This window comes from Pumilibacter muris, assembly GCF_943193045.1.
Taxonomy (GTDB): domain Bacteria; phylum Bacillota; class Clostridia; order Christensenellales; family Pumilibacteraceae; genus Pumilibacter; species Pumilibacter muris.
Window position 1 is genome coordinate 1 of record NZ_CALPCN010000003.1, and the last position, 56,860, is coordinate 56,860.

General features: G+C 46.4%; 61 protein-coding genes and 2 tRNA genes (1 of these 63 cut by a window edge). 57 read left to right on the plus strand and 6 right to left on the minus strand.

Going from position 1 to position 56,860, the window contains the following annotated elements; translation table 11 throughout:
- Positions 1-270, minus strand: a 270-nt coding sequence (locus NFR62_RS04455; protein WP_251614880.1) for a hypothetical protein, incomplete at its 3' end; no start/stop codon positions are given.
- Between the two features lie 206 nt (positions 271-476).
- Between NFR62_RS04455 and NFR62_RS04460 the strand changes: the two genes are divergently transcribed.
- A complete protein-coding gene (locus NFR62_RS04460; RefSeq protein ID WP_251614883.1) occupies positions 477-1,073 on the plus strand; it encodes a tetratricopeptide repeat protein in 597 nt (198 codons plus the stop codon).
- Between the two features lie 18 nt (positions 1,074-1,091).
- On the opposite strand, the gene NFR62_RS04465 is transcribed toward NFR62_RS04460, so the two are convergent.
- Positions 1,092-1,829 (minus strand): lysophospholipid acyltransferase family protein, encoded by a 738-nt coding sequence (locus tag NFR62_RS04465; protein WP_251614886.1) that lies wholly within the window; start codon positions 1,827-1,829, stop codon positions 1,092-1,094.
- Positions 1,830-1,981: 152 nt separating this feature from the next.
- Here NFR62_RS04465 and NFR62_RS04470 point away from each other — a divergent pair, with 152 nt between their 5' ends.
- From NFR62_RS04470 to NFR62_RS04535, 14 genes are all read left to right on the plus strand, one after another.
- Positions 1,982-3,190: a DUF3810 family protein gene (locus tag NFR62_RS04470; protein WP_251614889.1), complete on the plus strand. Its 1,209-nt coding sequence runs from the start codon at positions 1,982-1,984 to the stop codon at positions 3,188-3,190.
- A 47-nt stretch (positions 3,191-3,237) separates the two neighbouring features.
- The gene (locus NFR62_RS04475) at positions 3,238-3,822 is read left to right on the plus strand and encodes an RNA polymerase sigma factor (protein WP_251614892.1); all 585 of its coding nucleotides are present in this window, start codon (positions 3,238-3,240) and stop codon (positions 3,820-3,822) included.
- Positions 3,823-4,072: 250 nt separating this feature from the next.
- Positions 4,073-4,843, plus strand: coding sequence for a hypothetical protein (locus NFR62_RS04480; protein ID WP_251614895.1), 771 nt, complete (start codon positions 4,073-4,075; stop codon positions 4,841-4,843).
- Between the two features lie 14 nt (positions 4,844-4,857).
- A complete protein-coding gene (locus NFR62_RS04485; RefSeq protein ID WP_251614898.1) occupies positions 4,858-6,363 on the plus strand; it encodes a vWA domain-containing protein in 1,506 nt (501 codons plus the stop codon).
- Positions 6,364-6,382: 19 nt separating this feature from the next.
- Positions 6,383-7,072: a 5'-methylthioadenosine/adenosylhomocysteine nucleosidase gene (locus NFR62_RS04490; RefSeq protein WP_251614901.1), complete on the plus strand. Its 690-nt coding sequence runs from the start codon at positions 6,383-6,385 to the stop codon at positions 7,070-7,072.
- A gap of 99 nt (positions 7,073-7,171) precedes the next feature.
- On the plus strand, positions 7,172-8,596 hold the full coding sequence (locus tag NFR62_RS04495; protein ID WP_251614904.1) for a tetratricopeptide repeat protein: 1,425 nt from the start codon (positions 7,172-7,174) through the stop codon (positions 8,594-8,596).
- A complete protein-coding gene (locus NFR62_RS04500; RefSeq protein ID WP_251614907.1) occupies positions 8,593-8,931 on the plus strand; it encodes an MGMT family protein in 339 nt (112 codons plus the stop codon). Before NFR62_RS04495 ends, NFR62_RS04500 begins: the two co-directional genes overlap by 4 nt.
- Positions 8,932-8,973: 42 nt before the next feature.
- The gene (locus NFR62_RS04505; protein WP_251614910.1) at positions 8,974-10,551 is read left to right on the plus strand and encodes an MATE family efflux transporter; all 1,578 of its coding nucleotides are present in this window, start codon (positions 8,974-8,976) and stop codon (positions 10,549-10,551) included.
- Between the two features lie 5 nt (positions 10,552-10,556).
- Positions 10,557-11,759, plus strand: coding sequence for a zinc-binding metallopeptidase family protein (locus NFR62_RS04510; protein WP_251614914.1), 1,203 nt, complete (start codon positions 10,557-10,559; stop codon positions 11,757-11,759).
- Positions 11,760-11,828: 69 nt separating this feature from the next.
- On the plus strand, positions 11,829-12,311 hold the full coding sequence (locus tag NFR62_RS04515) for an amidase domain-containing protein (protein WP_251614917.1): 483 nt from the start codon (positions 11,829-11,831) through the stop codon (positions 12,309-12,311).
- Positions 12,312-12,394: 83 nt separating this feature from the next.
- Positions 12,395-13,777 (plus strand): asparagine--tRNA ligase, encoded by a 1,383-nt coding sequence (gene asnS / locus NFR62_RS04520; protein WP_251614920.1) that lies wholly within the window; start codon positions 12,395-12,397, stop codon positions 13,775-13,777.
- Positions 13,778-13,849: 72 nt separating this feature from the next.
- Positions 13,850-15,217 (plus strand): aspartate--tRNA(Asn) ligase, encoded by a 1,368-nt coding sequence (gene aspS / locus NFR62_RS04525; protein WP_251614935.1) that lies wholly within the window; start codon positions 13,850-13,852, stop codon positions 15,215-15,217.
- Between the two features lie 252 nt (positions 15,218-15,469).
- The gene (gene asnA / locus NFR62_RS04530; protein ID WP_251615747.1) at positions 15,470-16,477 is read left to right on the plus strand and encodes an aspartate--ammonia ligase; all 1,008 of its coding nucleotides are present in this window, start codon (positions 15,470-15,472) and stop codon (positions 16,475-16,477) included.
- 73 nt (positions 16,478-16,550) lie between these two features.
- Positions 16,551-17,273, plus strand: a complete 723-nt coding sequence (locus NFR62_RS04535) for a ThuA domain-containing protein (RefSeq protein WP_251614939.1) — start codon at positions 16,551-16,553, stop codon at positions 17,271-17,273.
- On the opposite strand, the gene NFR62_RS04540 is transcribed toward NFR62_RS04535, so the two are convergent.
- Complete coding sequence (locus NFR62_RS04540; protein WP_251614942.1) at positions 17,270-17,704, minus strand: DUF3592 domain-containing protein; 435 nt, start codon at positions 17,702-17,704, stop codon at positions 17,270-17,272. The genes NFR62_RS04535 and NFR62_RS04540 overlap by 4 nt on opposite strands.
- Before the next feature lie 180 nt (positions 17,705-17,884).
- On the opposite strand from NFR62_RS04540, the gene NFR62_RS04545 reads away from it, so the two are divergent.
- From NFR62_RS04545 to NFR62_RS04590, 10 genes are all read left to right on the plus strand, one after another.
- On the plus strand, positions 17,885-18,754 hold the full coding sequence (locus tag NFR62_RS04545) for a methylenetetrahydrofolate reductase (protein ID WP_251614945.1): 870 nt from the start codon (positions 17,885-17,887) through the stop codon (positions 18,752-18,754).
- Positions 18,741-19,358 (plus strand): vitamin B12 dependent-methionine synthase activation domain-containing protein, encoded by a 618-nt coding sequence (locus NFR62_RS04550; protein ID WP_251614948.1) that lies wholly within the window; start codon positions 18,741-18,743, stop codon positions 19,356-19,358. The genes NFR62_RS04545 and NFR62_RS04550 overlap by 14 nt, the downstream gene beginning before the upstream one ends.
- On the plus strand, positions 19,334-21,676 hold the full coding sequence (locus NFR62_RS04555; protein ID WP_338049891.1) for a homocysteine S-methyltransferase family protein: 2,343 nt from the start codon (positions 19,334-19,336) through the stop codon (positions 21,674-21,676). The genes NFR62_RS04550 and NFR62_RS04555 overlap by 25 nt, the downstream gene beginning before the upstream one ends.
- A gap of 221 nt (positions 21,677-21,897) precedes the next feature.
- Positions 21,898-23,037 carry an aldo/keto reductase gene (locus NFR62_RS04560; RefSeq protein WP_251614951.1) on the plus strand — a complete coding sequence of 380 codons (1,140 nt, stop codon included), beginning with the start codon at positions 21,898-21,900 and terminating at the stop codon, positions 23,035-23,037.
- A gap of 2 nt (positions 23,038-23,039) precedes the next feature.
- Positions 23,040-23,627: an ECF transporter S component gene (locus NFR62_RS04565; protein WP_251614953.1), complete on the plus strand. Its 588-nt coding sequence runs from the start codon at positions 23,040-23,042 to the stop codon at positions 23,625-23,627.
- A gap of 5 nt (positions 23,628-23,632) precedes the next feature.
- A complete protein-coding gene (locus NFR62_RS04570) occupies positions 23,633-24,076 on the plus strand; it encodes a DUF1893 domain-containing protein (protein WP_251614956.1) in 444 nt (147 codons plus the stop codon).
- 65 nt (positions 24,077-24,141) lie between these two features.
- Positions 24,142-24,345: a hypothetical protein gene (locus NFR62_RS04575; protein WP_251614959.1), complete on the plus strand. Its 204-nt coding sequence runs from the start codon at positions 24,142-24,144 to the stop codon at positions 24,343-24,345.
- On the plus strand, positions 24,345-24,608 hold the full coding sequence (locus NFR62_RS04580) for a hypothetical protein (protein WP_338049892.1): 264 nt from the start codon (positions 24,345-24,347) through the stop codon (positions 24,606-24,608). Before NFR62_RS04575 ends, NFR62_RS04580 begins: the two co-directional genes overlap by 1 nt.
- Positions 24,605-24,877: a DUF1848 family protein gene (locus NFR62_RS04585; protein ID WP_251614962.1), complete on the plus strand. Its 273-nt coding sequence runs from the start codon at positions 24,605-24,607 to the stop codon at positions 24,875-24,877. The genes NFR62_RS04580 and NFR62_RS04585 overlap by 4 nt, the downstream gene beginning before the upstream one ends.
- Positions 24,874-25,761: a radical SAM mobile pair protein B gene (locus NFR62_RS04590; protein WP_251614965.1), complete on the plus strand. Its 888-nt coding sequence runs from the start codon at positions 24,874-24,876 to the stop codon at positions 25,759-25,761. The genes NFR62_RS04585 and NFR62_RS04590 overlap by 4 nt, the downstream gene beginning before the upstream one ends.
- A gap of 79 nt (positions 25,762-25,840) precedes the next feature.
- Here NFR62_RS04590 and NFR62_RS04595 read toward each other — a convergent pair.
- A tRNA-Thr gene (locus NFR62_RS04595) sits at positions 25,841-25,916 on the minus strand.
- A gap of 205 nt (positions 25,917-26,121) precedes the next feature.
- Between NFR62_RS04595 and gluQRS the strand changes: the two genes are divergently transcribed.
- The 21 genes from gluQRS (at position 26,122) to NFR62_RS04700 (ending at position 46,211) form a co-directional block, all read left to right on the plus strand.
- Positions 26,122-27,075, plus strand: a complete 954-nt coding sequence (gene gluQRS, locus NFR62_RS04600) for a tRNA glutamyl-Q(34) synthetase GluQRS (RefSeq protein ID WP_251614968.1) — start codon at positions 26,122-26,124, stop codon at positions 27,073-27,075.
- 130 nt (positions 27,076-27,205) lie between these two features.
- Positions 27,206-27,298, plus strand: a tRNA-Ser gene (locus tag NFR62_RS04605).
- Between the two features lie 446 nt (positions 27,299-27,744).
- On the plus strand, positions 27,745-27,999 hold the full coding sequence (locus tag NFR62_RS04610; RefSeq protein WP_251614971.1) for an HNH endonuclease: 255 nt from the start codon (positions 27,745-27,747) through the stop codon (positions 27,997-27,999).
- On the plus strand, positions 27,986-28,966 hold the full coding sequence (locus tag NFR62_RS04615; RefSeq protein ID WP_251614974.1) for a helix-turn-helix transcriptional regulator: 981 nt from the start codon (positions 27,986-27,988) through the stop codon (positions 28,964-28,966). The genes NFR62_RS04610 and NFR62_RS04615 overlap by 14 nt, the downstream gene beginning before the upstream one ends.
- Before the next feature lie 7 nt (positions 28,967-28,973).
- Entirely contained in the window at positions 28,974-29,912 is a 939-nt protein-coding gene (locus NFR62_RS04620; RefSeq protein ID WP_251614988.1) for an AAA family ATPase, read from the plus strand.
- Positions 29,912-30,934, plus strand: a complete 1,023-nt coding sequence (locus NFR62_RS04625; protein WP_251614991.1) for a hypothetical protein — start codon at positions 29,912-29,914, stop codon at positions 30,932-30,934. The genes NFR62_RS04620 and NFR62_RS04625 overlap by 1 nt, the downstream gene beginning before the upstream one ends.
- A 17-nt stretch (positions 30,935-30,951) precedes the next feature.
- Entirely contained in the window at positions 30,952-31,416 is a 465-nt protein-coding gene (locus tag NFR62_RS04630; RefSeq protein ID WP_251614994.1) for a hypothetical protein, read from the plus strand.
- A gap of 13 nt (positions 31,417-31,429) precedes the next feature.
- A complete protein-coding gene (locus tag NFR62_RS04635; RefSeq protein WP_251614997.1) occupies positions 31,430-31,660 on the plus strand; it encodes a hypothetical protein in 231 nt (76 codons plus the stop codon).
- Between the two features lie 90 nt (positions 31,661-31,750).
- Entirely contained in the window at positions 31,751-32,110 is a 360-nt protein-coding gene (locus NFR62_RS04640) for a hypothetical protein (RefSeq protein WP_251614999.1), read from the plus strand.
- The gene (locus NFR62_RS04645; protein ID WP_251615001.1) at positions 32,110-32,343 is read left to right on the plus strand and encodes a hypothetical protein; all 234 of its coding nucleotides are present in this window, start codon (positions 32,110-32,112) and stop codon (positions 32,341-32,343) included. Before NFR62_RS04640 ends, NFR62_RS04645 begins: the two co-directional genes overlap by 1 nt.
- Before the next feature lie 2 nt (positions 32,344-32,345).
- Positions 32,346-32,930: a helix-turn-helix domain-containing protein gene (locus NFR62_RS04650; protein WP_251615003.1), complete on the plus strand. Its 585-nt coding sequence runs from the start codon at positions 32,346-32,348 to the stop codon at positions 32,928-32,930.
- 89 nt (positions 32,931-33,019) lie between these two features.
- Entirely contained in the window at positions 33,020-34,831 is a 1,812-nt protein-coding gene (locus NFR62_RS04655; RefSeq protein ID WP_251615005.1) for a GmrSD restriction endonuclease domain-containing protein, read from the plus strand.
- A 21-nt stretch (positions 34,832-34,852) separates the two neighbouring features.
- The gene (locus NFR62_RS04660; protein WP_251615007.1) at positions 34,853-36,343 is read left to right on the plus strand and encodes a class I SAM-dependent DNA methyltransferase; all 1,491 of its coding nucleotides are present in this window, start codon (positions 34,853-34,855) and stop codon (positions 36,341-36,343) included.
- On the plus strand, positions 36,340-37,470 hold the full coding sequence (locus tag NFR62_RS04665) for a restriction endonuclease subunit S (RefSeq protein WP_251615009.1): 1,131 nt from the start codon (positions 36,340-36,342) through the stop codon (positions 37,468-37,470). The genes NFR62_RS04660 and NFR62_RS04665 overlap by 4 nt, the downstream gene beginning before the upstream one ends.
- Before the next feature lie 66 nt (positions 37,471-37,536).
- Positions 37,537-38,529: a site-specific tyrosine recombinase/integron integrase gene (gene xerA / locus NFR62_RS04670; RefSeq protein WP_251615011.1), complete on the plus strand. Its 993-nt coding sequence runs from the start codon at positions 37,537-37,539 to the stop codon at positions 38,527-38,529.
- Positions 38,530-38,602: 73 nt separating this feature from the next.
- Positions 38,603-39,100 (plus strand): restriction endonuclease subunit S, encoded by a 498-nt coding sequence (locus NFR62_RS04675; RefSeq protein WP_251615013.1) that lies wholly within the window; start codon positions 38,603-38,605, stop codon positions 39,098-39,100.
- Positions 39,097-40,242, plus strand: a complete 1,146-nt coding sequence (locus tag NFR62_RS04680; RefSeq protein WP_251615015.1) for a restriction endonuclease subunit S — start codon at positions 39,097-39,099, stop codon at positions 40,240-40,242. The genes NFR62_RS04675 and NFR62_RS04680 overlap by 4 nt, the downstream gene beginning before the upstream one ends.
- A gap of 35 nt (positions 40,243-40,277) precedes the next feature.
- A complete protein-coding gene (locus tag NFR62_RS04685) occupies positions 40,278-43,565 on the plus strand; it encodes a DEAD/DEAH box helicase family protein (protein ID WP_251615017.1) in 3,288 nt (1,095 codons plus the stop codon).
- 10 nt (positions 43,566-43,575) lie between these two features.
- Positions 43,576-44,568, plus strand: coding sequence for a hypothetical protein (locus tag NFR62_RS04690; protein ID WP_251615019.1), 993 nt, complete (start codon positions 43,576-43,578; stop codon positions 44,566-44,568).
- 13 nt (positions 44,569-44,581) lie between these two features.
- Positions 44,582-45,274: a hypothetical protein gene (locus NFR62_RS04695; RefSeq protein ID WP_251615021.1), complete on the plus strand. Its 693-nt coding sequence runs from the start codon at positions 44,582-44,584 to the stop codon at positions 45,272-45,274.
- Between the two features lie 130 nt (positions 45,275-45,404).
- Positions 45,405-46,211, plus strand: a complete 807-nt coding sequence (locus tag NFR62_RS04700; RefSeq protein WP_251547593.1) for a DUF3592 domain-containing protein — start codon at positions 45,405-45,407, stop codon at positions 46,209-46,211.
- Between the two features lie 131 nt (positions 46,212-46,342).
- On the opposite strand, the gene NFR62_RS04705 is transcribed toward NFR62_RS04700, so the two are convergent.
- Positions 46,343-46,567 carry a hypothetical protein gene (locus NFR62_RS04705; RefSeq protein ID WP_251615023.1) on the minus strand — a complete coding sequence of 75 codons (225 nt, stop codon included), beginning with the start codon at positions 46,565-46,567 and terminating at the stop codon, positions 46,343-46,345.
- Between the two features lie 13 nt (positions 46,568-46,580).
- Complete coding sequence (locus NFR62_RS04710) at positions 46,581-47,291, minus strand: hypothetical protein (protein WP_251615026.1); 711 nt, start codon at positions 47,289-47,291, stop codon at positions 46,581-46,583.
- Between the two features lie 128 nt (positions 47,292-47,419).
- On the opposite strand from NFR62_RS04710, the gene NFR62_RS04715 reads away from it, so the two are divergent.
- The 11 genes from NFR62_RS04715 to NFR62_RS04765 form a co-directional block, all read left to right on the plus strand.
- Entirely contained in the window at positions 47,420-47,659 is a 240-nt protein-coding gene (locus tag NFR62_RS04715) for a helix-turn-helix domain-containing protein (RefSeq protein WP_251547599.1), read from the plus strand.
- Between the two features lie 108 nt (positions 47,660-47,767).
- Complete coding sequence (gene lexA, locus NFR62_RS04720; protein WP_251615040.1) at positions 47,768-48,418, plus strand: transcriptional repressor LexA; 651 nt, start codon at positions 47,768-47,770, stop codon at positions 48,416-48,418.
- A gap of 6 nt (positions 48,419-48,424) precedes the next feature.
- A complete protein-coding gene (locus NFR62_RS04725; protein ID WP_251615043.1) occupies positions 48,425-49,702 on the plus strand; it encodes a Y-family DNA polymerase in 1,278 nt (425 codons plus the stop codon).
- Positions 49,689-50,006: a YolD-like family protein gene (locus NFR62_RS04730; RefSeq protein ID WP_251547603.1), complete on the plus strand. Its 318-nt coding sequence runs from the start codon at positions 49,689-49,691 to the stop codon at positions 50,004-50,006. Before NFR62_RS04725 ends, NFR62_RS04730 begins: the two co-directional genes overlap by 14 nt.
- A gap of 1,046 nt (positions 50,007-51,052) precedes the next feature.
- Positions 51,053-51,382 (plus strand): helix-turn-helix transcriptional regulator, encoded by a 330-nt coding sequence (locus NFR62_RS04735; RefSeq protein ID WP_251547607.1) that lies wholly within the window; start codon positions 51,053-51,055, stop codon positions 51,380-51,382.
- Entirely contained in the window at positions 51,382-51,609 is a 228-nt protein-coding gene (locus NFR62_RS04740) for a hypothetical protein (RefSeq protein WP_251547608.1), read from the plus strand. Before NFR62_RS04735 ends, NFR62_RS04740 begins: the two co-directional genes overlap by 1 nt.
- Positions 51,590-53,221 (plus strand): DEAD/DEAH box helicase, encoded by a 1,632-nt coding sequence (locus NFR62_RS04745; protein ID WP_251615046.1) that lies wholly within the window; start codon positions 51,590-51,592, stop codon positions 53,219-53,221. The genes NFR62_RS04740 and NFR62_RS04745 overlap by 20 nt, the downstream gene beginning before the upstream one ends.
- A complete protein-coding gene (locus NFR62_RS04750; protein WP_251615049.1) occupies positions 53,208-54,230 on the plus strand; it encodes a gp33 family protein in 1,023 nt (340 codons plus the stop codon). Before NFR62_RS04745 ends, NFR62_RS04750 begins: the two co-directional genes overlap by 14 nt.
- An 18-nt stretch (positions 54,231-54,248) precedes the next feature.
- Complete coding sequence (locus tag NFR62_RS04755; protein ID WP_251615052.1) at positions 54,249-54,953, plus strand: hypothetical protein; 705 nt, start codon at positions 54,249-54,251, stop codon at positions 54,951-54,953.
- On the plus strand, positions 54,943-55,269 hold the full coding sequence (locus NFR62_RS04760; protein ID WP_251615055.1) for a DUF7768 domain-containing protein: 327 nt from the start codon (positions 54,943-54,945) through the stop codon (positions 55,267-55,269). The genes NFR62_RS04755 and NFR62_RS04760 overlap by 11 nt, the downstream gene beginning before the upstream one ends.
- Before the next feature lie 43 nt (positions 55,270-55,312).
- A protein-coding gene (locus tag NFR62_RS04765) for an AAA family ATPase (RefSeq protein WP_251615058.1) crosses the window boundary here: on the plus strand, positions 55,313-56,860 show its 5' portion. The gene runs 417 nt beyond the window's last position; 1,548 of the gene's 1,965 nt are visible here — the first part of the coding sequence; its start codon is at positions 55,313-55,315; the stop codon falls past the right edge of the window.

Here is a 56,860-nt window from a genome sequence, read left to right on the forward strand (position 1 = left end):
ATTTCCGTTAATGTGGATATATAAAGCCCCGCTTGAAAGCATCGAACCTTTCAAGCGGGCTTTTTTCTTTTCCTTTTGTTTTTTTGTGGGGGGTACTTTTTGGGCGAAGATTGCCGCGCTCGTTATGACAACTGCGGTGCTTGCGCAATAGGAGTTCTGCGAGGCGGGCTTTTGAAGCGGTTTTTGGGGTGGGGATTGCCGCGCTCGTTTTACTCGCTCGCAATGACAACGCGAGTGGGGGGGTAAATGGTTGGTTTCGTTTTCTGTCATTGCGAGGAGCCGCAGGCGACGCGGCAATCCCGTGCTTAACTTGCTTTATTTTTGACGCTTGACTTTGTGTGTTTACAATGGCATACGAATGCGAACATTGCGAGCACGAAATTCTTACGCGCGGCGAATAGTTTATCGTGTGCGCTTGACACGCGGCGTTGCCAAATGTTAAACTAAATAAAAGCATATAAAGAGGAACCGGGATTATGATTGATTACGATTCGTATAGTTGCAATGGAGCGGAGGCTAATCACGCGATTTTTGTCGCGTTGCCGTCGCGCGAGTTCGAAATAAAGAAAGAGCCGAGAAATACATTTCACGACTACCGCAAGCAAGAAAAATACGCCGAAATTTTAAAAGGGCTTGAAAAACGCGTCGCGGTTTTGCGCGCGGAATTTAACGAGCATCAAAAAGCGCAGGGAGCCGTAACTAACTACGGGCACGATATGGAGGACGTTTCGCTTCTTTATGCCCGCGCCCGCAAACTTTACGAATCGGACGAATACGGGCAGGCGGTGGAACTATTCGAACGCCTCGCTTTGCTCGGGCATATTGCTGCGTGTTGCGATTTGGGCGTGTGCTACGAAATGGGTTACGGTGTTGAGGAAGACTGCGTTAAAGCCGTTCGACTTTACCGCAAAGCGGCTATGAGCGGGCACGCCTCCGCGCAATACAATTTGGGGCTTTGCTACGAATTCGGGCAAGGCACGTTAAAGAACATTGAAAAAGCGGCGAGGTGGTACCGCGCCGCAGCCGAACAGGGAATAAAAGAAGCTTGCGAAAGATTGAAAGAGTTAAAGTAGGTTTCGCACCCGCAGAAATCAGTCTTTAACTTGCGCGGGCTTAGTGCACTTTCCGCTCATAATCCGCCTTGTTTTTTCTTTGATTGTTTCTTGCGGCACGCTCGGATATATCGGTTCCGCCACGTCTATTATAAAATGGGGGTGGCGATATTTTTTTCCGTTTTGTCCGTATTCTTCAAACCTTAAAGTTATGGGCACAAGAGGAACGCGGTTCTGAAACGCAAATCTGAAAGCCCCGTCTTTAAACGGACGAATATCTTCGCACAATTCCACAAGGCTGCCTTCGGGGCAAACGTGTAAAAGTCCGCCGTCGCGCAATAGTTCGTTCATTTCGGCAAAACAACGTTTTTTCTGTTCGTAGTCTTCGGGAATGGGAACTCCGCCGCTGTTACGAATAAAAAACCGCACGCTTAAATCCATATTGCGCTGAAGAGTGAGCCAATGCACCGGACGCATTCCGAAAACGAAAGTGGCAATCATTTGAATGTCGAGCGGGTGAATGTGGTTTGAAACAATCACGGCTCCCGTTTTTTTCAGCGATGCCACGTTTTCTTTTCCGAGCACTTTAACGCGGTGCACTATTTTAAGATAGGCGCGCAAAAAAACGTTTGCAACACTGCGGTGCAAAAATTTAAGCAATCGGAACGGCTTGCCTTTATCGTAGAATTTATACTCAGAATAATCTATTTTGTTTTTTTTGGTTTTCAGCTTGCAAACGTATTCGTTTTTGTTCGCAGGCGCATTTATATCCGACATAATCACCCCTTGCCTCTTTAAGAGGGCGTAACACCGTTACACGACAATAGTATAACATTATAAAAGCGTTTTAGCAACCTATTCTGCGGTAATTTCGCCTAATTTTCATTTTCTTTCTTTACAACTTCCGTAATATAGTCTATAATAATGGTATGGACGCGAAAAAGCGTAAAAATTTAATAGCGCTTTCAATAGTTGCGGGTTCGCTCGTATTGCTTTTGTTGTTGCTTTTGTGGCTCCGCACGCTTTCGCCGTCGTTTTCGGAGTTCGTTTGCCGCTACATAGCGCGCCCGTATGTTTTTATAGCGGGGCATATAACTTCGCTTTTTCCGCTGTCGTTTTTCGAGTTTTGTATTATAGTCGTTATATTCGGCGCGGTGGCTTTAATAACTCTCGCCATAGTCGGGCTTGTTCGCAAACTCGGAGCCTTAGTTTTAAAGGGAGCTCTTATTGTAGTTATATGTATTCTGTCGGTTTTTAATCTGTATTCGCTCATAGTGGGATTTTCTTATTACCGCCCCGCCGCGCCGGTGCCTCAAAGCGAAAAAGAATACGCTTCGCAAGACGTAACGAAAATGTTGCGCTATTTTGCCGACGACTTCAACGAGTTGGCGGGCAAATTCGAGCGCGACGGCAACGGAAACGTTAAATCCCCGTACACGCTAACCGAACTGAGCGACAAGTTGCGCGCCGAATACGAACGGCTCGGCAACGATTACTATTACGGCTACACTCCCAAAGCGAAAGGAATAGTAAACAGTTGGTGGCTTACTCTAAACAACATATCGGGCATCACGTTTGTGCCGCTCGGTGAACCCACAGTGAACCGAAACACCCCCGCGAGCGATATTCCGCAAACTATGGCTCACGAAATGGCGCACGCCAAAGGCGTTATGCGCGAGGGCGAAGCGAACTTTGTGGCGTATTATCTGTTGCTTTCGTCCGACGACGATTACTTGCGGTATTGCGGGTATTTTTCCACATTCTATTCTGCGCTTACCGCCGTGAACGCCGATTCGAACAAAAAAACCGATTATAACGAAATCCGCAACGGCATGGCGCCCGAAATCCGCAACGAAATTATTGCCGCGAACAAATTTTGGAGCGAGAAATCCAAACAGCCGGGTATAGCGGGATTTTTAAACCGTGTGTTCGAGAAAGTGGGCGACTTTATGAACGACATATTCTTAAAGAGCAACGGAGCCGAAAACGGAAGCGGAAGCTATTCCGATAAAGTTACCGACGGCGAAATTTCCGACACAGGACAGACTAATCCCGACACGGGCGAAATTATATATGCGGTAACTTATTCGAGTGTGCAAAAAATGTATTTCGCGGTTTACGAGCAAAGGGCGACATAAGCGTAAGCGAACGGAAAAACAAAACTCTTGACGTCGAACGTCCCGAAGTGGTATACTTAAACTGCAAAGAAACTTACGGGCGGGAATTTTTGGAGGAAAAGGAAAGAGAGCGTATAAACGTGCTCATAAAGCGAATCGCGCTTGGCGACGAAAACGCTTTAACGGAGCTGTATAACGCGGTCGGCGGGCGAATGCTGAGCGTGGCGCTTTCTATTGCGGGCGACAGAGCGTCCGCCGAAGACGTTTTGCAAGACGCGTTTTTGTCAATAGTGAAAAACGCCCGCAAATTCCGTTATTACCAAAACGGTTACGGGTGGGCGTGCACTATTGTGCGCAACACCGCTTTAAATTACATAAAAGCGCGCAACAGGCGTAGGTGCGACAACATAGACGACCTGTGTTTTCTCGCGTCCGACACTTCGGTTGAGGACGAAGCCACTGCGGGAGTAACTGTGCGCGAGGCAATAGCGCGTCTCGATAAAAAGCAGCGAGCCGCAATTTATTATAAGTATTACGAAGATTTAACGGTGAGGCAAATAGCCGCAAAAATAGGCGTTTCCAAATCGCAAGCCGACAGGATAGTTAAAGAGGCGGAAGCCGCTTTGCGAAGGATTATAGATTCGGGCGGCTGACGGGACAAAACCGCGAAAAAAATTGTTGTATTATTGCGAGCGCGGCTAAGCAATTATCGGCAAGAAAGAATGTTGAAACGAGATTGCCGCGTCATTCGCTTCGTTCGTTCCTCGCAATGACAGAACACATGTCACTGCGAGCGTAGCGCGGCAGTCTCCTGCATAAAGCGAACAATGCTTTTGGTGTCATTGCGAGCGTGGCGAAGCAATCCCGAACAATAGAGCAGCTCATAAAAAACCATAAGGAAAAATGGAAAAGAAAGACGCAAAAATCGAATACGAATTGAACTCGCTGTCGAACGGCTGTTTGCCCGACCCCGATAAAATTCTTTGGAAAGCCCGCGTGCAAATGAGAAAAGACGCGCGGGGCGAAAAAGCTCCTGTCCCTGCCGAAAAATGCGGCGCGCGCAAGGGGTGGATTTTTGCCGCTTTCGGAGCCGTTGCCGCAGTTTTTATTGTGCTTGTTATAGGAATAGGCGTTTCTAAAATTTTCCCCTCGTGGGAGCCGTCGGTCCCCGACACCGACAATTCGGTTACGGCGCCATCCGAACCTTCGTGGAGCGGCAAGTTCTACAACGCCTCGCAACTTGTGGCGCGCACGGCGAGCCATGCCGAAGCTGCGGCTGTGTTTTTGGCGGCGCGGGGCGAAGCTTTCCCCGTGCCCGACGTAGGAGAAAACGACGGCGGCTTGAATGTGGCAACGTTGAACGTAACGGTTTTTAAAAACCGAGAAACGGGAAAAGACGTGCTTATAGAGTGCAAGGCGCGCATAATGGGCGAACTCGGCGCCGACGAGCTTATTATGCGGTTCGAGCTTACGCAAGACGTTTATTCAGATAGCAAAGATTATTTAAATTTGCCGCAATACGGCGATTTGCGTTACGAGGAAGGGCGCGAAAACGGCGAATATGTGTCGCGCGCTTATATAGAAAACAAATACCGTTGCATGTTGCAAGTTATGAACGGCAACGGCTACCGTTTGGATTATTACCTTGCCGAACTGTTCGGCGAAAGTAAATAAAGGAGGTTGTCTGTATGGAAAAATCGAACGCCGGCAAACAAAGTTTAGCGTTAAAGATATTTGCGCTTTCGCTGTTTTGTTTAATGTTTTTGTTCATGCTTTTGGGTTGCGCGAGTCCCGACGGCAACTTCGGAGCAGATTCGAACGGACAGATTATGATTTCTTTGCCGACAGAGCGCGGCGATTCTTTCAGCGAAATAAACGAAAGGGGTTTTACGAAAACGGCGGATTGCGCCTCGTCGGCGTTTTCGCTCTCAACTTCTCGCTCGTCGTATTCTTATATGCGCAGAGCTGTGAATGCGGGGCGGCTTCCGTCTGCCGATTCGGTGAGAATAGAAGAATATATAAACTATTTCGATTATGAAATAGCTTTGCCGCAAGACGGTGATTTTTCGGCGGTAGCAAACGTTTTCGACTGCGGGTGGAACGACGCGCACAAGCTGTTGCGGGTGAGCTATGCGGCGAGAGAAACAGAACGCGCGGCCGCGCCTAATAACCTTGTGTTTTTAGTCGATATTTCGGCTTCTATGTACGGAGCCGACAGAATAGGACTGTTTAAAACGGCGTTGGAATACGTTGCGGAAGCGCTCGGCGAGTTTGATAGAATATCGCTCGTGACTTACGCGGGCGCCGTGCGCGTGCTTATAGACGGCGCCGACGCGTCTCGGCGCGACGAACTTTTGGAGAGCGCGAATTCGTTGCAAGCGTCGGGCGGCACTGCGGGAGAAAGCGCAATCGAAAAGGCGTATTCTCTTGCGAAAAAGAATTTTTTGCCGCAAGGAAACAACCGCATAATTCTTTTTACCGACGGCGATTTCAACGTGGGGGCGAAAAGCCCAGCCGAACTCGAAACGCTTGTAAAAAAAGAGCGGAACGGGGGAATATATTTTACGTCGGTCGGAGTGGGATACGGCAATTATAAAGACGACGTGCTCGAAGCGCTTGCAAACGCGGGCAACGGAGAAGCGTATTATTTAGACGGCGAGAGCGAGGCGAAGCGGGTGTTCGGCGAAGAACTTGCGGGAACCCTTTTCACGGTTGCCGCCGACGCGAAAGCGAACGTTTTGTTCGACCCCTCGCAGGTTGAGAGCTACCGCCTTATAGGGTACGACAACCGCATGCTTACGGGCGTCGAGTTCGAAGACGAAAAGACCGACGCGGGCGAAGTGGGTTCGGGCAAGCAAATAACCGCGCTTTTCGAAATTGTGCCCGCGCAAAGTTGCGAAATTGATTTGCCTTTCGCCACCGCCGAACTCAGATATAAAATTCCGAACGGAGGGGAAGAAAAAAGCTTAACTGTGAAAATAGAAAAGGGCGAAGAAAACCCCGACGATATATTTATAGGGTGCGTAGCAGAATACGGCTTACTGTTAAGGCGTTCGGAATACGCGCAAAACGCAAGTTTCGAGTCGTTGGAAACCCGCCTTTATTCATTGACGCTTTCCGACGATGTATACAAAACCGAATTTAAAGAGCTTGTGCGTAAGGCTCGCGGAATTTATTCAAAAAGTCGCTATTAAAAACATAAGGAGAAAAAACATGGAAACTTTGGTTATAGGCGCGTTAAACGAAGAAATAAACGGTTTGCGAGCCGCGCTTGAAAATGCGGAAAGCCGAAAGCTCGGACCGTTCGAAGTGCATTGCGGCAAGCTTGGCGGAAAGTCTCTTTTTTTGTGCCGTTGCGGAGTGGGAAAAACAAACGCGGCGGCAGCAACTTCTGCGGTGCTTACCGCGTTTCCGTCGGTTAAGCGGGTTATAAACACGGGAGTGGCGGGAGGAATAGGCGGAGGAATAAAACGTTGCGATGTTGCTCTCGGCATTAAAACCGTTCACCACGACTACGACCAAACGCCCGACGGCTATCGTAAAGGGCAGGTAGACGGCTTCGACAGCGAGTTTTTCGACGCCGACAAAAAGATGCTCGAACTTATGGAGCGCGCTCTGAAAAATGAGAACATACGCTATGTTAAAGGCGTTATAGCAAGCGGCGACCAGTTTATAGCGAGCAAAGAGACGGCTAAGAGAATAAACGGCGAATTCGGCGCTATAGCGTGCGACTTCGAGAGCGCGCCCATAGCGCAGGTTTGCGCGCTGTATAAAATTCCGTTTCTTTCGATGCGCGCAATATCCGACGACGGCGGCGACGGCGCCGTAACGAGCTTTTACGAGTTTTTGCATTCTGCCGCCGAAAAGAACGCCCGCGCGATTAAAGCGTTTATGCAAATGTAGTTTTCCTTAGGGGTAAAAAGGCGCAATTACTTGCGTTTACGGCGCTTATATGATATACTTTCCGTATATTGTTGCAAAGGGAATTGGGAGTGCTTTTTAATGAGAGTTTTCGAGCCTTACGAGTTTTTATGCCCGCATTGCGGCGTAAAATTAAAGTCGGATAAAGAAGGACTTTTGAATTGCGCCGAGTGCCGAAGAGTGTTCGAGGCGGGGCAAAACCGCAGACTTGCGCGCGAGAGCAAGGCTTATAAAAACGCTTTAATAAAGAGCGCGCCCGAAGTGTATACCGTAGCGGCTTTTTCTTACGGCGGAGAAATTAAAAAAGACGACCAGCGTACTTACGCCGGCGCATTCGATTACATAACCCAAAACCGTTACGCGAAAGAGAACCGAACGGTTTTTTTGCCGCTTTGTTTTTCGGTTGCGAAAGCCGACGGCTTTTTAAACGGTTTGATTGCTCACGAGGCGGCGCTCAAAAGTTATCGCTCCGCTTTAATCGAGTCGATTTTGGCGGCTCCGCCTTGCGATAAACGGAGCTCGGCGCATTTTGCCGCCGAGTTTTCGCGCTATGCCGAAAACGTTACGCCGTCTGCCGAGCTTAGAGAAGCTTTGGAACGCAGCGAAGAACTGTACAGCAGAGGGGCAAGCTATTACTACGAGGGGAAATTCGGGGCTGCGGTAGAGAATTTGCGCGCTTCCGCCGAGATGGGGCACGAGAAAGCGCAATATTTGCTTGCAATGTGCTATGCGTCGGGCGACGGAGTGGAAAAGAGTTTAGACGGTTGCGTTAAATGGATGAAAGCCGCCGCCGAGCAGGGCGATTCCGACGCGCAATTCGAACTCGGAATGCTTTACGGCAACGGCAAACTCGGCATAAAAGACTTAAACGAGTCGGCAAAATGGCACCGCAAAGCCGCCGAACAAGGCGACAAACGCTCGCAAGGCATACTCGGAATATATTTTCTTAAAGGTTTTGGCACGCGTCAAAGTTATGTGGAAGCGCTAAGGTGGATTCGCAAATCTGCGGCGCAAGGATATTCCGAAGGGCAATGCTTGCTCGGCGCCATGTATGCCGACGGACACGGCGTTATTAAAAACTACGAAGAAGCGAGAAAGTGGTATAAAAAAGCGATAGCGCAAGGCAACGACCTTGCGGTTGAACAGCTGAAAAGTTTGGAAAAGGAAGTGGAAAGGGAACGCTATTCGGCTGTGCGAAACGGAAATGCGCGCACTGTCGGAACGTCGCTGTATTCTTCGCCCGATAGAGAGCAAGTTGCTCGCGGCGCTCAAAATAATTCGGCGTCTCAAAAGAAAGGCTCGGTAAACTGCCTGATTTTGGCGTTGTTACTTTTCTTTACGGGACCTGTTGGCGCGATTATATATTTGATTGCGGCGGGCTCGCGCAACACGAGAGTGGCAACCTTAGTGATTGTGGGTATTCTCGTGTTTGTTTTAATAATTGTTTTCGGCGGAACGGGCGCTTGCCGTTGCGCGCTTACGCCGATTTTCGGACTTTTGCTATGAACGGCAATAAAAAAGACGGATTTTTTAACGCGGTTTACGAATGCGTGAAATCTGTGCCTAAAGGCAAAGTGGCGTCTTACGGAACTATTGCGGCAATGGCGGGCAATCCTCGCGCCGCCCGAATCGTCGGGTGGGCTTTGCACGTTAATCCCGAGCCTGAAAAGATTCCGTGCTACCGCATTGTTACCAAAAGCGGGAAAGTGAGTTCGGCGTTCGCGTTCGGCGGCGAAAACGTGCAAAGAGCTATGCTCGTCTCCGACGGAGTGGAGTTCGACGAAAACGGCAACGTAAAAAAAGAATACTTTTTTCACCCGTATAAACAGTCGAATACTTGACTTAAACCGCGCTTGGGTGTACAATTAAACGCGGAATTCGCTATGGAACATACGGGAAAAAAGCTTAAGGCGGAAGTTGATTTTACAACGCGTCCGTTGCTGAAAAAAACTATATTATTCGCTTTGCCGCTCGTGTTGTCGTCGGTGCTTCAACTTTTGTACAGCGCCGCCGACATTATCGTTCTCGGCAGATTTGCGGGCGACGAAAGCGAAGCGGCGGTTGCGGCGGTAGGAAGCACCGGCGCGCTTGTGAATTTGATAACCAACTTGTTTATAGGGCTCAGCGTGGGCGCGCTTGCCGTTGCGGCGCGTTTTGTAGGCGCGCGCGATAAAGACAGGCTTTCCAAGAGCGTGCACACGTCTATTTCCGTCAGCGTTATAAGCGGTTTTATAGTGGGGATTTTCGGCTTTTTCATGTCGGAAATGATGCTCGAATGGATGGACACCCCGAGTAGCGTTCTCGGCTTATCGGCGCTGTATCTTAAAATATATTTTGTGGGCGTGCCGTTTAACTTTTTGTATAACTTCGCGTCGAGCGTTTTGCGCGCTTGCGGCGACACGCGCCGCCCGCTTATAGCTCTTGCCGCCGCAGGAGTGGTAAACATAGGGCTTAACATAATTATGGTAGCGGGGCTGAAAATGAGCGTCGCGGGCGTGGGAATAGCTACGGTGGCGTCCGAAGCGGTTGCGGCGATAGGCGTTACGGCGGCTCTCATGCGCCGAAAAGACGCGGCGAAGCTCGTGCTTAAAAAGCTGCGCATTCACAAATCCGTGTTTGCCGACATTGTGAAAATAGGTTTGCCCGCAGGGCTTCAAGGCATAATTTTTTCGCTGTCGAACGTTATAATTCAATCGTCGATAAACGGATTCGGAAAGGTGGCAATGGCGGGCAACGCGGCGGCGGGAAACCTCGAAGGCTTTGTGTATGTGGCTATGAACTCTGTGGCGCAAGCGTGTCTTACCGTTTCGGGGCAAAACTACGGCGCGGCGAAACCGAAGAATATAGATTTGTCGCTTGTGCAATGTTTGCTTTTGGTAACGGGCACAGGCGCGGTGCTCGGCGTGGGCGTGTGGCTGTTCAGTCCGTTTTTGCTTAAACTGTACGGTTGCGGCGGCGAAGCGCTCGCTTTCGGAAAAGAGCGACTCGCGGTTATATGCACAATGTATTTTTTGTGTGGAATAATGGAAGTGCTCGTAAGCGCTTTGCGCGCAATCGGGCGTTCGGTTATGCCTATGCTCGTTAGCATTGTGGGCGTTTGCGGCGTGCGCATTTTGTGGATATACACGGTGTTCAGAACGTGGCACACGCTGTTTATTTTGCAGGTTTCGTATCCTGTGTCGTGGTTTATAACTCTCGCCGTGCACCTTGTGTGCTATCTTGCGGCGCGCAAAAAAACTTTCGCGGAGCTTAGGGCGATGAAGCCTTTATTTGCCGACGAAGCGGAAAAAGCGTGCGTTTGCGAAGATGCCGAACTTACGGTTGCCGAAAACGCTACGGAAACAGGCGGAGAAGTTGCGGCTCAGAACGCGGACAACAGAGTGGAAATAGCCGTAGATAAACTTTTGGATTCGGTGGAATGCGAGCAAGCGGGAAGCGACTCGCCTTCTCGAAAGGAGTAACTATAATGAACGTAAGCGAATTTTTAAGCAAATCTTACACTTGCTACCATGCGGTTGAAAACGCGCTCGCCATTCTGAAAAAAGCGGGTTTTGCGGAACTTTCTTCCGTAGGCAAAAATAAAGCCGCGAAAGGATACTACCGAGCGGACGGCGGCAGTCTTTTTGCGATTAAGCTCGGCGCCGAGAATATTCAGCTTGCGCTCAGCCATACCGATTCGCCGTGCCTGAGGTTGCGTTACGACGGCGGAACTTTGCTCGGAGTGGAAAAATACGGCGGCGGACTTCTTAGGTCGTATTTCGACGTTAAACTTAAAATAGCTGGCAGAGTCGCCGTTGAAAAAGGCGGCGTGTTGCGCGCCGAAAACGTGTGTTCGGATTTTAACGCGGTTATTCCGTCGCTCGCCGTTCATTTGGGCGGCGGCGAGAACGGAGAAAATTTTTTGGTTTCGCGCGATATGGTTCCGCTTTTGGGCGATTGCGGAAATTTGTTCGCTATGCTCGGCGTGCCCGACGCGGTAGACGGCGAGCTGTTTTGCGTGCCCGCCGAAGCACCGTTCGAGTGCGGCGCGGGAGGGGAATATATTTGTTCTCCGCGAATCGACAATCTTGCGAGCGTTTATGCGTCGGTTAAAGCGCTTGCCGAATGTGAAAACAAATCCACTTGCGTGGCGGCTTGTTTTAACAGCGAAGAGACGGGAAGCGAAACCCGCGACGGAGCGCGTTCGCAAAAGCTTCGCGCCTTTATTGCCGACGCGCTGAAAACTGCGGGAATTAAAGAGAATTGCGACGCGCTTTTGTCGCGCGCGTTCGCGTTTTCGTGCGACGGCGCGCACGCGCTTCACCCCAACCACCCCGATAAATATTCGAGCGGCGCTCCCACGCTCGGCGGCGGCGTAGTGATTAAGCGCAACGACCGTTACGCCACCGACTGCCTGACTTCGGCGGCGGCTCGAAAGATTTTTTCCGACGCAGGACTTAAAACGCAAGTTTACCGCCACCATCCCGACCTTAGGTGCGGCTCCACGATAGGACTTATGGCAGCGAGCGGTTTAGGCGCCGCCGTGTGCGACATAGGCGTGGCTCAACTTGCCATGCACTCCGCCGCCGAAACGGCGGCGTTTTCGGATATAGACGCGCTTGCGGCGGGGCTTACCGCGTTTTTTAACAGGGAAGTGATAGTGTCGGAAAACGAAATAACGGTAAAGTAACGTTCTATTCGGCTCGCCGCTTCGGTTTCGCGCATATATAAAAGTATACGCAAAAAGGAGGACGGCAAAATGAGAACGGTGGAATACAACCGCGAGAGCGCGGTGCAATACGCCTTGCAGTGGGCGTATTCGCGCAATCCTATGTATTACGATTTTTCGGGGCTTGGCGGCGACTGCACCAACTTTGCGTCGCAGTGCATATATGCGGGAAGCAAGCAAATGAACTTTACGCCCGTTTTCGGGTGGTATTATATATCGGCTTCGAACAGAACCGCTTCTTGGACGGGCGTTGAGTACCTCTATAATTTTCTTGTGGGTAACGTTTCGCTCGGTCCGTTCGGCGAAGAGGTGGGAAGAGCGGCTTTGCAAATCGGCGATATTGTTCAGCTCGGAAATTCGGAAGGCTTTTATCACACGCCCGTTGTGTGCGGATTTTCGGGCGGCGTGCCGCTTGTGTGCGCGCACTCGAACGACGCGCGCAACCGTCCGCTCGATTCTTATGTGTTCGAGAGGGTGCGCTACGTTCACATAGAGGGCGTGCGCGTTCCGTAGCACTTTAATTTTGTTCGACCGACTAAATTTCTTGACTTTACGCTTCAATGCGGGTATAATTTAATAAAAAGGAAAGGGCATTTATGAAACGCGTCGAACTTAAAGAACTTACCGAAAAGAAAGCGGAATATTTGAACAAAGAAGTAACGGTTTGCGGTTGGGTGAGAACCTCACGCGACTCGAAGAACGTGGCGTTCGCCGAACTTAACGACGGCTCGGCTATGCGCCATACTCAGATTGTTTTCGATAAAAGCAAGTTTGCTCCCGATATTCTCGGAAACTGTTTGAATTTGGGCTCCGCGCTGAAAATAACGGGAAAACTCGTTGAGGGCATGAAAGCCGAAGCGGTTGAAATCGTCGCCGAAAAGGTTGAGCTTTTGGGCGAATGCGACCTTAGCTACCCGTTGCAAAAAAAGCGTCACACAATGGAGTATTTGCGCACAATTCCGCATCTTAGAGTGCGCACCAACACTTTCAACGCAATGTTCCGTATTCGTTCCGAGCTTTCGTATGCGTTGCACGAATTTTTCCATAAAAACGGCTTTTACTATGTGCACACCCCCATTATAACGGGAAGCGACTGCGAAGGGGCGGGCGAAATCTTTAAGGTTACAACCGTAGGCTACGCGCCGAACGTTAAGAGCGAAGAGGATTACTACAAAAACGACTTCTTCGGTTGTGCCGCAGGGCTTACCGTGTCGGGGCAGTTGGAAGGCGAAGTTATGGCTACGGCTATGGGAAAAATTTACACGTTCGGTCCCACTTTCCGCGCCGAAAATTCCAACACGCCGCGCCATGCTGCGGAGTTTTGGCAGATAGAGCCCGAAGTGGCTTTTGCCGAACTCGACGATATTATAGAAATCGCAACCGATATGATAAAGTATATCGTGCGTCATTTGCTGACCCGTTGCGCCGACGAGCTCAAATTCTTTGACGAGCGGTTTGAAAAAGGTTTAATTGCAAAGCTTGAAAACGTGGCGAACAGCGAGTTTGCACGAGTTGACTACACAGACGCTATCGAAATACTAAAAAAGAGCGGCAAACAATTCGTGTATCCCGTAGAATGGGGTTGCGACCTGCAAACCGAACACGAGCGTTACCTCACCGACGAAGTGTATAACAAACCCGTGTTCGTTGTGAACTATCCCAAAGATATAAAATCGTTCTATATGAAACTCAATCCCGACGGCAAGACCGTTGCCGCCACCGACTTGCTCGTGCCGGGCGTGGGCGAAATAATAGGTTGCAGCGAGCGCGAAAACGACTACGGCAAACTTTTGAAAGCAATCGAAGTTCGCAACATGAAAATGAGCGACTACGAGCAGTATTTGGATTTGCGCAAGTTCGGCTCGGTGCCGCACAGCGGTTTCGGGCTCGGGCTCGAACGTATGCTGATGTATGTTACCGGAATAGGCAACATACGCGACACTCAGATATTTGCGAGAACGAAAAGCAATTTGAGCTGAATATATAGAGAAAACTTTGGTGCGGACAAGCCGAAAACAAAAAGCGAATAACCCTCAGAGGTAAAAATAAACATGAGAACAATGATAAAAGACGTTAAAAAGCACGACGGAGAAATCGTGGAAATCTGCGGTTTCGTTAAGCAAATCCGCGACAAAAAGACCATGCAGTTCATGGTTGTGCGCGACGTTAGCGAATCCGTTCAGCTCACCATAGAAAAGAACGAACAAAACGCCGAAATCAACAAAATAGTTTCGTCGCTTACGGTGGAATCGTCGGTTAAAGTGACGGGCAAGGTGCACGTTGACGATTTCGTTAAATTAAACGGTGTGGAAATTTGGCCGAGAAAAATAGAGGTTTCAAACCTTGCCGATAATTTCCTGCCTATCGACATGACCGATTTTAACGAGACCAACCGCGATAAACGCCTTGACTGGCGATTTTTAGACCTGAGAAGCAGAGAACACCAACTTATATTCCGCACGCAAACCGTTGCCGAAATGGCTATGCGCGAATTTTGGCTCTCGCGCGGATTTACCGAAATCCATTCGCCCAAACTCGTGGGAAATCCGAGCGAGTCGGGCGCGGAGTTGTTCGAGCTCGAATATTTCGACCGCAAGGCGTATCTTGCGCAGTCGCCGCAGTTTTATAAGCAAATGGGAATAGCGTCGGGCTTCGAGCGCGTGTTCGAAATAGGACCCGTTTTCCGTGCGAACAAGTCGAGCACCACCCGTCACGACACCGAGTTTACGAGCGTAGACTGCGAGTTTGCTTGGATTGATTCGTTCGAAGACGTGATGAAAATGGAAGAAGAGTGGTTGCATTACGTTCTCAAAAGCGTAAAAGAAAAGCTCGGCGACGAAATAAAAGAAGTGTTCGGCAAAGAGGTTGTCGTGCCGTCGCTTCCGTTCCCGCGCGTTACAATGGAAGAAGCTAAGGCGATTATAAAATCGCTCAACTACGAGGTTCCGCCCGAAACGAAAGGCGACCTCGACCCTACGGCGGAAAAGATGCTCGGCAAATACGCGCAGGAAAAGTTCGGTCACGAGTTCATTTTCGTAACGGAATTTCCCACGTCGATTCGTCCGTTCTACCACATGTATAAGCCGTCCGACCCCACTAAAACGCTCAGCTACGATTTGCTTTGGAACGGTCTCGAAGTTACGACGGGCGCGCAGCGCGAGCACAGGCTCGATTACTTTGTGCGTCAGGGCATAGAAAAGGGAGTTCTTCCCGCAAAAGTGCTTCGCGCCGACGGAAGCGTCGATTTCGACGCCGTGCCGCAGGGAATGCAGTCTTACGTCAGTTTGTTCCGTTACGGTTGCCCTCCTCACGGCGGCTACGGCTTCGGGCTTACGAGAATGCTCATGAATCTTCTCGGCTACGGCAACGTTAGGGAAGTGACCTACGTTTATCGCGGAGTGGATAGACTTTATCCGTAATACCGTCGCCCAAACGCAAGTCGGCGCTACGATGCGTGCGCGCAAGCGCACACTTCCTTGCTTAACCCGACTTGGGCGAACTTAACAAAGAGTCCTTTCGCGGTACACGCCCGCGAAAGTCAATTTCTCGCCCAAACGCAAGTCGGTGCAATCGCTTGACAGAGCGCGGGCGCTGTGTTAAAATATACCAAACCGACAAAGGCGTCGAAACGGAAGTTTCGGCGTTTTGTGTTACAGTGGGAGAAACTTGCAATGTATTCGCTTAAACTTACCGAAAATTATACGCCGAAACTGTCGCAGCGCGAAACCGAAAAGGCAATAAAGCTTGTTAAAGACGGATTCCAAAGCGTGTTTTCGTCGGCGCTCGGGTTAGAGAGAATTTCGGCGCCCGTTATGGTGCGTTCGGGCTCGGGTTTAAACGACGATTTAAACGGCGTGGAACGCCCTGTGCGCTTCGACGTTCCGCAAGCGGGGTTCGAGGTGGAAATAGTTCATTCGCTCGCCAAATGGAAGCGCATGGCGCTGAGCGAATACGGATTTAAAAGCGGCGAAGGGCTGTATACCGATATGAACGCCATAAGGCGTGACGATTCTCTCGACAATTTACATTCCGTATATGTAGACCAATGGGACTGGGAAAAGGTTATAGAACGTTCGGACAGAACGGACGAATTTTTAAAAAGCACCGTTCGCAAAATAGCGAAGGCGCTCGCCGACACGAAAGACATAATAAACGGCTTGTATCTCGCGCTCAAAGAAAAGCTTTGCCCCGAAGTGTATTTTATAACGAGCGAAGAGCTTTTGAAAATGTATCCTAACAAAACCGCCAAAGAGCGCGAGTACGAAATAGTAAAAAAACACCGCACGGTATTCGTTCAAAAAATAGGGGGAGCGCTATCCGACGGAACGCGCCACGACGGGCGCGCGCCCGATTACGACGACTGGGACAAAAACGGCGATTTGCTGTTTTGGCATTACGCTCTCGGCGAACCGATTGAGATTTCGAGTATGGGCATAAGGGTAGACGCGCAGTCGCTACTCGGTCAGCTTACTGATGCGAACGCGCTCGACAGGCTTAAATACGAGTATCACAAAGGAATTATGTCGGGTTCGCTTCCGCTCACGATAGGCGGCGGAATAGGGCAGTCGCGCCTTTGCATGCTTATGCTCGAAAAACTGCATATAGGCGAAGTTCAAGTGTCGGTTTGGCCCGAAGAAATGCTGCGGGAATGCAAAGCGGCGGGAGTGCCGATTCTATAATGTTACGCGTTGCTAACGCAATAATCGCGAGCGCCTCGCTTTACGCCGAAACCTGCCAAAAGGAGAAGATTTTATGATAAGAGCAACTGTTTGGAACGAATTTGCTTTTTCGTGCAAAAGCCCCGAAGCGCTCGCGGTGTATCCCAAAGGTCACCACGAGGTTATTAAAGATTTTTTAAACGCTGCGGGAGACATTAAAGCAAAAGCGGTTACTCTCGACATGCCCGAACAAGGCTTGCCCGACAAACTCTTGAAAGAAACCGACGTATTGCTTTGGTGGGGACACTGCCTGCACGACGATGTTTCGGACGCCCTCGCCGATAAAATCGTTCGCAGAGTATACGAGGGAATGGGGCTTATTTTGTTGCATTCGGCTCATTTGAGCAAACCGTTTAAACGAGTGCTCGGCGCAAGCGGCAGGCTCGATTGGGGCGAGGGCGGCGAACGCGAACGTTTGTGGGTTACTAATCCTTCGCATCCCATAGCTAAGGATTTGCCCGCATATATAGACTTGCCGCTTGAAGAAATGTACGGCGAGCCGTTTGGTATTCCCGAGCCCGACAATACGGTTTTTACTTGTTGGTATCAAGGCGGAAGAGTGTTTCGCGGCGGAATAACGTACAACAGAGGCGCGGGAAAAGTTTTCTATTTTCAACCCGGTCACGAAACTTTCCCCACTTATAAAAATCCGCTCATTCAAAAAACTCTCGTAAACGCCGTCAGGTGGGCGTATTCTAACGGCGCCACGCAAAAAATCGATTGCGAATGCGTTAAGCCGCTCGAAAAGCTAAATTAGCGTGATTTAACGCCTTTTAGAATGAGCAAAACGCCCATAACTGCGGAGAGCCCGCCGAACGCTATAAAAATTATACTCGGTATAGTGATACCCATAGGCGCCGAAATATAGTCGGCGGGGTTGTTCGGGTTATAAGAAATTTCATGCTCGCTTCCGAGCGACGGGCGTATGCTTTTTTTGGAGTCGCGCATTTTATATGTTTTGCCGTCAACCTTATATTCGAGCACCGCAACATATGTTGTTTCGTATTCGCCGTCGCTGTCTTTTTCCCATCTTGTTTCAACGTCTACCACAACGGCTACGGCTTTCGGCCATGCGGCAATTTTCGCGTCGGCGCTCTTTTTGTAAATTAAAATTCCCGCAATAAGACCTATGCCCACAATCACAAGAACCAAGCCGCCTATTATAGTTGTTTTTGCGGATTTTGCCATATCGGTAAGCCCCTCCGAAAAAGATATATATAATTATACTATGATTTTTATATTCGGTCAAGTTCGTATAAAGTAAACAAGCAAAAAAATAACGTCCGCAGTGTTTGGCATTGACAAACTACGCAAAAAAACTGTATAATTATTAAAACGAAAACGGGCGGAAACGCGCAATAAAAAATCATGAGAATAGACGAAATTTTAAAAAACAAACGGACGCTTTCGTTCGAAGTGTTTCCGCCCAAAAAGAGCGGCACGGGAACGCGAGAGCTGTTTTATAGCATTAACGAACTTAAAACGCTTAAACCCGATTTTATAAGCGTTACTTACGGCGCGGGCGGCTCTAACGCGCGCAACGCAGCCGAAATCGCCGGCTATATAAAAAGCGTGGGAGTGGAGCCTCTCGCCCATATAACGGGCGGACCGTCTTCTCCGCAAGATATAGACTGCGTTTGTAAAGAGCTTTCTCGGCTCGGCGTGGAAAACGTGCTTTGTTTGCGCGGCGATAAGCCCGCCGAATACAACGCCGAATATTGCAAACATTTTCCGCATGCCACCGATTTGATAAAATATATAGAAAAATACGGTTTTACGGCGGGAGCCGCATGTTATCCCGAAGGGCATGTTGAGTGCGAAACTCTGTATGCCGACCTCGAAAATTTGAAAAAGAAAGAGGCGTGCGGGGCAAAGTTTTTCATAACTCAAATCTTTTACGACAATTCGTATTATTACAGGCTTTTAAACGAGGCGCGCAGAATGGGCATAACCGCGCCGTTGTTGCCCGGAATAATGCCGCTTACGAGCGCGAAAAACATAGCGCGCATAAAGAGCATGTGCGGCAGCACAATTCCCATAGAGTTCCGCAACATGCTCGAAATTTACTCCGAAAAACCCGCCGTAATGCGCGAAATAGGTTTAAATTATGCGGTGTATCAAATTATAGACTTAATAGCTAAGGGCGCGCCCGGCATTCACCTTTATATTATGAACCGCGCGGATACGGCGGCTGAAATTTGCCAAAGGCTGAGGCATGTGTTCAATGAATATTTCTGAATTAAAGCCGAGAATATACGGCTATCTCGGTTTTAAAGGGGCGGTCGCGTCTCCTCAAACCGACGCTCTTATAGCCGAGTGTTTAACCGAGCTTGATGAGCAAAACGAATTTAGAGTAACATATAAGATTTTTACCGAGCGTCCCGCTTTTTTAAATAAGCCGCCTTACGAAAGTTTTTTAAAAGGAGCGTCCGCCGTTGTGATAGAGGTCGCGTCGCTCGGCGCAACGGCCGACGCGCGAATAAAGTACCTTTCGGTTGCGAACGCCGCAAAAGCGGTTGTGTTCGACGCATGCGCGAGCGCTTTTCTCGAAGCGTGCGCCGACGAATGGGAAACCCGTTTCGGCGAGACGAGAACTTACCGCTTTTGTCCCGGTTACGGCGGAAGCGAAGTTTACGATTTGAAATATGTTTTCGAGTTGCTCCAACCCGAAAAGGTGGGCGTTACTCTGTCGGAAAGCTACTATATGTTGCCGTCTAAAACTGTGGCGGGAATAATAGGAATAGGGATTTCGGCTCGCAAATCGTGCGAAAATTGTTTTATGTTGCCTCGTTGCGAATACAGAAAGGAGGGCGCAAGGTGCTACGACTCGGAAAAGAACTGATGATATTCGACGGGGGAATGGGAAGCGAACTTTCAAAAAAAGGTCTTTTCGGAAATCCCGAAGAACTAAACGTTACTCACCCCGAAGAGGTGAAAGAAATACACCGCTCGTATTCGTGCGCGGATTTTATAACAACAAACACTTTCGGTTTAAACGGTATAAAATACGTTGGAAAATACGGCTTGCGCGAACTTGCGCTCGCCGCTGTGGAAAACGCTCGGGCGGCGGGAAAAAAGGTGTTTTTCGACGTGGGACCTACGGGCTCAATGCTCGCGCCGCTCGGCTCGCTTTCTTTCGACGAAGCGTATAGCGCGTTCGCCGAAATTGCCGACATAACGAAAGACTGCGTAGACGGCTACATTGCCGAAACTTTTTCCGACTTATACGAATTAAAAGCGTGCGTGCTCGCGCTTAAAGAACACGCGAACAAGCCTGTGTTTGCAACAATGACGTTCGACGCGCGCGGCAGAACGCTTACGGGCGCAACTCCCGAAATAGCGGTTGAGGTGCTCGAAGGTTTAGGGGTTGACGCGCTCGGCGCGAATTGCTCGCTCGGACCTAAGGAAATGCTCGGAGTTGCGAAAAGGATACTCGCGTGCAGCGGAGTGCCTGTGTTGTTGCAACCCAACAGAGGTCTGCCCGTTTTAAAAGGCGGAAAAACCGAATACGAACTTTCCGCCGATGAATTCGCGTTTTACGCCGAAAAGTTTGCGGAAATGGGCGCAAGCATAATAGGCGGCTGTTGCGGCACCGCACCCGAATTTATAGAAAAGCTGTGCGCGCTTAGAGGCTTGCAAGTTAAGCGCAAACAAATTAGCCGCCCTACGGCGGTAACTTCGGGCACCCGCATCGTTGAATTTTGCGGCGTGAAAGTCTGCGGCGAAAGGCTTAATCCCACAGGCAAGCCCAAACTTAAAGAGGCGCTTATTGCTCAAAATTACGACGAAATTATAGGGGAAGCCGTGCGGCAAAAAGAGGCGGGCGCGGATATTCTCGATATAAACGTGGGGCTTCCGCAGTTAAACGAACCCGAAGTTATGGAAACCGTGTGCCGAAAAGTTTCGGAGTATGCGGATTTGCCTTTGCAAATAGATTCGTCTAATCCCGCCGCGATTGAACGTGCGGTAAGGCGATACAACGGCATTCCGCTTATAAACAGCGTAAACGGGGAAGAGATCGTTATGGCGAAAGTGTTCCCCATAGCCAAAAAATACGGCGCAGTTGTGCTCGGGCTCACTATGGACGGGCGTGGTGTGCCGCCCACCGCGCTCGAGCGTTTTGAAATTGCAAAAAAAATAATAGAGCGCGCCGCCGATTACGGAATAGAGCGTCGCAAAATTATTATCGACACTTTGGTTCTTACCGCGTCTGCCGAGCAAAAACTCGTTAAAGAAACGTTGGAGGGATTAAGGCTTGTTAAATCGCTCGGCGTTAAAACCGCGCTCGGCGTTTCCAACGTTTCGTTCGGGCTTCCCAACCGTCCGCTTTTAAACAAAACCTTTCTTGCGGCGGCGCTTGCTTGCGGGCTCGACATGCCTATAATGAATCCGCTCGACGCCGAAATGACGGCAACGTTGAAAGCTTTCGGAGTGCTCTCGGGCACCGACGAAAACGCGGAAAAATATATCGCGGAATATAAAGATTTTTCTCCCGCTTCTTCGGTTGCGGCGGCGGTTAAAAAAACGGAAAACGGCTCCGCGCCCTCCGCCACTTTGCGCGACTGTATTTTGCTCGGGCTTAAAGAAAAGGCGGAGGAACTCACGCGCAAAGAACTCGAATCGAACGAGCCGATGAGCGTTGTGAACGGCGTGCTTATTCCCGCGCTCGACGAAGCGGGAAAGCTATACGACGAAGGTAAATTGTTTTTGCCTCAACTTGTGGCGGCGGCGCAGGCGGCTAAAACCGCTTTTAAAGCGGTGTCGCATAAATTGCCGAAGCAAGGAGTTTCTCGCGGCACGGTTGTGCTTGCAACCGTTAAGGGAGACGTTCACGACATAGGCAAGAATATAGTTAAAGTGGTGGCGGAGTCTTACGGCTATAATGTTGTGGATTTGGGAAAAGACGTCCCGCCCGAAAAAGTTGCGGAAGCGTACTTAAAGCACAAACCGCTTGCGGTGGGGCTTTCCGCGCTCATGACCACAACGGTTGAGAGCATGGAAAAAACGATTATGGCGCTGAGGGCGGCGGGGTGCGGTCGAGGAATATTTGTTGGCGGAGCGGTTTTGAGCCGCGAAATCGCCGAGCAAATAGGCGCGGATTTTTACACTAAAGACGCGCTCGAATTTGTGAAAACGCTTGATTCGTTTGCTTCGCGCTAATATGCGAGTATGCTTTTTCGGCATAAGAAAGTATGTGTAAAAAGTATTTGAATTTTTTATAAGTATGGTTTATAATACAAGTAAATTTGCGCGATTTGCAAGATTAACGCATTATTCGCAAACAAAAAACGGCGCTGTAAACGCAAGGTAAAAACCTTTGATTTTTCAAACGTTTAATGTTATAATATTAAAAACCGCAAAGTATATTCAAGGAGGGTATAATGATTTATAAACAGTTCCAAGACGTTAAGCTTTCGGCGCTCGGCTTCGGTTGCATGCGTTTGCCCGTAAAGAACGGAGTGTACGCCGATATAGACGAAGAAGCTGCGGCTGAAATGATTGATTTCGCCATGAAAAGCGGCGTCAATTATTACGACACCGCATGGGGCTATCACGACGGAATGTCGGAAATAGTTATGGGAAAGCTTCTTAAAAAGTATCCGCGCAACAGCTTTTATCTTGCGAGCAAATTTCCAGGTTACGATTTGGGCAACATGGGAAAAACCGAAGAAATTTTCGAAAAGCAACTCGTTAAGTGCGGCGTGGAATATTTTGATTTTTATCTTTTCCACAACGTGTGCGAAATGAATATCGACGCGTACCTCGACGACGCCAAATACAAAACGTTCGACTTTTTAATAAAGCAAAAACGAAACGGGCGGATAAAGCATTTGGGATTTTCGGCGCACGGCGATTTAAACGTTATGAAACGTTTTTTAGCCGAATACGGCGAATATATGGAATTCGGGCAACTGCAAATAAACTACCTCGACTGGGAATTTCAGGACGCGCGCAAAAAAGCGGAACTGTTGAAAGAGCACAATATACCCGTATGGGTAATGGAACCGCTCAGGGGAGGCAAGCTTGCTTCGCTTGCGAAAGAATACGAGGAAACTCTTAAAAAATTGCGTCCGAACGAGGGAACGCCCGCGTGGGCTTTCCGCTTTTTGCAAACGCTCCCCGACGTTGTCGTTACGCTTTCGGGCATGTCGGACATGGCGCAGGTGAAAGACAATATCAAAACGTTTGAAAAAGCCGAACCGCTGAATAAAACCGAAATGCAAACTCTTTTGGACATTGCCGAACGCATGACGGGAAAATCAAAGCTTCCGTGCACCGCTTGCCGTTACTGCACCAGCCATTGCCCCAAAGGGCTTTCGATACCCGAGCTTATAAGTTTATATAACGAGCACCGATTCACGGGCGGCGGCTTTATAGCCCCTATGGCGCTCAGCTCGTATGAAAAAGATAAGTTGCCGAGCGCGTGCGTAGGGTGCCGAAGCTGCGAAAAGGTGTGCCCGCAGGGAATTAAAATTTCCGAAATGATGAAAGACTTCACGCTCAGATTAAAGGAGGAATAAAAATGCTCGAATCGGTTTTGGAAAGAAAAAACGCAAGTTTTAAGGTTAAAATCACTGTTAAAACGGTTGTTTCGGCGGCTATAATCGCTCTTGCCGTAATCTTACCGCAACTTATACATATCGCTTTCGGCGCAAGCGGCGGAGCGCGTTGGCTCCCCATGTATTTGCCCGTGTTGCTCGGCGGCTGTCTGCTCGGTTGGCAATGGGGGTTGGGAGTGGGGCTTCTGTCGCCGATAGTAAGCTATTTAATAACGCTCGCAACGGGTAGCCCTATGCCTGTTGCAACGCGGTTGCCTTATATGGCGGTTGAACTCGGCGTTTTTGCCGCCGTGTCGGGGCTGTTTTCCAAAAAAATAGCCGAAAAGAGTTGGCTCGCTTTTCCCGCAGTTTTGCTTGCGGCGGTTGCGGGAAGAACCGTGTTTTTGTTGCTTGCCGCAATATTTCAAACAGTGTCTCCTCTGTCGGCGTCGGTCGCTTGGTCTCAAATTCAGGCAGGACTTTGGGGACTTGCGTTGCAAGCCGTTGTTGTGCCCGCAATCGTAATGCTCTTAACTTTCGTGTTAAACGAAAAGAAGCCGCGCGATAAATAGGCGTTATGCGGTTTAAATACTCGGCTTGCGTAGATGAGCTTAAAAAATTGCTTGAGCGTGAAAACCTTACTTTGGTTATATCGGACGGCAAAGAATATTTCACAAGCCGCGAGAAGGGAATACGCCCGCTTTTGAATTTTGCGGAAAGCGGAAAGAGTTTTCTTGCCGCCGCCGACAAAATAGTGGGAAAGGCGGCGGCTCTTTTGTATGCTTTTATTGGCATATCGGCGCTGTATGCCGAAGTTATAACGCACGACGCCGTTAGGGTGTGCGATATTTACGGCATAAGCGTGGCGTTCGGCGCGCTTACCGATAAAATCGTGAACCGAGATGGGAACGGTTTGTGCCCTATGGAAGAGGCTGTTTCGAGCGTAAACGAACCTATTTCGGCAGTGCGTGCGGTGAAAAACAGATTGAACGAATTGCGCGCGAATAACGCTTCCGATTAGCATGGGAATGAGTTTTAAAACGCTTGACTAATTGCGCGAGCGTGTGCCATAATCATACTTAAATTATGGAGAAAAGTTTTAAAAAGACTATAACCGCTTGCTTTATAGGTTACGTTGTTCAAGCGGTTGTGAACACTTTCGTGCCGTTGCTTTTTCTCACGTTTAACACGGTATACTGCATACCTCTTTCCAAAATCACGCTGCTTATTACCGTGAATTTCGTGTTGCAGCTTTTAATAGACATGGCTGCGGCTTTTCGGTGGGAATAATGTGGCCGGGCACTTACAGTTCCGCGTCGGCAACGGTAAAGGGCGGAGGCAACGCAATGTTCGCGCTTTTGGCGCTCGGCGGCGATTTGGGATGCGTGGGCGGTCCCGCTGTGGTCGGATTTTTGTCGGACCGTTTCGGCGGCGATTTGGAAACGGGAATATTGTTCGCGCTTGTTTTTCCGGTGATTTTAACGGTTGTAATGTTGCTGAAACCTAAAAAACATAAGAGTAAATTGTTGTTTAACAAGGAGGAAAACAAATGATACTTAACACGGGCGCGCGCACGGATACGGCGCAATATTATTCGGAGTGGCTGTTAAAGCGTTTCGAAGAAGGGTTTGTTTACACGCGCAATCCTATGTTTCCGCATAAGGTTACCAAATACGAACTTACACCCGAAAAGATAGACGCGGTATTATTTTGTTCTGAAAATTACAAGCCGTTGTTGCCGCGTTTGCATGAAATTACCGATTGGGCAAATTTAAAATCCTTTGCCGCACAGTCTTCGTTTTTCGACGGTGACATAAAATGATTGTCGGAGAAAAACAAGTTAAAAGTATAATCGTAAAATCCGATTTACCCGCATGCGAGTTTTCCGTCAATCCTTACGTCGGTTGCGAACACGCGTGTAAATATTGCTACGCTTGTTTTATGAAACGCTTTACGGGGCACGACGAAACATGGGGCGATTTTGTGGATGTCAAGTTTTGGGAACCCGTAAAAAATCCGCAAAAGTATTGCGGCAAAGAACTTTTTATCGGCTCGGTTACAGACCCGTATCAACCTGCGGAAGAAAAATACGGGCGCACTCGCGCGTTGCTCGAAGAATTGCGGGGAAGCGGAGCGAAGATTTCAATCGCCACTAAAAGCGACCTTATATTGCGCGATTTGGAACTTATAAAAACTTTTCCGAACGCTCGCGTTTCGTGGTCGGTGAACACGCTCGACGAAAATTTCAAAAACGATATGGACAACGGGGTGTCGATTGAGCGCCGACTGCGCGCTATGAAAATTTTTCACGACGCGGGAGTTCGCACCACATGCTTTATATCGCCGATATTTCCCGCCATTACCGACGTAAGAGCCGTAATAGAAAAAGCGAAAGAACGCTGCAATCTTATTTGGCTCGAAAATCTGAATTTGCGCGGCACGTTTAAGCCTTCGGTTATGAAATATATTTCAAACAATTATCCTGAGTTTATGCCGCTGTACCGCAGCATATACGTTTGCGGCGACAACACTTTTTGGGAAATGCTCGATTCCGATTTGCGCGGGTTCGCGAAAGAACAAGGGTTGGAATATAAAGTGAACGACGACGGCTTTAACCGTCCGTTCGACGCGCCGCCTGTTATAGTAAACTTTTTCTACCACAGCAAAATCAAAAAGTCTGCGCAAAAAAACGACAAAAGCTTTTAAATAATATATTTTATATCAATTCATTGAATTGTCTATAAAAACAAAAAAAGCGTCTAACGAGACGCTTTTCTTTAAAATTTGGAGCTGTTGACGGGATTTGAACCCGTGACCTCGTCCTTACCAAGGACGTGCTCTACCTACTGAGCCACAACAGCATATATGCCGCATTTCTTATGCGGCAGAATTTATTATACACTATCCCGACGCAAAAATCAAATGTTTTATCGGGGGATATGTAAAAATTATTGCGTGAACTGTGGAATTGTAAAAAATAATCGTTTGATTGCGTTAAAGCGCTTGACCTTGCGCAATATAATGAGCTACGCTATATGTGCGAGAAAATTTGCGGTTGAATTAAATATGAAAGAAAACGACGCCTATAACAATAAAGAACGTACTTTTGTGCCCGTAGGAAGATTCGCGCCCACGCCGAGCGGAGAGCTTCATGCGGGCAACGTGCTTTGCGCGCTTATAGCATATTTGTCGGTTAAAAGCAGGGGCGGCAAATTTTTGTTACGTATAGAAGACCTCGACGCAGTTCGCTGTCCGAAAGTTTCGGCGCAAAAGATATTAGACATTCTCGGAGCGTTCGGACTTGACGGCGACGAGCCTCCGTTGCGGCAAAGCGAGCGCGGGGGAGTATACCGTGCCAAAGAGGAAATTTTAAGAAGTAAAAATTTGGTATATCCGTGTTTTTGCACCAGAGCTCAACTTCACGCGTCGGAAGCGCCCCGACTCGGTGACGGCGGGGTGGTGTATTCGGGAGTTTGCCGCAGTTTAACCGAAGAGCAGGCGGCAGAAAAAGCTAAAATGCGAAAGCCGTGCTTGCGCGTAGCCGTTCCCGATTCGGATATTACTTTTCATGACGGGATTGCGGGCGTGTTTACGCAAAATCTTTCGCGCGAATGCGGCGATTTTATTATTCGCCGTTCCGACGGAGTTTACGCATATCAGCTTGCGGTATCGGTAGACGACGGCGAAAGCGGGGTAACGGAAGTTGTTCGCGGAGCCGATTTGCTTTCGAGCACTCCTCGACAAATTTGGCTTATGAATCTTTTGGGATATAATACGCCTAAGTATTACCATATTCCGCTTGTATGCGACCCGTTCGGCAGAAAACTCAGCAAAAGCGAGGGCGACGGAATAGCGCACCGCCTTGCGGTGTCGTCGCCGGAACGTTTGCTCGGTTCTCTTGCGTATGCGGCGCATATTATTCCCGCCGACGTTCCCGCGTCGTTGCTCGAACTTACGGGCGCCTTTTCGTGGGAGAAAATTCCGAAAACGCGAATTTTATTACCGCAGAGCCTTATGTAATGCAAACTGCGTTTGAAATAAATCGGGTAAAATGGAAATATGCGGCTATTTTACTTGACGTGTTTCGCGCGTTTTGCTATAATTAAACACGCGTTGTAAAGTTTGTTTACTCGCAACCGAAACGAGTTGAGGAGAAGTACCCAAGAGGCTCAAGGGGCTCCCCTGCTAAGGGAGTAGACCGGATAAAACTGGTGCGCGGGTTCAAATCCCGCCTTCTCCGCCAAGGACGGTGGTCTAAAAGTCTTCTGATTTTTAGACCGCCTTTTTCTATTTTAGAGGGTATTTTGAACGATTTTGGGGGTTGTAACGCGCTGTGTCGACATTTGCGGCGGACGCAAGCGTTTTATCGACGATAATTTGTATTATAGACATTGTAAATAATAGCACAAAAGATTTTAGTCAACACGCCTTTAACCCTTGTGGACAAAATCTTGAATAGAGCGGGGTTTGAATGTTTGATAATATTTCGGTTTTGAATAAAATCGCCGCCGGATAATTGGTGTGATTGAGAAGCGGAAAAATAGCAACAATGGTGGCAGCGCGAAGCAATTCGACTGCCACTTATACTTTGCGATAAGGTGTAACAAAAATGACACACCTTATTCTTTACAATAGCGGCAAAAAATGTTATAATGTAAAAGCATAATTCTATAAAGGAGGTACTCTACCATGTATGGAAGAAGACGCAGGTCTTACACCACAAAAGAAGGCTATATCCAAATATACAAGCCGAGCAGTCCTATGGCACGGAGCAATGGGTTTGTTCCCGAACACCGTGAAGTAGCAAGCCGCAAAATGGGTAGACCGTTGCGCTCGAATGAAATCGTGCATCACCGCGATGGAAATAAGCGCAATAACAGACCGGGCAACTTGCAAGTGATGTCTCCTCAAAAGCATTGGAAAGTACATCATGGAAAAAGATAAAAAACTGCGACCGATGAAAATATGGGAAATCCTCCGTCGAGAAACGGATGAAGACCATCCCATGGGAACGGAAACGCTCCGCGAAAGATTAAAAGAAAGCGGCTATCCTTGTACTCGAAAAACACTCTACGGCGATATCGCCTTATTGAACGACAACGGATACGAGGTTATGCGCACACGCAAGATTAGCAACGAATACTACGTTGCGGATCGGAGTTTTGACATACCCGAATTGCAAATACTTATGGACGCTGTGCAAGCGGCGAGTTTTATCACCGACAAAAAGACGAAGGTGCTTATAGGAAAGATTGCGCAGCTTGCCGGGGATAAAAAGGCGGAAGTGTTGCAAAAGAACACCGTCGAGTTTCATACGCCGAAAAGCGACAATGAGCAGATATTTTATATCGTGGATAAGATAGGCAGCGCGATAGAACAACGCCGCCAGATATCCTTTGTTTATTTCGATTACGATATCTTACATCAGCGGGTATATCGCAAAGAGAAACGTCGGTATGTGGTCAATCCGCTTTCGACCGTGTTCTCCAACGATAACTACTATCTGATGTGCTACGACGATAAACACGGAAACATAGGGCATTATCGCATTGATCGTATGGATGAAGTGGACATCGAACAAACACCGATAAACGAAACGGAAGAATCGAAGAAATTCGACTTGTCGCGCCATAAAAGGGCATTGTTTGAGATGTTCAGCGGCGAGGACGCAAAAGTATCCTTTCAGGCGGATAAAACGCTTATAGACCATATTTTCGACAAATTCGGCAAGAGTGTACATATTACATACGGCGAAGGGAACACGGTCGTGTTTACTGCCAACGTACAAGTGAGCAAACGATTCCTCGGTTGGTGCTGTTCATTCGGCGATATGCTGAAAGTGACCGCACCTCAATCGGTACTAAATCAAGTAAACGATTTTTTGGCGAAAACTGCCGAACAGTATATGTAGGTGCAAAATGGTTTATCTCGATAAGTTTATAATTCCAAATGCGGAACAAGAAGAAAAAACAATTAAAAGGCGTATGGCCGAAAATGGCGGTGTGCTTGGATATATCGATAACATCTATCCGTGCGGATTGTTCACAAAGAAAGAGTTGTCACGTATTGATTTTGAGCCACTAACTATTTTATATGGAGGGAACGGATCGGGTAAAAGTACGTTATTAAATTTAATAGCGCAAAAGTTGGAATTGAATCGTATTGCTCCATTTAATTCGAGCGAAGTGTTTGACATTTATAGAGATGTTTGTACATATGAAATGGGAAATGATGACGAGGGATTCAAATTGCGCGTACCCAACGGAAGCCGTATTATTACGAGTGATGATGTATTTGACTATATGCTTACTGTTAGGACAAATAACAGCGAGATACACGAACATATCGAACAGGTGCGAGATAACGATTACGGCGAACTGAAATTTGGAGAAACGGTTAGATTACATGGTATGGAAGATTATGAGCAACTACGATTACAAGTTCTATCGAGGCGGAAGTCTGTATCGCGCAGACAATTTATTAGAAAAACGGTGGGCGAGGAAGTAAAACTGAATAGCAACGGAGAAACGGCATTACGATATTTCGAGGAAAAGCTGAAAAACGACACGCTCTATTGCTTGGATGAGCCTGAAAATAGTTTATCACCCAAATTGCAATTGCAATTAGTAGAAATTATTCGACGTATGGTAAGATATTGTGGATGTCAAATGATTATAGCGACACATTCGCCGTTCATATTGTCCATTGATGGAGCAAAGATATATGATTTGGATTCCATTCCAGTGGCTTTGAAGAAATGGTGGCAACTCGAAAACGTGCGCATATACTACGATTTTTTCAGTCAATACAAAAACCTTTTTACCAAAGTGACCAATGCAACAGGAGATAATACATAATGGATAACTTAAAGTATTTTCAAAGATATCACGGTAAAGAAAACACGCATTCAAGCAATGCACTTTCTTTATTACAAATGCTTTATGATTATAGTCCAAAGAAATTCTATGAAACTCTTTGCAACATAATCGAACAACAAGGCGAATTGGAAAATGTTGCGCCACATTTCGTTGTACAAGATACGGGCAACGGCAAAGGGAGCATACCCGATTTCAGCATTATGCAGCATAGTTTTAAGATAGTTGTCGAAGCAAAAGAGGGCGCATTCAATATTGATCAGTTGGAAAGACATTTGAAAGGGCTATCGGGAAAAGACGAATTTACATATAAGGTTTTAATCGCTCTATCACCGCAAAATGATGTGCAAAGTCATCTAAATAAACTAATCGAAAAGTACCCGAAAATATATATCGTCCATAAAACTTATATAGATTTTTATGATATTATCAAGGGTAATATGCACGAAATAAAAGACAGTTCATTTATCGAAATTTTGGATGAGTATAGAGAATACTGCGAAATGGAGCAGCTTATAGATTATTCAGAAAATACTTTAATGGTGCGGTTAACTACGAATACATTCGATTTCAATTTTCAAAACGGAGTGTATTATGACTCCAATAAATACACGCCGCTTGGCTTTCGCTATTTAGGATTGTATAAAGAAAAAAGCATAAGGGCGATTGGGAAAATAGTCAAGATTGTGGAGGCGCACGTCGATGATTTCGGAAAAATTGTGTATGGTGATTTGGTATACGGGAAACCGTTGACGGATGCAGACAGGCATAAAGTCGAGTTTGCAATAGAGGATAGAAAAAACAATTTCCATAACGAAACTGATCCGCACTGGCATTTTATTGTGGAAAGATTTGTCGAGGTGGTCAATTTTAGAAAGAAAAAGTACGGTATGTATGGTAAAAAGAAATTCTATCTAAAAGAAGACTTTGGAATAAAAGACATAGCGCATTGCACTATAGAAGAAATTGCGGCGGCTATGAAAGACTATGATAAGTGGGAATAAAAAAACGAGGAAAAAGAATGGATAAAAAAATATACAAAACCGAAATAGTAGAAACTATGCGTTATATCGAGGAAATATCTGCTCGATTGGGGCAGTCTATTACATCATCGGACTATTATATTGAAGACTTGGGATGCCCTCATTCAAAACCAAAAAATCTTCCGAAAGGATATGCGGCAGTATATATGTTCGCCTATAATGGCGAATGGTTGAAAATAGGAAAGGCAAATACCAAATCAAAAGCGCGGTATACCTCGCATCATTATGGGTTTAATGCGTTAAGTACACTGCCGAAGTCGCTTGCGGCTGACCCGGCTATGAGTAAATATGGCATATGCAAAGAAAACTCTCGTACTTGGGTAGAGCAAAATACATATCGCATTAATATCTTAATCAAGTCCGAAATAGGCAAAGCGGCAACCGAGCTGATAGAAGCGGTATTACATTACAAATTCCGCCCTCGATATGAGGGCGCATTATAAGGAGGCTAAGCAAATGGCTACTATAACCTACACGGTAAAAGGAATAACCAAAAGCAATCGCGGCACGGCCGAAAAGGACGGCGTCGAATTTGAGATGCGCGAACTGCAATCCAAATGGAAGCTCGTCACAAAGTCGGGTGCAGCCAAGATAGAATTCGAATGGAGTAAGACCGACTTTCCCACGTTCGACGAGTGGCATGATTATCTCGCAAACGAAGGGTATGTGATAGCTCTCGCCGATTAGGATGAAATGATGAAAATCGAAGAAGATATTGGATGAGTACGATATATCCAAGAGAATGCCAAATTCGACCCGAAGAAAACAGGAAAATGGATGTACCATTTTTCGAATGATGAAGACTCGATCGAATATGCCAAGTCCGTGTGTAAAGAAGCGGTCGAGCGCGGCATCGTGCAAACGGCAAAGCATACAAGATTCGGTTTCATATTCGGACCGCCAACGGGTGTGGCGTGTTTTTACATACACGGCGCTGATGATGCCGCACATCGGCGCGTGATAGCGTATTTTTTGGAAAAGGGGTTAATAAGGAAAACGAAAACCGGGAAACTATACAACATTTCTTTCAAGTATGACGAGCAAACTCGTGAGGGGCAATACGCAAATGACTTTGTTGCCGAGATTAAACTCGATCAATTTTTGAATTTAAGCACGGGAGAGTGGCTAAGGAAATAATGGCGGTGTTCATAGAAATTTTATCGCTGCTTTGGCAAGGCTTTTGCCAGACGCTGTCTGGCATTTTCGATGCGTTGTACGCACTACTGCCGACAGCAATGCAGCTGAACAAATTGGCAAGTTATTTCACGCCGACAGGGATGGTGGCGTTATATTTCGGTGTGCCGACTGCACTTGTCACGATTATATTCGGGATCGCAAAAAGAGCGATAAATAAAGCAAAGGCGAGGTGAAAATGAAAAACATATCGGAAATGCCTTTTTGCGAGGCAATGATGTATGTCCGTAAAAAGAACAAGGACTGTAGCTCGCGTTCGAAATTGGCGGCAAGAACTCACATAGAAAGTTGGAGTATAGCATCGTTTGAGCGCGGAGAGAGCTTGCCGACAAGAAAACAGCTTGCGGCAATATGCAAAGAATTGAATAGTCCGCAATTGAGAGAAGTCGGCGAAAAAGAAATAGAGTATGCGAGAACGCATCCCGATGTCAAAATATGCTACGCCGATAATACGACTTGTTGGAAATGCCACAAACCAATGAAAACCGTGTACGGCTTAATTGATGGGTGTTCCATTCCGCCAGATGCTTTCAGCGATGGGATGATAAAGGTTTGCGCCGATAAAGGCGTGATTCTGGAAGAAAGGCGGAGCGGCACAACAGGCGAAACGCACTTGGTAAATGTGTGCGAACATTGCGGCGCATTCTTGGGCGAATTTTATTTGCACGATTTATGGTACGGCGAAACCGAAACTATACAAGTGGAAGATGTATCCGATTTTATTCCCGATAAGGAAGAGATAGACGAAGATAGTAAGAGTTAAAAGAATTTTGACGCAGAGCATAGTATTCCATTGAAAAAAAGGTCGAAATATGTTACAATGATAAAGAAACAAAAAAAGAGGGCTGTCATATGCAAAATTACGAAATTAATAAATACAGCGTCGGCACGATTCTAAACTATGTTAAAAACAAAGACATAGCCATACCCGAAATACAACGCCCGTTTGTTTGGAAAAACAAACAGGTACGCGACTTGATTGATTCGCTTTATCGCGGATTCCCCGTCGGGTACTTGATAATAAGTCAAAATCCGTCGGTTAAACTCAAAGACGGAACGCTGTCCAAAGGGAAGAAAGTTCTCATCGACGGACAGCAGCGTGTAACGGCACTGATGACATCGCTGCTCGGATTGAAAGTTTTGGATAGCAGTTATAAGGAAAAGACAGTCAAAATAGCGTTTAATCCATTCGCTGCCGATGATGAAGATTGCTTCGAGGTGCAAGACAGCTCGCACTTGAAAAGCAAAAAATGGATAGAGGATATTTCCATATTCTTTGACACGCAATTCGATATGTTTGGCTTTATGCAAAAGTATTGCGAGGATAATCCCGAAATAACGCAAAAGCAAATGTACGAAATAGTGCAACGGGTAAAAAGCATTGAGAACAGGGATATAGGCGTAATCGAATTGGCGTCCGATCTCGACACCGATATTGTAACCAACGTGTTTATAAGAATCAATTCGCAAGGGACTACGTTGAGCCAAGCGGACTTTGCTATGTCCAAGATAGCTGCCGATGAAAAATTCGGCGGCAATATGTTGCGCAAAGCGATAGATTATTTTTGCCATCTTGCCACGGAGCCGAGCTTTTATCATACGCTCGAAACAAGCGATAAAGAATTTATGGATTCGCAGTTCGGTAAGAAAGTGGCGTGGCTCAAAGACGACAATTCGGACATATACGATCCGTCCTACGAAGATATGCTGCGCGTGTCGTTCATACATATGTTTTCGAGAGGCAAGTTGAAGGATTTGGTCAGTTTACTTTCGGGCAGAGATTTTGAAACCAAGGACTATAAGGAAGAGATCGCCGAGGATTCTTTCAACAAGCTCACCGAAGGCATATTGCATTTTATGCACGAATATTATTTCGAGCAATTCGTTTTGGCGATAAAGAGCGCGGGTTTCATAAGTTCCAAACTGATAACATCGCAAAGCGCGCTCGATTTTGCTTATGTCGTTTATTTAAAACTTATGCTTACGGGCGAGGTTGATAAAACGCAAATCAAACACTACGTTGCCAAATGGTTTGTGATGTCGGTGCTGACGGGGCGTTATTCGGGGTCTGCCGAAACGGTTATGGATAGAGATATTCGCAATATCAACGCAAAGGGTGTGGTGGTGTGTTTGAAAGAAATCGAAGCCGCCGAACTTTCTAATGCTTTTTGGAAGGTGGGACTTGTGCAACGCTTGGATACTTCGTCGGCTAACAGCCCGGCACTCATGGCGTATTTCGCGGCACAGATTGTGAGTGGAGATAAAGGTCTATTCTCGCCGACTTCGACGGTTGCGAATTTGTTTGGCGCAAGCGACGTGCATCATATTTACCCGAAAGCATACTTACGGAAAATCAATGCCTTGGACAATAAGACAATTTATAACCAAGTTGCCAACTATACATATCTCGATACCCCGGTCAATATTGCCGTGGGGGACGATGCTCCGAATAAATACTTTAAAGAGGCGTTTGAGTCGGCACGGACAAGCGGAACGGTGTTCGGCGTACCAATGACCGAAAAGGAATTGACGCAAAATCTCAAAGACAATTGTATTCCGTCTGAAATTATCGATTGGGATTATGACAATTATCTAACGGATTTCTTACCCAGACGTAGAGAATTGATGGCGGCGAAGATAGCCGACTATTACTCAAAATTATAAATATATTGGCGAGGCGAAACAATGATCACTGGCGAATTAAAAAATAAGGTTGATACTATTTGGGGAACGCTGTGGACAGCGGGAATAACGAGCCCTATAACGGTATTAGAGCAAATTACATATTTGATGTTTATGAAATTGTTGGACGATAACCAACTCAAAAGAGAGGCTAATGCGAATGCATTAGGAGTAACATTAAAGAAAAAGGTGTTTGGCGATGGGGATTGCGTTATAAGCGAAGAGCCGCGAATTATTGTTGCGTATAAAAATCTTCGATGGAATATATTTCATCACTTTGAGCCGAACGAAATGTATACAACAGTTTCGCAATATGTCTTTCCGTTTATTAAATCAATCAACACAGGAAAGGATACCGCATTCAGTCGTTTTATGAAGGACGCGGTGTTTCTTATTCCCACGGCAAAAGTGTTGGCAAAAGTTGTTGATGATATGGATAATATGGATATGAACAACAAGGACATAATGGGCGATGTCTATGAATACTTATTGGGAAAGATAGCATCGGCAGGAGAGCTTGGACAGTTCCGCACACCGCGCCATATTATTCGAATGATGGTGCGACTTATGAAACCTACGTTTGCCGACAAGATACTCGATCCTGCAATGGGAAGTGCAGGCTTTATTGCCGAGTGTGCGAACTATATTCAAGAGAACTTTGAGAAAGAGCTACTGAAAAAAGAAAATGCCGAACATTACAAAACAACAATGTTCTCTGGTTTTGATACCGACCAAACGATGTTGCGTATAGGTGCAATGAATATGATGCTACACGGCGTCGAAGAGCCGAACATAAAATATCAAGATAGCTTAAGTGCAGATAATATCGAAAGAGATGCATATACGCTCATAATGGCTAATCCGCCTTTCACTGGGAGTGTGTTCCAAGAAGATATCAGCAAAGACATATTGGCGCTTTGCAAAACCAAAAAAACGGAGTTACTCTTCCTTGCGCTTTTTATAAGAATGCTAAAAGTAGGCGGTAGATGTGCGAGTATCGTCCCGGACGGCGTTCTTTTTGGTAGCAGCACGGCTCATAAAATGATACGCCAAGAACTCATTGATAATCAGCGACTCGAAGCGGTCATTTCTATGCCCAGTGGCGTGTTTAAGCCCTACGCTGGCGTTAGCACGGCAATATTGATTTTTACAAAAACAAATGCAGGCGGCACAGATAAAGTGTGGTTTTATGATATGAAAGCAGACGGTTTCTCGCTTGACGATAAGCGCAGCCCGATTGCCGATAACGATATCCCTGACATCATAGCGCGCTTCGGAAATCCCGATGAAGTAGCGCGGGAACGCACTGATAAGTCGTTCTTTGTGCCGAAAAGCGAAATTATTGACAACGGCTATGACCTTTCCATTAATAAATATAAAAAGACGGAGTATGTCGTAGAGAAATATCCCGAGCCGAAAGAAATCCTCGCGGAAATTCGTGCTTTGGAAGTAGAAATACAAAAAGGACTTGCCGAGTTGGAGGAATTGCTGTGAGAAGGGAAAAACTGCGAACTCTTGTGCGAGAGTATAGCGAACGAAACAGGCACAATGATTGCTCCGGTGTGTATAGTGTGACGAATAGTCATGGATTTATGCCATCTACGGATTATTTCTCAAAAGAAGTATTCAGCAAGGATTTATCCACTTACAAAGTTGTTAAACGGGGGATGATTGCCTATAATCCATCGAGAATCAATGTTGGCTCTGTAGCGGTGCAAAGAGAAAGGGAAACCGTGATCGTCAGCCCGTTATATGTGGTCTTTTCGGTGGATGAAAGCAAAATATTGCCTGAATTTTTGACTTATTTTTTGCATAGCGATGAAGGATTACAGCAGATAGCGGCAAACACTTCTGGAAGTGTTCGTGATTCGCTTAAATTTTCGGCATTGCAAAATATAGAAATTAATCTGTATTCTATTGAAGAACAGCAAGAAATCATAGCCATATTGAACAAGTTCGATAAGTTATTGCATGATGAAAGAGAAGCTCTTCAAAAAATAAATGATCTCGTGAAGTCGCAATTTATCGAGATGTTCGGGACGATTCCTAAAGATAGATATGCTCCTTTGGATAGGGTGTGTAAAATTATAACTGATGGCACTCATCAACCGCCCCAATTTAGCAATTCAGGTATACCTTTTTTATTTGTGTCTAATCTCGCCAATAATGAAATTAATTACCAAACGCAAAAGTTTATTTCCAAAGATACCTACAAGGAATTGATTAAGCGAACGCCGATCCAAATAGGAGATGTCCTTCTTTCGACGGTGGGGTCATATGGACATCCAGCAGTTGTAACTGACGATAGAGAATTTTGTTTTCAAAGGCATATTGCCTATTTTAAACCTAATCCTCAAATGATAGATAGTAGGTTTTTATATGGAGCGTTGCTTTCGCCAATAGGTCAAGAACAAATAGAGAGAGCAGTCAAAGGCATAGCGCAAAAGACACTCAATCTATCAGAGATAAGAAAAATACGAATCCCGTTGCCTTCTTATGAGCATCAAAAACAATATTCGGCGTTTTATGAACAGACCGATAAATCAAAATTTAGAATCAAACAGAGCCTTGAAAAACTTGAAACTTGTTATAATGCAATGCTTCAAAAATACTTCGGTTAGTTATATAATTCTCTTGAAGAATGACGAGATAACCTCGCATTTAATAAATTATTCAGGAGATATACTATGAAACAAACACTAATAACCGAAATTGAGCAACAAATGATGCCTTTTTTGGATAACGGTCAAATGATGCAGCTTTGCAAAGTGCTCGAGCACTGCTTCTATTCCTATGAGATTTCTCAATCCGATAGTAGTAAACAAGAGGAGGATAAACACAACCAAGAATATTTGGAATTATTCTTGGCTGCCAAACATATTGAAGGCTGTTCGGATAAATCATTGAAATACTACCGTTCAGTGCTTGAAAATATGCTTAAAACGGTAAATAAGCCAATAAAACACATCATCACAGATGATTTACGGCAATATTTAGACCAATATCAGCGAATAAACAATGCCAGTAAGGTCACGGTTGATAACGTGCGCCGAATTTTATCAAGCTATTTTGCTTGGCTTGAGGACGAGGATTATATATTAAAAAGTCCCGTTCGACGCATACATAAAGTAAAAACAGGCAAAACAGTAAAAGAAATATATTCGGATGAGGCTCTTGTCATAATGAGTGATAATTGCCATACGATACGCGATCTTGCAATGATAGAGCTTCTTTCGTCCACAGGAATGCGTGTCGGTGAGCTTATAAACCTCAACCGGGGCGATGTTGATTTTGACAATAGAGAATGCGTTGTTTTCGGCAAGGGCGAAAAGGAACGAAAAGTCTATTTTGATGCAAGAACAAAAATCCATCTTATGAATTATCTAAATTCGCGTACCGACAGCAACCAAGCGTTGTTTGTTTCGTTGCTTGCACCATACAATAGGCTTCAAATCAGTGGTGTGGAAATACGCCTGCGATCCTTGGGGCTCGAATTAGATATAAATAAGGTACATCCGCACAAATTTAGACGGACTTTGGCAACGAGAGCAATAGATAAGGGGATGCCCATAGAGCAAGTTCAACAGTTATTGGGGCATGAGAAGATAGAAACCACCTTGCATTATGCCCAAGTAGACCAAAATAACGTCAAAAACTCTCATAGAAAATATATCGGGTAAAGGCTCTAAATCGCAATTTATCGAGATGTTTGGGGATGTCGTATATAATAATAAACGATGGGTTGTCTTTCCGATGTCGACGGTTGCACCAATAAAAGCATTTAAGGGTGAAGTCGAGGCTGTTGATGGAAAAGTATGGTTGTTGAATTTGGATATGATAGAGGCACATACGGGAGACGTTCAAGAAGAAGTTTTAGTGGGAATCGATGATATCGGTGCGTCTACAGTCGCGTTTAATCGGGACAACATCTTGTATTCCAAACTCCGTCCATATTTGAATAAAGTTGTTTATCCTAAGAAAACAGGATATGCAACATCTGAGTTAGTGCCATTAAGACCTGACATAAATCTATTAAATAAAGTCTTTTTTACTGCGTTGCTTCGTAGCGATGCATTTGTGCATTTTATTCGGGAGCAAGTAGCAGGAGCAAAGATGCCTCGCGTGTCTATGGATATATTTAAAAAATTCGATGTTATATGCCCACCGATTGAACTTCAAAATCAATTCGCCCACTTTGTCGAACAGACCGATAAATCAAAAAATGGCTATGAGATGGAGGCGGCTGCATGAGTGATTCTTACAAATTGAGTGATATTTATGAATTGCAAATGGGGAAAACGCCGTCAAGGGATATTTCCGACTATTGGGCGGATGGGCAATATGATTGGATTTCCATTGCGGATTTATCAAAATGCGAAAAATATATAAATCAAACCAAAGAAAGAATTACAAATAGAGCGATAGAAGAGAGCGGTATTAAGGTTATCCCGACAGATACAATAATAATGAGTTTTAAGTTATCTATTGGGAAAGTGGCAATTACGCAAAGACCTGTCTATTCCAATGAGGCAATTATGGCATTTATTGATAAAGGCGTTACTTACATATTGCCTCAGTATGCATTTTATTTATTTTCGGCACAAAAATGGGATAAGGGTACAAATCGCGCTGTGATGGGAGCAACATTGAATAAGGCTACGCTTTCACAATATCGTGTTAGCATCCACAATGCGGATGAGCAAGCAGAAATAGTCAATCGACTGAATAAAATAACAGACCTTATCAATTTCCGTAGAAAACAGATTCAAAAAATAGATGATCTCGTGAAGTCGCAATTTATCGAGATGTTCGGGAATCCCATAAGTAACGAACGCAAATGGGAACTGTGCCCATTAGAAGCAGTGGGCGATGTTGGGTCAAGTAAAAGAATATTTGAGCGTGAATATGTCAAAGAGGGCATCCCTTTTTTCAGGACGAAAGAGGTCGTCGAATTATCAAAGGGAGCGCAGATTTCAACTGAATTATTTATAAGCGAAGAGAGATTTGCCGAGTTAAAAAAGGAATGGGGATGTCCGCGCAAAGGAGATTTGCTAATATCGGCAGTAGGAACAATCGGAGTGATATGGATTGTCGACGATAGGTCATTTTACTTTAAAGATGGTAACCTTTTGCAAGTTCGCTCGGAATTAAATTCGCAGTTCCTGAAATATGTTTTGGAATGGCTAATAGCAGATTATAAACAGGAAATGTCGAAGGGGACAGCCTATGCGGCGTTGACTATTAATGCACTAAAAAAAATGAAAATTATCAATGTCCCAACATCTGCTCAAGAGTGGTTTTCGCATTTCGTCGAACAGACTGATAAATCAAAAGTTCTCATTCGGGAACACCTTTTTTTGATTAATAGGCTTCGAAAGGTGGAAAAAACTTAAAAAATATGTTACAATATATTCGGCAAGGAGGTCTTATGACAAACTTTTCGTTTCTCAATGAATTTCCACAGTTTGCGGAGCTTGCGACATATTGCGAAGATGCCGAGTCTTTTGCTTTGTCGAAACCTAACCTTTCCGCTATTTCTGCAAGGAACGCCATAGAGTTCGTTATTAAGTATATCTATAAGGCGAAGGTTGGATCTTTGCCTGTTCGGGCAAGCCTATTTGAGCTAATCGATAGCTATGAGATTTCCAATTTTATTAACGATGATGTAATAAGAGATTCGTTGCATTTTATCCGTATCTTGGGGAATAATGCGGCGCACAATAATAAAATAAAAACAACCGAAGCTGTGCTTGGGTTGGAGAATTTGCATTTCTTTGTCGGCGAAATCCTTGTGCTATTGGGAGTATTATCGGAATACCCGGCGTTTGACAAGTCTCTCATTGATAAGAAAACCGATGCGAAACCGATTGAGGTGGAAACAATCGAGGTCCACGGTGATGCGGAAAAAGTTTTTAAAGAAGGCATAAGCAAGGACTCTATATTCAATGCGAAACGGCCTGCATATATGAGCGAAGCCAATACACGGAAGTTGCTCATTGATGTATATTTGAGAGAAGCGGGTTGGGAAGTTTGTGAGCAAGAGGATGTGTGTGTTCCCGGCAAAGCAGGAATAGAAATAAAAGTCAGCGGAATGCCTAATGGCACAGGTGACGGCTTTTGTGACTATGTACTCTATGGTCGAGATGGCAAACCGCTTGCCATAGTGGAGGCGAAAAAGACGAGTGTATCGCCCGAAAAAGGTAGGCATCAGGTATGCCTATATGGGGAGTGCATGAAAGCCAAGTATGGCTATGTTCCTATTCTTTATTATACGAACGGCTATTCCATTAAGGTTATTGACGGCATTTATCCCGATCGTGAATTAATGGCATATCACACGATCGGCGAATTGGAGTTGCTTATACAGCGCAGGAATCGCGGCAAGATAGTCGACCTAAAAATCAGCGATGAAATAACGAATAGACCATATCAAAAAATGGCTATAACCAACATATGCGAGCACTTTAATGCCAACAATCGTAGAGGTTTGCTGGTAATGGCGACAGGCACAGGAAAGACACGTGTCGCTATTTCGCTCGTGGATGTTTTAGCGCGGAATAAATGGATTAAGACAGTGCTATTTCTTGCAGACAGAACATCACTCGTAAAGCAGGCGAAGAAAAACTTTGCCAAGTTATTGCCGCACATGAGCGTTTGCGAATTGTCGGGGAGTGGCGAAAAAGACTTGAATGCAAGGCTTATGTTCTCCACCTATCAAACGATGATAAACTGCATCGACGGTGATGTAAAGACATTCAGTACCGGGCGATTTGATTTAATCATTATTGACGAGGCACATCGTTCAATATTTAAAAAGTATAGTTCGATATTTGCATATTATGATAGCTTATTGGTAGGATTGACCGCCACACCTCGCGATCAGGTTGATGCGAATACATATAGGATTTTCGGCTGCGAAAGCGGTGTCCCGAATTTTTCATATGATTTAGGCGAGGCTGTGCGTGAGGGCTATCTTGTGTCATATGGCGAGCCGTTGGAGCGGACAACCACCATATTGGAACGCGGCATCAAATACAAGGAACTCTCGGAAGAGGAAAAAGCCGAGTACGAGGAAACGTTCGGAGAAGATGCTGACGAGGAAATACTAAATAGCCAAATTTTTCGAAGCGTATATAATAAGCCGACTTGCAATCGTGTTTTAGAATCGTTAATGCGCGACGGCATAAAAATTGAGAACGGTGACAAGCTCGGCAAGACCATAATTTTTGCGTATAACCATAAACACGCGCAAATGATTGTCGAATGTTTCAATGCGCTTTATCCCAATAAACCTGACTTTTGCCGACTTATTGATAATTATGAAACCTATGCCGATGACTTAATCGTTAGGTTTGAAACCGATCCCGATTTTCAAATTGCGGTGTCGGTGGATATGCTTGATACGGGAATCGATGTCCCGGCAGTATTGAATTTGGTATTCTTCAAGCCTGTAAAATCTTACATTAAGTTTATGCAAATGATAGGACGGGGAACGCGGTTATGTCCAGATATTTTTGGACTGAACAAGGATAAAACGGAATTTTTGATTTTTGATTGGTGTCATAATTTCGAGTTTTTCTCTGTTCCCGAACATAGACAGCAGAGCGGTAAGGCGGCGGTATCAATTACTCAACGACTATTTGAGCTACGGTTAGACATATTAAAAGAGTTGCAACGTTTTGAATATCAGGCGATTCCTTTCGATAAGGCATACTACGAAAAACTAAAGCCAATGTTGTTCGAGACGGTAAAATCAATTCGCAGCAACAGCTCTCGCATATCAGTGCGGCAAGCGATGGTGTTTCTTGACAAATACTCGGATGAAAATGTGTGGCAGTGTCTTTCGCCAGTCAATATTAAGGAAATAAAGCTACACATTGCGCCGCTTGTCGAAGATACGGAGAAGGATAACCAGTATACAAAAGCATTTGACAGCAAGATGCTTAATATCGAGCTTGATTTTCTTGTAACGAGCGCAATCGGACGGTCAAGCAAAGATGTCGCAGCCGTGCGGCTTATAGCCAAATATCTATTGACTAAGGCTACTATTCCGCAAATAATGGAGAAAGCTCAACAATTAAAGGATGCGGCAAGCGACCAGTTTTGGGCGGATCCGTCGATAGAACGAATCGAAACATTGCGTGAGGAAATTCGTGATTTAATGAAATTTCTCGATGATAGTGAAGTAATCACATACCTCACTACATTTACCGATGAGATTGTTTCGCTTGACGGAACAGCCGCAGGACTTTTTGATATACGAACATATAGAGAAAAGGTCATAGACTATTTAGCAGAGCATAGCGATAAACCTGTCATAAGTAAAATAAAGAATCTCGAACAACTAACATACTCCGATTTAGAAGAATTGGAAAAAATCTTATGGAATGACCTCGGCACAAAGAGTGATTACGCAAAGACAACGCACACTGAAAATCTTGCGGTGTTCGTCCGTAGCTTAGTTGGATTAAGCCAACAAGCCATCAATGAAAAATTCGGACAATACCTAAACGAAAATGTTCTTAATGCTCAGCAGCAAGAGTTTGTAAAAACGATTATAAATTATGTGAATGAAAATGGCGATATAGAGGTTGATGATTTGCTTGAAACATCGCCGTTCGATGATCATGATATCTTGGAACTGTTTGGAGAAAAGATAAAAATACTGAATTTCATCGTAAATACAGTACACGGCGTAGTCCAAGCCGCAGCATAGGTAGGTTCAAATGAAAAAAGAAAAAATTTTAGCCGCACTTATTGCAGTATTTTCTATAATAAGCGTGGCAGTATTGATAATGAGCATAGTCGGATTAAATACCGACAACGATGTGATAATGCTCGTTGGTTTAGTCGCTTTTTGCGTGTTCCTTATTCCAGACGCAGTGGTAATCGTAAAGTACGCAAACTTAAAAGGACAGCAGAAAGAGCAGGCTCGAAACGAATATTTCAAAGAGAAGGGAATCGAGCCCGAAATTATTATAGGCACAAAAGACTATTTCTTTTTCATTGATAAGGCGAGAGGTGTTTTCGGAACGGATACCAACGGCGAACTTTATAATGTGGCGGACATAGTATCCTATCGCAGGCTTTTTTCGACAATAGAAGGCACGACAAAGTATGATAAAATGTCCGTTCGGATTTTTATGAATGGGCAAGAAAAAGCATTGGTTATAGGGCCGAGCTATGTTCGTGCGGATTATGGCTCGTATGAGTATAATCTAAAATTGGCGAACGTGGACAAGATAATAAATGTTCTTGATGAGGTAACGAATACACAATTAAACGATTACTTAAAAGCCAACGACCTATCTCCGACAGAACAATTCATATACGACGGATATGTTTTTGGCTACGATGTCTCAAAGAGAATATTTTATACCCGAAGCGAATATGGATCGTTAGAAAAGCATTCGTTTGACGAGTTAGTGAATTATGACATTGTGCGTGACCATACGACAGTGACTAAACTCGATATTGGCGATGCGATAATAGGAGCGTTGATATCGGGATCAATCGGTGCTGCAATATGGGGAAAGTCGAGTGCCGAGTATTGCAGTGAACTGTCTATCCACATAGTATTAGACGGCGACGATATCGATTTTATTTTGGCGCAACGAGAGAGATTGCCGTTAAATTCTAACGAAGTGCAGGCAAAAGAACGGTTTATTGGAAATGTTGTAAAAGCACTTAAAACCATTGAAAATCGGCAAACCAAATAGTTGGAGATACACTATGGAACAAAACGAAGAAATAAAACAGGATACTCAATATTTGTTTTATCGAGTAGCCGAGGACAGCACTCGGTGGGATAGAATGACCGGGGTCGAACTGAAGAAAAGGATAAAAACCCTTTTGGCGGACGATAAATCGTTTGAGAAAATGGTGGATGTCATTAGTTGCTTGCGATTAGCGCAAGTATTCTACCTGCGCACCAAAAACAAAAAAGAATGCGCCATTCCGTTCATTGTTACACCGCAAGGGGAAATGCTATTGCTTTTCACGGCCAAATCCCAAATCAAAAATGAACAATACAAACAATATGCGGTCGAATCGACTACATATCCCGCGCTTATAAAGAGCCTTTCCGCCGCCATTAACAGCGTTATAATAAATCCCGATACCCAATTCTTACCGTTGTCGGTCGAGGCTGTCAATAGCATGATAGAGATGATGGATACGGTCGAAGATGATTTGGATAGTTCTATGAAAGAAGGATTCGACAAAGAAAGTCTTTCGCCACTTATGTTCGAAAGATTTTTGGGAAGGCGTGTTGAGTGTAAGACCTCAAACGAAACCTATATCGGCGACGCTTTTCGATATGATGTCGTGGACGGCAAGGCGTATTTGGAAGTAGACCGAGAAAATGTATCGAACGTCAAAATATTCTACGATGACGTTTTATCGATAAAGGACATAACCGAATAGAGAAGCTATTCTCTAAAATAAACAGTAATTTAACATGGAGAACGAGAAATATGGAATATGTTAAACTTACACTTGAAAATTTGCAAGTACAGCATACTTGTTACACTATCTCAAATAGACAGGTAGTATTATGAGCGAACACAAATACCCTCGTATCGAAGCGGCAACGGCGAACGAAGATCTCAAAAAAAAGGACGATAAAAAGACGTCGATTATTTTTCTCTCGATAGCGCTTGCTCTCTTTCTTGCGTGCGTCGGCTTTTTGGTGTGGAATATAGTCAGAATGCGCAAAGTCGATACCGACTATGTAAAAGTTCTGGGCAAAGTGGTCGACGTGGAAACAATGGGCACCTCGTCGTCGGCATCCAGCGGGCGCTCGTATTTTTTGGTGATTTCTTATACGTTCGACGGGCAGGAATACAAGTTTATCGACCGAGAGGGCTATAAGTGGCATGATGAAGCGTATGACTGTGTCGGGAAATACGCGGATATACTCGTCGATCCGCAAAACCCCGCCCATGCGGAAAGGCCGACATCTTCGGGCTTTATTTCAACCTTTTGCGCTTGCTGCTTCGCCTTTTTCTGCATTATATATGCGGCGGGAATGAACATCTTCTTGGCGCGCAAGGGAAGTTCTTTTACAAAGAGATTTCTTTTTATATGGGGAGCGGAAATTTTGCTCGGCGTAACGATTGTGCTATTGTTTTGGACGGGAATGCCCCATGCCAGATTCGGAGAAGTTTTTGCTCGCAACAGCGGGGCGATAGGCGTAACGGTCGTATGCGGATTGCCTCTTTTGGCGACTTTGGTAGACGGCATCATCACGCTTAAACTGCGCCCTTACAAATCGAATCACCGCGTATATCGTATCTCGAAGCGCACCTTAAAGCGCGAAATCGCAGATAGAGTACGGGACCATGAAAACCGCCGAAGTTGATCGGCAACACTTGAATAATTGTCAAAAGAGCTATAAAATTCAATTTATCACTCTAAATAATAATAGCCCACTATTTCGCACTTGCGGATATAGTGGGCTATTTTTTTGAACGGTATAAACTGTAAGGCTTATTATTTCTTTTTTAGCTCTCTCGGCAATATATCATCGCACGGTACTCCGTTGCGTTCTTCTAAAATGTCTTGATGTCCCTTTTTGCATGATTTCTTTTTGCCGTCGTAATGTTGGCAAAGACCGCTTCCGATATGTTCCCGCACCAGCCGTTGCCAAGTTCGGGCTTTGCCTTCCGGGTCAAAATCTTCGGTAAGTTTGTTGATTTTTCTTTTAAAACTGCTCATTGGCATTCCTCCGCTAAAGATTGTTTCTTTTCTTCAAATTGAAATCTTCCATAAGACCAGACTCAAAAACGTCGGGGCATATAAAATCCTTTGAGTCGTGATCGAACTGCACCGTAAAATATTTGCCGTCTATTTTTTTAATCACTCCCAAACCAAATACTTTATGCTTTACCGCATCGCCGACGCGGATAGAAATTTTTGGCGGCGGCGGTGTTATAGGCTCGACGGCTGTCGTATTGCTCGGAGGAGGGGAGCGATACGATGAATTTTGAGTAACGGATTTATATCCTTTATTCTCGATATGGTCGGCAACTAAAAAATAAATAAACAGATACGCCAACGGTGTGCATAGAACGGAAAGGCCGATTGCTCCCCAAATATTCTTGGCAGTGCTGTCAACCTCGATTTTTTTCGTATAGGTAACCGAGATTGTGCCGCTCGACCTGCCGCCGCAACGACTGCAAGCGGTATAGCCTTTGCTTATGGCTTCGTGCTTTCCCATAGCGTGTTGAGATTTTGCCAAGTAAGAGCAGCCCGCGCTGTGATAGCGGTCTCCGTAGGTAGTCACATAAACGCGCGGCTCGGTCGCCGTGACGGTTTCGGTTTTATAGGACGGGGTGCTATTGGCGTTTATTATGAAATACCATAAGAACGCCATCGGTATGCAAATAAGGATGACGATTATGGTGTGTTTTATAAACTTTTGCTTGTCGGCTTTATCCATTAAACACCTCATAATTATTATACCGTAAAAGAGCGAAATGTCCAACTAATCAGCGGTGGCTGATTATAGAAATTTGAAAAAGATTTATAATATTAATAAGCCGTGACTGATTAAGGAGGGCGATAAAAATGACATTCAACGAAGCCCTCGCTACGAGGATAAACGAATTGCTGAAAGAAAAGGATATGACGCAATATCGTTTGGCAATGAATAGCGGAGTCGTTGCTCAAAGCATAGACAACATACGACGTCAGCGAAATAAGACGAACGCCGTAAATATCGTGTTTCAAATTGCGCAGGGATTCGGAATGACGCTGAAGGAGTTTTTCGACAGTCCGCTGTTTGACATCGAAAATATAACCGATTGATTGACCGCCAATAAAGCGGTCTTTTTTAATTTCGGATAAAAAATATTTATGACTGTAACGAAACTAACACATCCGAGCATTGACAAATAGAAAATAAAGTAGTACACTATGCCTATCCGTTCCAAAGTGGTGCGGATAGAATACGGCGGAGGTTTTTCGATGCGCACGAAGAACGAAGCATTAATGCAGGAAATAGTGGAGGAAGTTGACGAGTTCTATTCTTTAAGGGGTAGAACGCCGACGACACGCGAACTCGCGGATATGTTGGGGATAAGTCATACAACGGTCATACGGTATTTGCAAGATATGGACGCTCGTAAAATGCTCGATTATGACAACGGCAAGATTGTGACCGAGAAGATAAGCAAGTCGCAGGACGGAACGGTAAGCGTTCCGCTGGTGGGCAGCATATCTTGCGGACAGCCGCTATTGTCGGAAGAGAGCGTGGAGAGTTACATACGCATTCCGACGGAGTGGCTCGGATCGGGCGAATATTTCTTATTGCGAGCAAACGGCGATTCGATGGTGGACGCAGGGATTGACGATGAAGACATCGTTATAATCCGCAAGACCAGTGAAGCCGAGGACGGAGATATCGTGGTCGCGCTCGTGGATAACGAAAACACACTCAAACGGCTATACCGCGATGAGAAAAAGCGTAAGATCGTATTGCATCCCGAAAATCCCGACTACGATGATATTGTCGTCGACTACTGCGAGATACAAGGAGTAGCAGTTAAAGTATTAAAAGACCTGTGAGGAGATATGGCAATCAAACAGCAGACATACTATTGCATCGATATGAAGACGTTTTACGCTTCGGTCGAATGCGCGGAGCGAGGGTTGAATCCTTTTGAAACCAACCTCGTCGTTGCCGATGTGTCGCGCGGATCGAACGCGCTGTGTCTTGCTGTGTCTCCGAAACTGAAAGCGCAAGGTGTTCGCAATCGATGTAGGCTTTCCGAAATACCGCGAGGAATCAAGTACATCATTGCGCCGCCGCAAATGCAATTATACATTGACTATGCCGCCGACATTTACGACATATACCTCGATTACATTTCGCCAGACGATATTCACGTTTACTCGATAGACGAGTCATTCATCGACGCGACTCCGTATTTGAACGTGTACCACACGGACTATATGAGTTTTGCGAAATTTCTCGTGCAAGAGATCGCGCGGCGAAAGCACATCCCGGCAACGGCGGGCATCGGCACAAATCTCTATCTTGCCAAAATTGCGTTAGACATTACCGCCAAGAAAAACAAATCGCATATCGGCTATCTCGATGAAAAGACATACTGCGATACGTTATGGCGACATAGGCCTATAAACGATTTTTGGCAAGTGGCAGACGGCACGGCAAACCGACTCGCAAGGTACGCCATCTACGATATGTACGGAGTGGCGCACAGTCCGATTGACTTATTGTACAAAGAATTCGGCGTCAATGCCGAATTACTCATCGACCATGCTTGGGGAAGAGAGTCGTGTACCATAGCCGACATCAAGGCGTATAAGAGCAAATCGCATTCCGTGTCATTCTCGCAAATACTCCCCAGAGATTACTCGTTCGACGAAGCGCGAATCGTGATGACCGAGATGGTGCAGCACGGCGCATACGAACTAATGAAAAGGCACGTCGTATCGAGCAGAGTAGGAATCTATGTAGGATATTCCAAAAGCGAAATACCGTCGGTACACGCGGCGGCGCGATTGGGATTGGTCACGGCATTGAATTCCAAGTTCGCTCCGCTCGTCAAAGATTTGTACGACAAAAATGCAAGTCGGACCGTTCCTATACGGCGGCTCGGAATCGACTTTGAAGACGTGGTGGACGAGTCATACGAGAGTTACGACTTATTCACGGATATCAACGAAGTGGAGCGAGAAAAAAGTAGAGAGCGAACGGTGCTTGCGCTGAAAGAAAAGTTCGGGAAGAACTCCATACTCGTCGGAACGAACTACTTGGATTGTGCAACGCAGCGCGAGCGGAATACGTTTATAGGAGGGCATAGAGCAGGCAATGACACAAAGTGAACGAGCAAAACAATTTATGCCTTTCGATGCGATGAAAGGACTCAAAGAAGCGTTACGCGAGAGAGAGGAAAGGCACTTGCGCGAAGAAAAGCGCGAGCTCTCGGAGGATGCGGCGGAAAGGCTGTCGGCACAAATCAATCGCGTAACGAAAGGTGCGGAGATAAAAGTACGATACTACAAGGCATACCACGAAATTGAATTGCAAGGCAAAGTGACGAATATCGACGTGGTGTACAGATACTTGGTTATTGGCGAAGAAAGGATATATTTCGACGACCTATACAAATTGACGATACTAAATTAGGAGAGGAAAAAATGCGATACTATGATGTAAAATGTCCGCATTGCGGCACGATAAACAAACATTTATATCTCGAAGAAACGAACGGATGGATGATATGCCAGAATTGCGGCAAAGACTATAAGGCCGCGGACTTTGCGAAAGTCACGAAAATCCCGGTTTATACGGGAGAACAACTCGCCAGAATGGGCGCAAAATATTAGCGAATGCGACTTGCCCCGGTCGCTGACGATTTAATATTCGGATACGAAAGAGTCCATCTTCGGCGTCGGAATTCCCGACCGCGCCAATGAAGTAGCGATAAATCAAAACTTTTGTATCTTGGGAAAACGGAGGTTATGTTGCATGAATCCAATTACACAACAGCCCGAATTCCGATACTGTCGGAATTGCGGGCAAAAGATTGTCGGCTTTCGAAATGCGGAAGGCTTACTTAAGTTACAGTGTCCGCGATGTAAAGCGTGTTCGGTCAGTAAGGTAATAACACGCCGACACGAAGAAGTACAAGAATATGCACCGAAAGGGCAAGGGATAATTTAATAGCAGTATATCGACGGATGGTGTCGGTTGAGATAGTACCGTGTAAACCCATTCAGACCAATACTTAAATCGGATTGGTGATCCAAGAAAATTGAGAAGCCGCCGATAAACGGAAACCCATAGTGGGAGTACGCTTATCGGCGGCTTTTTCTTTTGCCAAAAATAAACCGCCGCAGTAAAGCGACGGTTTGGCTTCGGATGGACGCAGACCCTGTTCTATGACAGCACTCCATCATTCAAAGATACAGCAGATGCGATTTTCTGTATGTCGAAACCGAAAAGACACAGCGAAGATGAAACGGTAATGGGCGCGAAATCTTCGATTACCAGCATCAAACACTGTACTAATATTATACGTCAAAGGGAACGGCTTGTCAAGCGTAAATCAAAAAAGCGCAACGCGGCTAAGCAATCTTAAATTTTTTGAAATACTTTTTATAAGCGGACATTAGGTGTCCGCAATACCCGTTAGAATACGCTCATCAAGGGCAAAGGAGGTGGATAGAACAGTGCAAAGCGCTCTCGAACGCAGACAAGAAATACTCGAAGTTTTATGCGAACGCAGACACGAATCGGTCGAAAATCTTGCGACCGAGTTCGGCGTCAACGAACGCACGATTCGTCGAGATATCGAGTACATGACACTGTCCTATCCCATCTACACCGTGCCGGGGAAAGGAGGCGGAGTCTATGTAAGCGACGGGTATAGGTTAGGCAAAAAGTACCTAACAGACAAGCAGGCGGAATTGTTGGAAGACATAGCAAAAGGGCTCGAAGGAGAGCGGCTCGCAATTATGCAGTCAATCTTAAATACATTCAAAGAGCCGAGGAGAAGGTAATGAAAGTACATAGAAAATTATTCATTTCACTAATGAAAAAATCGAACGTCGGCTTTCGGTTTATAGCCAAGGAATTGGGTCTTACGGCTTATGAATTGGCGAGGATGTTGGCTGTGGGCGAGGAGTTCGACTACGCGCAAAGCGCAACGCTGATGGCAATGTTCGGAGCGGAAGAAATGCTCCCGGTCATCGATTGGGAGGGCATCAATGTACGCTGTCCAATCTAACGAAACCATCCGAATCTACGACTCATACCTATACCGCGAGAGCATAAAAGAGATAGACGGTAGACAGTATGATGCGGAAGATAAGTGTTGGGTCGTGCCGCTGTGTTGCGAAAATGTCGCCACGCTGTCGCTCATAGGTTGCGAACTCGATAAAACACTCGCTGCGATGCTTAAAAGCCGACGTGACGCATTTGTGGCGGTTTGTGCGCACGCCGCACCGAGAGTCAAAGCAAAGCTCTACGTTCATCAGCAAAATGCTTACGACTTTGCGCTCCAATCGTTCGAGAAAAGTAAAGGCGTTGCTTTGCTCGCGGATATGGGAACGGGCAAAACGATGATGACGATAGCGATAGCGGGTACGCTCGAAAAAGAGAAAGGCGTCAAGCGTATGCTCATCGTATGTCCGAAGTCGATTGTCGGCGTGTGGGAAGAGGAGTTTCGTAAGTTCGCCGACTACAAATACGCGCTCACTATACTCGACGGCGAGATGAAAAAGAAGAAGGCTGCGTTCGATTTTATGCAAGGACAAGCACTCCAAATCATCGTTGTGAACTACGAAAGTTGTTGGCGGTTGGAGGCGGAAATAACCAAGTGGAAACCCGACCTCATTGTATGCGACGAGAGCAGTAAGATAAAGAATCCGAGCGCGTCGCAATCGAAAGCCTTGCACCGATTGGGGCGGCTCACCAAGTACAATATGATACTTACGGGAACACCGATAACAGGCAGTCCGCTCGACATTTTCTCGCAGTACAAGTTTTTGGATGACAGCATACTCGGCACGAGTTTCTATCTATTCCGTAACCGCTACGCCATACTCGGCGGATACCAAAACCGTATGATTATAGGCTATCGGCATATGGCGGAACTTGTGACAAAGGTGCATAGCGTGGCGTTCCGAATCAAGATAGAGGATGCGGTGGACTTGCCACCGTTCATCGACGAAACGCGCATTGTGCCGTTGGAGCCGCAAGCGCAATCTATTTATAAGCGCATCGAAAAAGACTGCTATGCCGAGCTCGACAATGGCGAAGTAACGGCAAGGAATGTGCTGACGCAGCTCTTGCGCCTGTCCCAATGTTCGGGCGGATTTATCCGCGACGATATAAAAGGCGAAGCCGAGCAGGTCAGCAGTGCAAAACTCGAAGCGCTCGAAGACATCATCGATGCCTGCTTGGACGAAGGGCGAAAGGTCGTGGTATTCGCAAGGTTCGTACCCGAAATCGAGGGCATAGAGGAAATGCTCCACGAAAAGAAAATTCCGTACTCGCTCATATACGGCGCAACGAAAGATCGCGCGGAGCAGGTCAGTCGATTCCAAGAAGACCAATCGGTCAAAGTCTTCGTCGGGCAACTGCAAACCACGGGAATGGGGCTCACGCTGACCGCCGCCAATGTCGCTGTTTTTTATTCGCTCGATTTTTCGTATGCGAACTACGAGCAGAGCCGAGCACGGATACACCGCATCGGGCAGACGGAAAAGTGTCTGTACATCCACCTTGTCGGAAAGGGAACGGTGGATGAAAAAATACTCCACGCATTAAAGCACAAAGGCGATATAGCCAATCTTATGGTGGATAATTGGAGGCAAATGCTAAATGGGCAAGATTAACGATTTGACGGGAATGCAGTTCGGACGGCTGACAGCGGTGGAGAAGTTGCCGCCGCACGGAAAGAACACGGCTGTGATGTGGTTATGCAACTGCGAATGCGGCGGTACGGCAATCGTGCGCGGTACGGACTTAACGCGCGGACATACGCTGTCGTGCGGATGCTATAAACAAATGCGAAAGACTTTGCCGAACAGCGAACTGCGCTTGCACCGCATCTGGCAGAATATGAAACAGCGGTGTGCCAATCCGAAGAACAAGGACTATCGCTACTACGGCGGACGCGGAATAACCGTGTGCGACGAGTGGGCGGAGTTCGAGCCATTCTTTTATTGGGCGATGTCGAACGGATATAAGGACGGACTGACCATCGAGCGCAAGGATAACGACGGCAACTATTGTCCGTCCAACTGTGAGTGGATAACCGCCGCCCGGCAACATCGCAATACGGGCAAAACAAAGAAGTACACATTGTACGGCAAAGAATTCACGCTCGCCGAACTGTGCCGCATTTACGGACAGCCGCGCAGCACGGTAGCCGAACGACTGAAAAAAGGAATTCCCATTGACGACGCTATAAAAAAAGGAGGTAGGAATAAACTGAATAACAAACTGTTGGAACTCTCGGACACGCTGAAATTGCTGAAAGAGAGAAAGAGCGAACTCGATGCCGAGGCGAAAAAGATCGAGGAAGAGATCGACGGCGTTACGACCGAGATGATCGGTATAATGACGACCGAAGAACTGACATCGTTCAAGCGCGACGGTACGACGTTCTCGCTCGTGGTGCAAGAGTATCCGTCCGCCGAGCCCGACCGCAAACCCGAATTGTGGGATGCGATGCGCTCGAACGGATACGGCGACCTTTTCAGCATAAACAGCAAGACGTTGTCGGCAACGGTCAAAGAACTTATGACCGAAAACGGCGGAGCCTTGCCCGAATGGTTGGACGGTCTCATCAAGATAGCGGAGAAAAACAGCATCCGCATAGCAAAGTCAAAAAAATATTAAAAAGGAGATAGAAAGAACATGGCAAACGAAATCGTGAAAAGCGAAGACAACGGCAGCGCAGTGGCGCAGTACACGGGAGGCGTCGACCTCGGCGGCATCATGGCGGACGAGCTCGACGGACTCAATCTCTCGTTCGACCGCATCAAAATCCCGTCGGGCGGCGGCTTGGCGTTCGAAGTGCCGGGCGACGATCCCGATAGTCCCGACTCCGTCAAGGAATTCAAGGCGGTAATACTGCATCACCATCCCATCAACTGTTACTACGAGGAAGAGTATACGGGAGGCAACAATCCGCCCGACTGTGGGTCGATGGACGGTCACATCGGTATCGTTGCGGAAACAGGCGAGGTCAAGTCGTGCGCCGACTGTCCGTTCAACAAATTCGGCAGCGGCAAGAACGGCGCGAAGGCTTGCAAGCAAAAGCGCAGGATTTATCTCTTGCGTGAGGGCGAACAACTCCCGATCATACTGTCGTTGCCGACGGGGAGCCTCGGCGAATTCTCGAAGTATGTAATGCGCCTGCTTTCGAAGGGCAAAAAGACCAATGCGGTAGTCACCAAGTTCACGCTGAAGAAAGCGCAGAACAGCGGCGGTATCAACTACTCGCAGGCGGTGTTTGCTCTGGACCGTGTGCTTACCGATGCGGAACTCGCCGCCGTTGCGCCGATGAGCGAACAGGTCAAGGCGATGGCGAACAAGGTCGCGGCGCTCGATGAAGAGTAGGTCGGACGAGGTACGGGCGGTGGGTAGACCGCCGCCCAAGCCTCTAATTTATATTTGCTCACCGCTTAAAGGCGATATCAAGCGCAATATCGAAAAAGCTAACTACTATGCGCGGTACGCATACAGTCAAGGATATATACCGCTTGCACCGCACACCATCTTCACGCAGTTTCTCGACGATAAGAATCCGAAAGAGCGCAAAGACGGAATGGCGATGGGGCTTGAGTTATTGGAACACTGTGCCGAGCTGTGGGTGTGTGGGACGACGGTATCCAAAGGGATGCGCACCGAAATCAACTACGCTCGGAAAAAGTAAATCAACATACGGTGGATAGGCTTGCAGGAAACGGAGAAATAGGATGGCAGACATTTTCGAAAAAGTAAAAAACAATGTACACATAGCCGAGGTAGTATCGCTGTTTGGCGTACAGCTTAATAGCAATGACAAAGGTCTATGTCCATTCCATAGCGAAAAAACGCCATCGTTCTCCGTTGACCGCAAGACCAACATCTTCACGTGTTTCGGGTGTGGTGCGACGGGTGACGTCATAGCGTTCGTGTCGAAGATAAAGAACATCGAGCCTATCGAAGCGGCGAAGTTCTTGGCGGAAACATACCACGTCGATATTGACGAGGGGAACAAACCCGGCAAGTTCGACATCAAAGCATATCTCAAAAAGTGCATTGCCGATGTCGGACAAACCGACTACTTCAAACGCCGCGGGCTGACCGCCGCCACCGTGAAGAAATATTGCTTGGGGTATGATGTCTATCATCGGTCGGCGGTGATACCGTATTCCTCGGCACTTACATACTATCAAACGCGCAGCGTGGTAGACAAGAAATTCTACAAGCCGAAGACCGAGGATGCAGGTGCGGAGCCGCTATTTAACGGCGAGATTATGTACAAGAGCAAATCGCCCGTGTTCGTCGTCGAGTCTCCGATCTGCGCACTCTCAATAATGCAATGCGGACACCCGGCAATCGCACTATGTGGCGTGGGGAACATCAATAAACTCGTCCACGCAGTAAAGAACAAAAAGCCGACGGCAACGCTCATCCTTGCACTCGATAACGACGACGCAGGGAAAAAGGCAAGCGGCGATCTCGCCGCAATGTTACTCGAACTCAACGTGCAGTATGACGTTTACAATATTGCCGGGGAGTGCAAAGACCCGAACGAACTACTGCTCAAAAACAAATCGCAACTCGAACGCAATCTCAAAGCGGCAAAGACCGCCGCCAAGAAAAAGTACGCCACGGCGAAAGACAGTTTCACCGCATCGGAATTACAAGATGAAGAAGTCGCGCCGCCGACGTGGATCGTGGACGGTATGCTCCCGACAGGACTCGCATTGTTGTGTGCGCCGTCGAAGCTCGGCAAGTCGTGGATGATGTTGCAGCTGTGTATGGCAGTAGCCGAGGGTAACGAATTCTTGGGATACGCCACAAAGAAATGCGAGTGTCTGTATTATGCGCTCGAAGACAGCAAGGCGCGGCTTAAAGACCGTATGCAAAAAATGCTCAAAGGCAAACGCGCACCGAGCGGCGTACATTTCGCACTCGACGCCGACCCGATTGATAACGGCTTTATGGAGCGCGTGGTCGATGAGATAAAGACATACCCGAACATCAAACTCGTTATAATCGACACGTTGCAAAAGGTACGCGGCAAGCCGTCGAGCAAAGAGTCGATGTATTCCATAGACTACCGCGAAATGGGCGAGCTCAAACGCTTTGCCGACAAAAACCACATCACAATGCTATTCGTACATCACTTGCGGAAGATGGCGGACGAGTCCGACGTCTACAATATGATAAGCGGCAGTACGGCACTGATGGGGGCGGCGGACACCGTCTTCGTTATATCGAAGAAAAAGCGTACCGACGAAGACGCAACAATGAGC

What these genes read in the sequence shown, in the direction of transcription:
- NFR62_RS04460 (WP_251614883.1), top strand. Translation starts at nt 477, where the DNA reads ATGATTGATTACGATTCGTATAGTTGCAATGGAGCGGAGGCTAATCAC.
- NFR62_RS04465 (WP_251614886.1), bottom strand. Translation starts at nt 1,829, where the DNA reads ATGTCGGATATAAATGCGCCTGCGAACAAAAACGAATACGTTTGCAAG.
- NFR62_RS04470 (WP_251614889.1), top strand. Translation starts at nt 1,982, where the DNA reads ATGGACGCGAAAAAGCGTAAAAATTTAATAGCGCTTTCAATAGTTGCG.
- NFR62_RS04480 (WP_251614895.1), top strand. Translation starts at nt 4,073, where the DNA reads ATGGAAAAGAAAGACGCAAAAATCGAATACGAATTGAACTCGCTGTCG.
- NFR62_RS04485 (WP_251614898.1), top strand. Translation starts at nt 4,858, where the DNA reads ATGGAAAAATCGAACGCCGGCAAACAAAGTTTAGCGTTAAAGATATTT.
- NFR62_RS04490 (WP_251614901.1), top strand. Translation starts at nt 6,383, where the DNA reads ATGGAAACTTTGGTTATAGGCGCGTTAAACGAAGAAATAAACGGTTTG.
- NFR62_RS04495 (WP_251614904.1), top strand. Translation starts at nt 7,172, where the DNA reads ATGAGAGTTTTCGAGCCTTACGAGTTTTTATGCCCGCATTGCGGCGTA.
- NFR62_RS04500 (WP_251614907.1), top strand. Translation starts at nt 8,593, where the DNA reads ATGAACGGCAATAAAAAAGACGGATTTTTTAACGCGGTTTACGAATGC.
- NFR62_RS04505 (WP_251614910.1), top strand. Translation starts at nt 8,974, where the DNA reads ATGGAACATACGGGAAAAAAGCTTAAGGCGGAAGTTGATTTTACAACG.
- NFR62_RS04510 (WP_251614914.1), top strand. Translation starts at nt 10,557, where the DNA reads ATGAACGTAAGCGAATTTTTAAGCAAATCTTACACTTGCTACCATGCG.
- NFR62_RS04515 (WP_251614917.1), top strand. Translation starts at nt 11,829, where the DNA reads ATGAGAACGGTGGAATACAACCGCGAGAGCGCGGTGCAATACGCCTTG.
- asnS (WP_251614920.1), top strand. Translation starts at nt 12,395, where the DNA reads ATGAAACGCGTCGAACTTAAAGAACTTACCGAAAAGAAAGCGGAATAT.
- aspS (WP_251614935.1), top strand. Translation starts at nt 13,850, where the DNA reads ATGAGAACAATGATAAAAGACGTTAAAAAGCACGACGGAGAAATCGTG.
- asnA (WP_251615747.1), top strand. Translation starts at nt 15,470, where the DNA reads ATGTATTCGCTTAAACTTACCGAAAATTATACGCCGAAACTGTCGCAG.
- NFR62_RS04535 (WP_251614939.1), top strand. Translation starts at nt 16,551, where the DNA reads ATGATAAGAGCAACTGTTTGGAACGAATTTGCTTTTTCGTGCAAAAGC.
- NFR62_RS04540 (WP_251614942.1), bottom strand. Translation starts at nt 17,704, where the DNA reads ATGGCAAAATCCGCAAAAACAACTATAATAGGCGGCTTGGTTCTTGTG.
- NFR62_RS04545 (WP_251614945.1), top strand. Translation starts at nt 17,885, where the DNA reads ATGAGAATAGACGAAATTTTAAAAAACAAACGGACGCTTTCGTTCGAA.
- NFR62_RS04550 (WP_251614948.1), top strand. Translation starts at nt 18,741, where the DNA reads ATGAATATTTCTGAATTAAAGCCGAGAATATACGGCTATCTCGGTTTT.
- NFR62_RS04560 (WP_251614951.1), top strand. Translation starts at nt 21,898, where the DNA reads ATGATTTATAAACAGTTCCAAGACGTTAAGCTTTCGGCGCTCGGCTTC.
- NFR62_RS04565 (WP_251614953.1), top strand. Translation starts at nt 23,040, where the DNA reads ATGCTCGAATCGGTTTTGGAAAGAAAAAACGCAAGTTTTAAGGTTAAA.
- NFR62_RS04570 (WP_251614956.1), top strand. Translation starts at nt 23,633, where the DNA reads ATGCGGTTTAAATACTCGGCTTGCGTAGATGAGCTTAAAAAATTGCTT.
- NFR62_RS04575 (WP_251614959.1), top strand. Translation starts at nt 24,142, where the DNA reads ATGGAGAAAAGTTTTAAAAAGACTATAACCGCTTGCTTTATAGGTTAC.
- NFR62_RS04580 (WP_338049892.1), top strand. Translation starts at nt 24,345, where the DNA reads ATGTGGCCGGGCACTTACAGTTCCGCGTCGGCAACGGTAAAGGGCGGA.
- NFR62_RS04585 (WP_251614962.1), top strand. Translation starts at nt 24,605, where the DNA reads ATGATACTTAACACGGGCGCGCGCACGGATACGGCGCAATATTATTCG.
- NFR62_RS04590 (WP_251614965.1), top strand. Translation starts at nt 24,874, where the DNA reads ATGATTGTCGGAGAAAAACAAGTTAAAAGTATAATCGTAAAATCCGAT.
- gluQRS (WP_251614968.1), top strand. Translation starts at nt 26,122, where the DNA reads ATGAAAGAAAACGACGCCTATAACAATAAAGAACGTACTTTTGTGCCC.
- NFR62_RS04610 (WP_251614971.1), top strand. Translation starts at nt 27,745, where the DNA reads ATGTATGGAAGAAGACGCAGGTCTTACACCACAAAAGAAGGCTATATC.
- NFR62_RS04615 (WP_251614974.1), top strand. Translation starts at nt 27,986, where the DNA reads ATGGAAAAAGATAAAAAACTGCGACCGATGAAAATATGGGAAATCCTC.
- NFR62_RS04620 (WP_251614988.1), top strand. Translation starts at nt 28,974, where the DNA reads ATGGTTTATCTCGATAAGTTTATAATTCCAAATGCGGAACAAGAAGAA.
- NFR62_RS04625 (WP_251614991.1), top strand. Translation starts at nt 29,912, where the DNA reads ATGGATAACTTAAAGTATTTTCAAAGATATCACGGTAAAGAAAACACG.
- NFR62_RS04630 (WP_251614994.1), top strand. Translation starts at nt 30,952, where the DNA reads ATGGATAAAAAAATATACAAAACCGAAATAGTAGAAACTATGCGTTAT.
- NFR62_RS04635 (WP_251614997.1), top strand. Translation starts at nt 31,430, where the DNA reads ATGGCTACTATAACCTACACGGTAAAAGGAATAACCAAAAGCAATCGC.
- NFR62_RS04640 (WP_251614999.1), top strand. Translation starts at nt 31,751, where the DNA reads ATGTACCATTTTTCGAATGATGAAGACTCGATCGAATATGCCAAGTCC.
- NFR62_RS04645 (WP_251615001.1), top strand. Translation starts at nt 32,110, where the DNA reads ATGGCGGTGTTCATAGAAATTTTATCGCTGCTTTGGCAAGGCTTTTGC.
- NFR62_RS04650 (WP_251615003.1), top strand. Translation starts at nt 32,346, where the DNA reads ATGAAAAACATATCGGAAATGCCTTTTTGCGAGGCAATGATGTATGTC.
- NFR62_RS04655 (WP_251615005.1), top strand. Translation starts at nt 33,020, where the DNA reads ATGCAAAATTACGAAATTAATAAATACAGCGTCGGCACGATTCTAAAC.
- NFR62_RS04660 (WP_251615007.1), top strand. Translation starts at nt 34,853, where the DNA reads ATGATCACTGGCGAATTAAAAAATAAGGTTGATACTATTTGGGGAACG.
- xerA (WP_251615011.1), top strand. Translation starts at nt 37,537, where the DNA reads ATGAAACAAACACTAATAACCGAAATTGAGCAACAAATGATGCCTTTT.
- NFR62_RS04675 (WP_251615013.1), top strand. Translation starts at nt 38,603, where the DNA reads ATGTCGACGGTTGCACCAATAAAAGCATTTAAGGGTGAAGTCGAGGCT.
- NFR62_RS04680 (WP_251615015.1), top strand. Translation starts at nt 39,097, where the DNA reads ATGAGTGATTCTTACAAATTGAGTGATATTTATGAATTGCAAATGGGG.
- NFR62_RS04685 (WP_251615017.1), top strand. Translation starts at nt 40,278, where the DNA reads ATGACAAACTTTTCGTTTCTCAATGAATTTCCACAGTTTGCGGAGCTT.
- NFR62_RS04690 (WP_251615019.1), top strand. Translation starts at nt 43,576, where the DNA reads ATGAAAAAAGAAAAAATTTTAGCCGCACTTATTGCAGTATTTTCTATA.
- NFR62_RS04695 (WP_251615021.1), top strand. Translation starts at nt 44,582, where the DNA reads ATGGAACAAAACGAAGAAATAAAACAGGATACTCAATATTTGTTTTAT.
- NFR62_RS04700 (WP_251547593.1), top strand. Translation starts at nt 45,405, where the DNA reads ATGAGCGAACACAAATACCCTCGTATCGAAGCGGCAACGGCGAACGAA.
- NFR62_RS04705 (WP_251615023.1), bottom strand. Translation starts at nt 46,567, where the DNA reads ATGAGCAGTTTTAAAAGAAAAATCAACAAACTTACCGAAGATTTTGAC.
- NFR62_RS04710 (WP_251615026.1), bottom strand. Translation starts at nt 47,291, where the DNA reads ATGGATAAAGCCGACAAGCAAAAGTTTATAAAACACACCATAATCGTC.
- NFR62_RS04715 (WP_251547599.1), top strand. Translation starts at nt 47,420, where the DNA reads ATGACATTCAACGAAGCCCTCGCTACGAGGATAAACGAATTGCTGAAA.
- lexA (WP_251615040.1), top strand. Translation starts at nt 47,768, where the DNA reads ATGCCTATCCGTTCCAAAGTGGTGCGGATAGAATACGGCGGAGGTTTT.
- NFR62_RS04725 (WP_251615043.1), top strand. Translation starts at nt 48,425, where the DNA reads ATGGCAATCAAACAGCAGACATACTATTGCATCGATATGAAGACGTTT.
- NFR62_RS04730 (WP_251547603.1), top strand. Translation starts at nt 49,689, where the DNA reads ATGACACAAAGTGAACGAGCAAAACAATTTATGCCTTTCGATGCGATG.
- NFR62_RS04740 (WP_251547608.1), top strand. Translation starts at nt 51,382, where the DNA reads ATGAAAGTACATAGAAAATTATTCATTTCACTAATGAAAAAATCGAAC.
- NFR62_RS04745 (WP_251615046.1), top strand. Translation starts at nt 51,590, where the DNA reads ATGTACGCTGTCCAATCTAACGAAACCATCCGAATCTACGACTCATAC.
- NFR62_RS04750 (WP_251615049.1), top strand. Translation starts at nt 53,208, where the DNA reads ATGGGCAAGATTAACGATTTGACGGGAATGCAGTTCGGACGGCTGACA.
- NFR62_RS04755 (WP_251615052.1), top strand. Translation starts at nt 54,249, where the DNA reads ATGGCAAACGAAATCGTGAAAAGCGAAGACAACGGCAGCGCAGTGGCG.
- NFR62_RS04760 (WP_251615055.1), top strand. Translation starts at nt 54,943, where the DNA reads ATGAAGAGTAGGTCGGACGAGGTACGGGCGGTGGGTAGACCGCCGCCC.